Origin of the sequence: Streptosporangium sp. NPDC001681 (genome assembly GCF_040298085.1) — a bacterium.
Classification (GTDB): domain Bacteria; phylum Actinomycetota; class Actinomycetes; order Streptosporangiales; family Streptosporangiaceae; genus Streptosporangium.
The window spans coordinates 1-46,619 of the sequence record NZ_JBEOZN010000078.1 but is presented as its reverse complement, the minus strand read 5'-3'; the positions used below and the strand labels follow the sequence as shown (position 1 = coordinate 46,619).

The 46,619-nt window shown below is 65.6% G+C and carries 49 protein-coding genes and 4 tRNA genes; 24 read left to right on the top strand and 29 right to left on the bottom strand.

Annotated features, from left to right (window positions below; genetic code table 11):
- Positions 1-1,580 (top strand): cation:proton antiporter (locus ABT130_RS30155; protein WP_350960952.1); only part of this gene is annotated, 1,580 nt, incomplete at its 5' end.
- On the opposite strand, the gene ABT130_RS30150 is transcribed toward ABT130_RS30155, so the two are convergent.
- A complete protein-coding gene (locus ABT130_RS30150; protein ID WP_350960950.1) occupies positions 1,462-2,502 on the bottom strand; it encodes a hypothetical protein in 1,041 nt (346 codons plus the stop codon). The genes ABT130_RS30155 and ABT130_RS30150 overlap by 119 nt on opposite strands.
- Positions 2,503-2,639: 137 nt before the next feature.
- The gene (locus ABT130_RS30145) at positions 2,640-3,026 is read right to left on the bottom strand and encodes a GntR family transcriptional regulator (RefSeq protein ID WP_350960947.1); all 387 of its coding nucleotides are present in this window, start codon (positions 3,024-3,026) and stop codon (positions 2,640-2,642) included.
- Between the two features lie 44 nt (positions 3,027-3,070).
- On the opposite strand from ABT130_RS30145, the gene ABT130_RS47825 reads away from it, so the two are divergent.
- The 4 genes from ABT130_RS47825 to ABT130_RS30125 all read left to right on the top strand — a co-directional run bounded on the left by ABT130_RS47825 (position 3,071) and on the right by ABT130_RS30125 (position 6,130).
- A complete protein-coding gene (locus ABT130_RS47825; protein ID WP_502992228.1) occupies positions 3,071-3,694 on the top strand; it encodes a sporulation delaying protein family toxin in 624 nt (207 codons plus the stop codon).
- Complete coding sequence (locus tag ABT130_RS30135; protein ID WP_350960941.1) at positions 3,691-4,242, top strand: SdpA family antimicrobial peptide system protein; 552 nt, start codon at positions 3,691-3,693, stop codon at positions 4,240-4,242. The genes ABT130_RS47825 and ABT130_RS30135 overlap by 4 nt, the downstream gene beginning before the upstream one ends.
- Positions 4,236-5,249, top strand: a complete 1,014-nt coding sequence (locus ABT130_RS30130) for a sporulation-delaying protein SdpB family protein (RefSeq protein ID WP_350960938.1) — start codon at positions 4,236-4,238, stop codon at positions 5,247-5,249. Before ABT130_RS30135 ends, ABT130_RS30130 begins: the two co-directional genes overlap by 7 nt.
- A 155-nt stretch (positions 5,250-5,404) precedes the next feature.
- Positions 5,405-6,130 (top strand): LmbU family transcriptional regulator, encoded by a 726-nt coding sequence (locus tag ABT130_RS30125; RefSeq protein WP_350960935.1) that lies wholly within the window; start codon positions 5,405-5,407, stop codon positions 6,128-6,130.
- Here ABT130_RS30125 and ABT130_RS30120 read toward each other — a convergent pair.
- From ABT130_RS30120 to ABT130_RS30105, 4 genes are all read right to left on the bottom strand, one after another.
- Positions 6,127-7,011: a DUF4429 domain-containing protein gene (locus ABT130_RS30120; RefSeq protein ID WP_350960934.1), complete on the bottom strand. Its 885-nt coding sequence runs from the start codon at positions 7,009-7,011 to the stop codon at positions 6,127-6,129. The two genes, ABT130_RS30125 and ABT130_RS30120, sit on opposite strands and share 4 nt — an antisense overlap.
- A 77-nt stretch (positions 7,012-7,088) precedes the next feature.
- Positions 7,089-9,620: an ABC transporter permease gene (locus ABT130_RS30115; RefSeq protein ID WP_350960932.1), complete on the bottom strand. Its 2,532-nt coding sequence runs from the start codon at positions 9,618-9,620 to the stop codon at positions 7,089-7,091.
- Complete coding sequence (locus ABT130_RS30110; RefSeq protein ID WP_350960929.1) at positions 9,620-10,426, bottom strand: ABC transporter ATP-binding protein; 807 nt, start codon at positions 10,424-10,426, stop codon at positions 9,620-9,622. Before ABT130_RS30110 ends, ABT130_RS30115 begins: the two co-directional genes overlap by 1 nt.
- Positions 10,427-10,525: 99 nt before the next feature.
- Positions 10,526-10,756: a hypothetical protein gene (locus tag ABT130_RS30105; protein ID WP_350960926.1), complete on the bottom strand. Its 231-nt coding sequence runs from the start codon at positions 10,754-10,756 to the stop codon at positions 10,526-10,528.
- 241 nt (positions 10,757-10,997) lie between these two features.
- On the opposite strand from ABT130_RS30105, the gene ABT130_RS30100 reads away from it, so the two are divergent.
- Positions 10,998-11,594: a dTDP-4-dehydrorhamnose 3,5-epimerase family protein gene (locus ABT130_RS30100; protein ID WP_350927635.1), complete on the top strand. Its 597-nt coding sequence runs from the start codon at positions 10,998-11,000 to the stop codon at positions 11,592-11,594.
- 108 nt (positions 11,595-11,702) lie between these two features.
- On the opposite strand, the gene rfbD is transcribed toward ABT130_RS30100, so the two are convergent.
- Positions 11,703-12,563: a dTDP-4-dehydrorhamnose reductase gene (gene rfbD / locus ABT130_RS30095; protein WP_350960924.1), complete on the bottom strand. Its 861-nt coding sequence runs from the start codon at positions 12,561-12,563 to the stop codon at positions 11,703-11,705.
- 393 nt (positions 12,564-12,956) lie between these two features.
- Entirely contained in the window at positions 12,957-13,088 is a 132-nt protein-coding gene (locus tag ABT130_RS30090) for a hypothetical protein (RefSeq protein WP_350927639.1), read from the bottom strand.
- A 19-nt stretch (positions 13,089-13,107) separates the two neighbouring features.
- On the opposite strand from ABT130_RS30090, the gene ABT130_RS30085 reads away from it, so the two are divergent.
- Positions 13,108-13,248: a hypothetical protein gene (locus ABT130_RS30085; protein ID WP_350960922.1), complete on the top strand. Its 141-nt coding sequence runs from the start codon at positions 13,108-13,110 to the stop codon at positions 13,246-13,248.
- Between the two features lie 225 nt (positions 13,249-13,473).
- On the opposite strand, the gene ABT130_RS30080 is transcribed toward ABT130_RS30085, so the two are convergent.
- Complete coding sequence (locus ABT130_RS30080) at positions 13,474-14,079, bottom strand: response regulator transcription factor (protein ID WP_350960920.1); 606 nt, start codon at positions 14,077-14,079, stop codon at positions 13,474-13,476.
- Positions 14,076-15,263 (bottom strand): sensor histidine kinase, encoded by a 1,188-nt coding sequence (locus ABT130_RS30075; protein ID WP_350960918.1) that lies wholly within the window; start codon positions 15,261-15,263, stop codon positions 14,076-14,078. The genes ABT130_RS30080 and ABT130_RS30075 overlap by 4 nt, the downstream gene beginning before the upstream one ends.
- 419 nt (positions 15,264-15,682) lie before the next feature.
- Here ABT130_RS30075 and ABT130_RS30070 point away from each other — a divergent pair, with 419 nt between their 5' ends.
- Positions 15,683-16,696 (top strand): CPBP family intramembrane glutamic endopeptidase, encoded by a 1,014-nt coding sequence (locus ABT130_RS30070; RefSeq protein ID WP_350960916.1) that lies wholly within the window; start codon positions 15,683-15,685, stop codon positions 16,694-16,696.
- Complete coding sequence (locus tag ABT130_RS30065; RefSeq protein WP_350960913.1) at positions 16,693-17,034, top strand: hypothetical protein; 342 nt, start codon at positions 16,693-16,695, stop codon at positions 17,032-17,034. Before ABT130_RS30070 ends, ABT130_RS30065 begins: the two co-directional genes overlap by 4 nt.
- Positions 17,035-17,193: 159 nt before the next feature.
- Here the strand turns inward: ABT130_RS30065 and ABT130_RS30060 are convergent, their stop codons facing one another.
- From ABT130_RS30060 to ABT130_RS30035, 6 genes are all read right to left on the bottom strand, one after another.
- The gene (locus ABT130_RS30060) at positions 17,194-17,760 is read right to left on the bottom strand and encodes a DUF6461 domain-containing protein (protein WP_350960910.1); all 567 of its coding nucleotides are present in this window, start codon (positions 17,758-17,760) and stop codon (positions 17,194-17,196) included.
- Positions 17,761-18,742: 982 nt separating this feature from the next.
- Positions 18,743-18,871 carry a hypothetical protein gene (locus tag ABT130_RS30055; RefSeq protein ID WP_350960907.1) on the bottom strand — a complete coding sequence of 43 codons (129 nt, stop codon included), beginning with the start codon at positions 18,869-18,871 and terminating at the stop codon, positions 18,743-18,745.
- 144 nt (positions 18,872-19,015) lie between these two features.
- Positions 19,016-19,915: a proline iminopeptidase-family hydrolase gene (locus ABT130_RS30050; RefSeq protein ID WP_350960904.1), complete on the bottom strand. Its 900-nt coding sequence runs from the start codon at positions 19,913-19,915 to the stop codon at positions 19,016-19,018.
- A gap of 96 nt (positions 19,916-20,011) precedes the next feature.
- Positions 20,012-21,439, bottom strand: coding sequence for an amidase (locus ABT130_RS30045; RefSeq protein WP_350927657.1), 1,428 nt, complete (start codon positions 21,437-21,439; stop codon positions 20,012-20,014).
- Positions 21,440-21,455: 16 nt separating this feature from the next.
- Positions 21,456-22,841, bottom strand: a complete 1,386-nt coding sequence (locus ABT130_RS30040) for a DUF3089 domain-containing protein (RefSeq protein WP_350960902.1) — start codon at positions 22,839-22,841, stop codon at positions 21,456-21,458.
- Positions 22,838-24,133: an MFS transporter gene (locus tag ABT130_RS30035; RefSeq protein ID WP_350960899.1), complete on the bottom strand. Its 1,296-nt coding sequence runs from the start codon at positions 24,131-24,133 to the stop codon at positions 22,838-22,840. Before ABT130_RS30035 ends, ABT130_RS30040 begins: the two co-directional genes overlap by 4 nt.
- A 117-nt stretch (positions 24,134-24,250) precedes the next feature.
- On the opposite strand from ABT130_RS30035, the gene ABT130_RS30030 reads away from it, so the two are divergent.
- The 3 genes from ABT130_RS30030 (at position 24,251) to mltG (ending at position 26,581) form a co-directional block, all read left to right on the top strand.
- Positions 24,251-24,889, top strand: coding sequence for a TetR/AcrR family transcriptional regulator (locus ABT130_RS30030; RefSeq protein WP_350960897.1), 639 nt, complete (start codon positions 24,251-24,253; stop codon positions 24,887-24,889).
- A 232-nt stretch (positions 24,890-25,121) separates the two neighbouring features.
- On the top strand, positions 25,122-25,634 hold the full coding sequence (locus ABT130_RS30025) for a SigE family RNA polymerase sigma factor (RefSeq protein ID WP_350960894.1): 513 nt from the start codon (positions 25,122-25,124) through the stop codon (positions 25,632-25,634).
- A complete protein-coding gene (mltG, locus tag ABT130_RS30020) occupies positions 25,631-26,581 on the top strand; it encodes an endolytic transglycosylase MltG (protein ID WP_350960892.1) in 951 nt (316 codons plus the stop codon). The genes ABT130_RS30025 and mltG overlap by 4 nt, the downstream gene beginning before the upstream one ends.
- Before the next feature lie 489 nt (positions 26,582-27,070).
- Here the strand turns inward: mltG and ABT130_RS30015 are convergent, their stop codons facing one another.
- Positions 27,071-27,496, bottom strand: a complete 426-nt coding sequence (locus ABT130_RS30015) for a hypothetical protein (protein WP_350960889.1) — start codon at positions 27,494-27,496, stop codon at positions 27,071-27,073.
- Positions 27,497-27,863: 367 nt separating this feature from the next.
- The gene (locus ABT130_RS30010; protein ID WP_350960886.1) at positions 27,864-28,301 is read right to left on the bottom strand and encodes an NUDIX hydrolase; all 438 of its coding nucleotides are present in this window, start codon (positions 28,299-28,301) and stop codon (positions 27,864-27,866) included.
- Positions 28,302-28,502: 201 nt separating this feature from the next.
- Between ABT130_RS30010 and ABT130_RS30005 the strand changes: the two genes are divergently transcribed.
- The 3 genes from ABT130_RS30005 (at position 28,503) to ABT130_RS29995 (ending at position 30,447) form a co-directional block, all read left to right on the top strand.
- On the top strand, positions 28,503-28,733 hold the full coding sequence (locus ABT130_RS30005; protein ID WP_350960884.1) for a UTRA domain-containing protein: 231 nt from the start codon (positions 28,503-28,505) through the stop codon (positions 28,731-28,733).
- 188 nt (positions 28,734-28,921) lie between these two features.
- Positions 28,922-29,263 carry a tyrosine-type recombinase/integrase gene (locus ABT130_RS30000; RefSeq protein WP_350960882.1) on the top strand — a complete coding sequence of 114 codons (342 nt, stop codon included), beginning with the start codon at positions 28,922-28,924 and terminating at the stop codon, positions 29,261-29,263.
- Positions 29,264-29,910: 647 nt separating this feature from the next.
- Complete coding sequence (locus ABT130_RS29995) at positions 29,911-30,447, top strand: PRCC domain-containing protein (protein WP_350960879.1); 537 nt, start codon at positions 29,911-29,913, stop codon at positions 30,445-30,447.
- 210 nt (positions 30,448-30,657) lie between these two features.
- Here the strand turns inward: ABT130_RS29995 and ABT130_RS29990 are convergent, their stop codons facing one another.
- Complete coding sequence (locus ABT130_RS29990) at positions 30,658-30,912, bottom strand: GntR family transcriptional regulator (protein ID WP_350960876.1); 255 nt, start codon at positions 30,910-30,912, stop codon at positions 30,658-30,660.
- Between the two features lie 132 nt (positions 30,913-31,044).
- On the opposite strand from ABT130_RS29990, the gene ABT130_RS29985 reads away from it, so the two are divergent.
- Positions 31,045-31,431, top strand: a complete 387-nt coding sequence (locus ABT130_RS29985; protein ID WP_350960874.1) for a hypothetical protein — start codon at positions 31,045-31,047, stop codon at positions 31,429-31,431.
- A gap of 274 nt (positions 31,432-31,705) precedes the next feature.
- Here the strand turns inward: ABT130_RS29985 and ABT130_RS29980 are convergent, their stop codons facing one another.
- The 6 genes from ABT130_RS29980 to ABT130_RS29955 form a co-directional block, all read right to left on the bottom strand.
- Entirely contained in the window at positions 31,706-33,415 is a 1,710-nt protein-coding gene (locus ABT130_RS29980) for a DUF3987 domain-containing protein (protein ID WP_350960871.1), read from the bottom strand.
- Positions 33,416-33,939: 524 nt separating this feature from the next.
- Complete coding sequence (locus ABT130_RS29975) at positions 33,940-34,791, bottom strand: phage major capsid protein (RefSeq protein ID WP_350960869.1); 852 nt, start codon at positions 34,789-34,791, stop codon at positions 33,940-33,942.
- Between the two features lie 40 nt (positions 34,792-34,831).
- Positions 34,832-35,011 carry a hypothetical protein gene (locus ABT130_RS29970; protein WP_350960867.1) on the bottom strand — a complete coding sequence of 60 codons (180 nt, stop codon included), beginning with the start codon at positions 35,009-35,011 and terminating at the stop codon, positions 34,832-34,834.
- Between the two features lie 361 nt (positions 35,012-35,372).
- The gene (locus ABT130_RS29965) at positions 35,373-36,248 is read right to left on the bottom strand and encodes a toprim domain-containing protein (RefSeq protein ID WP_350960864.1); all 876 of its coding nucleotides are present in this window, start codon (positions 36,246-36,248) and stop codon (positions 35,373-35,375) included.
- Between the two features lie 757 nt (positions 36,249-37,005).
- Positions 37,006-37,269, bottom strand: coding sequence for a hypothetical protein (locus ABT130_RS29960; RefSeq protein ID WP_350960861.1), 264 nt, complete (start codon positions 37,267-37,269; stop codon positions 37,006-37,008).
- 11 nt (positions 37,270-37,280) lie between these two features.
- The gene (locus ABT130_RS29955) at positions 37,281-37,433 is read right to left on the bottom strand and encodes a helix-turn-helix domain-containing protein (protein ID WP_350960955.1); all 153 of its coding nucleotides are present in this window, start codon (positions 37,431-37,433) and stop codon (positions 37,281-37,283) included.
- Positions 37,434-37,950: 517 nt separating this feature from the next.
- On the opposite strand from ABT130_RS29955, the gene ABT130_RS29950 reads away from it, so the two are divergent.
- Both ABT130_RS29950 and ABT130_RS29945 read left to right on the top strand, forming a co-directional pair.
- Complete coding sequence (locus tag ABT130_RS29950; RefSeq protein WP_350960858.1) at positions 37,951-38,319, top strand: hypothetical protein; 369 nt, start codon at positions 37,951-37,953, stop codon at positions 38,317-38,319.
- Positions 38,320-38,372: 53 nt separating this feature from the next.
- The gene (locus ABT130_RS29945) at positions 38,373-39,548 is read left to right on the top strand and encodes a tyrosine-type recombinase/integrase (RefSeq protein ID WP_350960855.1); all 1,176 of its coding nucleotides are present in this window, start codon (positions 38,373-38,375) and stop codon (positions 39,546-39,548) included.
- Positions 39,549-39,580: 32 nt separating this feature from the next.
- Here ABT130_RS29945 and ABT130_RS29940 read toward each other — a convergent pair.
- Positions 39,581-39,653: transfer RNA gene (locus tag ABT130_RS29940), tRNA-Lys, on the bottom strand.
- A gap of 116 nt (positions 39,654-39,769) precedes the next feature.
- On the opposite strand from ABT130_RS29940, the gene ABT130_RS29935 reads away from it, so the two are divergent.
- Positions 39,770-40,393, top strand: coding sequence for a 3'-5' exonuclease (locus ABT130_RS29935; protein WP_350960852.1), 624 nt, complete (start codon positions 39,770-39,772; stop codon positions 40,391-40,393).
- A 51-nt stretch (positions 40,394-40,444) separates the two neighbouring features.
- Here ABT130_RS29935 and ABT130_RS29930 read toward each other — a convergent pair whose 3' ends face one another.
- Positions 40,445-41,602: an acyl-CoA dehydrogenase family protein gene (locus ABT130_RS29930; RefSeq protein ID WP_350927698.1), complete on the bottom strand. Its 1,158-nt coding sequence runs from the start codon at positions 41,600-41,602 to the stop codon at positions 40,445-40,447.
- Between the two features lie 119 nt (positions 41,603-41,721).
- Here ABT130_RS29930 and ABT130_RS29925 point away from each other — a divergent pair, with 119 nt between their 5' ends.
- Positions 41,722-42,150: a PspC domain-containing protein gene (locus ABT130_RS29925; RefSeq protein ID WP_350927700.1), complete on the top strand. Its 429-nt coding sequence runs from the start codon at positions 41,722-41,724 to the stop codon at positions 42,148-42,150.
- A 1-nt stretch (position 42,151) separates the two neighbouring features.
- On the opposite strand, the gene ABT130_RS29920 is transcribed toward ABT130_RS29925, so the two are convergent.
- The gene (locus ABT130_RS29920; RefSeq protein WP_350960849.1) at positions 42,152-43,447 is read right to left on the bottom strand and encodes an MFS transporter; all 1,296 of its coding nucleotides are present in this window, start codon (positions 43,445-43,447) and stop codon (positions 42,152-42,154) included.
- A gap of 168 nt (positions 43,448-43,615) precedes the next feature.
- Positions 43,616-43,966: a metallopeptidase family protein gene (locus tag ABT130_RS29915; RefSeq protein WP_211263868.1), complete on the bottom strand. Its 351-nt coding sequence runs from the start codon at positions 43,964-43,966 to the stop codon at positions 43,616-43,618.
- A gap of 35 nt (positions 43,967-44,001) precedes the next feature.
- On the opposite strand from ABT130_RS29915, the gene ABT130_RS29910 reads away from it, so the two are divergent.
- The 4 genes from ABT130_RS29910 (at position 44,002) to ABT130_RS29895 (ending at position 45,964) form a co-directional block, all read left to right on the top strand.
- Positions 44,002-45,516 carry a metallophosphoesterase family protein gene (locus ABT130_RS29910; protein ID WP_350927705.1) on the top strand — a complete coding sequence of 505 codons (1,515 nt, stop codon included), beginning with the start codon at positions 44,002-44,004 and terminating at the stop codon, positions 45,514-45,516.
- Between the two features lie 92 nt (positions 45,517-45,608).
- Positions 45,609-45,681 (top strand) — tRNA-Glu (locus ABT130_RS29905).
- Positions 45,682-45,787: 106 nt separating this feature from the next.
- Positions 45,788-45,862 (top strand) — tRNA-Asp (locus tag ABT130_RS29900).
- A 28-nt stretch (positions 45,863-45,890) separates the two neighbouring features.
- Positions 45,891-45,964 (top strand) — tRNA-Phe (locus ABT130_RS29895).
- Positions 45,965-46,619 lie beyond the last annotated feature (655 nt).

The following is a 46,619-nucleotide window of genomic DNA, read 5'->3' as shown; positions in this document are numbered from 1 at the left end:
AGTCCTGGAAACCCGCTGCTGTACGGCATGGGGACGTTCTCGGCCGGGAGATCGCGACCGGTGCCGGCCTCCTGACCCGACCGATGGGCACGACCTCGAAGGGAGGAAGTGGGCTTCGCCCGGCCGGTGCCGTGGCCGAGGGCACCACGTCCAGCATGACGAGTGTTCCGGGGACCGAGCCCGCTCTCGGCCGGCGTACCTGGCTCGGTATCGGCGCGGGGCTGGTGATCCTCGTCGGCTCGGTGCTCATGTGGGTGCCGGGCCTCTTCCACGCGGAGGTGGCCGTCGATCCGATCACCAGGTTCCTGCTCGCGGTGGCCGTCATCCTGATGGCCAGCCACCTCTTCGGCGAGCTGATGCGCAGGGTGGGGCAGCCGCCCGTACTGGGGGAGATCCTCGGCGGGCTGCTGCTGGGTCCCTCGGCACTCGGTCAGGTATGGCCGGAGGCGGTGAGCTGGCTCTTCCCCGCCGACGTGCTCGACAGTCTCAACAAGGCCGCGCAACTCGGTCTTGTCATCTTCATGTTCCTGCTCGGCTGTGAGCTGCGGACCGACAGGATCGAGCGCCCGCGTACCGTCACCGCCGCGGTACTCGGCGGCATGGGCCTGCCCCTCGCCGCCGGCGTCGGCGTCGCGCTGGCCGCCGGGCCGATGCTGGCCGGTACCGCGGTGTCGACGTTGACGTACTGCCTTTTCTTCGGGCTCGCGCTCGCCATCACCGCGTTGCCGGTGCTCGCCAGGATCCTCGTCGACCTCAAGCTCGACGGCACCGGCGTCGGCGCGCTGTCGCTGTCGTCCGCGGCGATCGGGGACGGGGTGGCCTGGTTGCTGCTCACCCTGATCCTCGCCGGTACCGGCAGCGGAGGTGCCGGGCAGGTGTCCAAGACAGCGGGTCTGGCCGTGGCGCTGGTGCTCGTCACCTACCTGTGCGTCCGGCCGGCGCTCGCCGCGCTGGTGGCGCGGATGGAGTCCGAGCGGCTCCTGACCGTGGTGCTCGTGATCGGCGCGACCGGGTTCTCCGCGCTGACCCAGATGATCAATCTGCATCCGCTGATCGGCGCCTTCCTGTTCGGTGTCGCCGTGCCGCGCAACTCGTCGGCCACCGCCCGGATCAGCCACCAGCTGCAGGGATTCACACTCATGATCCTGCTTCCGCTCTTCTTCGCCGGGGTCGGGCTGAACACCGCGATCGGGCTTCTCGGCGCGGACCTCGGCCACTGGCTGGTCGCCGCGGGCATCCTGGTGCTGGCGCAGGTGACGAAGGTCGTCGGCGCGGGCGGTGCGGCCTGGCTCGCCGGGCTGCCCCGAGGGCAGGCGCTTCAACTCGGCGTGCTGATGAACTGCCGAGGTGTCACCGAGCTCGTGATCGCCACCATCGGGCTCCAGTACGGCATCATCAGCCAACTCGGCTTCACGATCCTGGTGCTGACCGCCGTCGTCACCACCGCGCTCACCGGATGGTTCATGCGTCGCATGGCAGGTCGTGAGCCGTCGCTCCGAGCCCGGCCGCGGGCCACAGCCGCTGGGGCCTCCGCCTCTCCTGGAGCTCGCCGGTTCCGCCGGAGAGGTGGCGGGTCGTGATCCCCCGGGCGGTGGCCGGGCAGGTGGGGGGTTGCCCGCGCAGGGCGCGCCTGATCTCCTCGGCGCCGCCGGCGGCGTCGTCGACGGTCACGACGAACTCGCCGCCCCCGCGTAGCGCCACCAGGAGCCCTTCGCCCTTGCGTATCACGATGGCGTGCCGGCTGATGCTGCGCAGCCGCCAACCCCAGCCCCACTCCTGCGGATCGATCTCGATCTTCTCCGCGGTCTCGATCCGGCTGAGCGGGATGCGCCGGATGAGACCGAACGGGATGTGGCCCCGGACCGAGAGCGTCTTTCCGTCGAAGGAGGCGACGATCCCGCCCCACAGATGCAGCGTGGTCAGCGACAGGAGGGCCGGTACGGCCATCCAGTACGTACCGGCGATCGTGAGCACGACCATGATGCAGGTGGCCGTGAACGTCTTCCACACCAGGTCGGGATTGCGGGACTGACCGATCCACACCATACGCCCCTGCCGGGAGCGGGCCCGGCCGACGACCGGCTCGGCCGGCAGGTCGGCGGCCTCACGCGGGCCCCGCCGCAGCGGATGCACGGCGATCGCGCCGAACACGAAGACCAGCGCTCCACCGGCAAGCGTGACGATCTCCGAGACCGGCGACGTGGTGGCCTCTCGCCAGGTCGGGGCGTCCAGGTTGGCGCCCACCGTGCCCAGTAGCACGGCGAGCCCCAGCGCGGTGGGCAGGGCCACGGCGCTGCCCGCGGCGGCCCTGCGCCCGAGCGAGCCCGCGGGCCGCAGGTAGGCGAGCAGAGCCAGGATCGACCACGCGCTCGCGCCGACTATCAGGATGTCCCGGATCAGCGGTTGCAGCGGGGCTGACTCATCGGGGTGTCCATCGGTAAAGTGGGCGGCCACCGGGTCGGGCAGACGCTCGCTGAGGAGGAAGGGGACCGCCAGCGTCAAGACGAACACGCTAAGAGGAGCGAGCACCACAATGAGTAAGAAACGTATTGATGCTCGCCTATCTTCCTCCTGGAATTTCATGTTTCCCCCACTATTATAACATTTGTCCAAAAAGCAGACAAATGACACTATCTTGATCAGTCCGAGATGGTGTCATAACTTGTGTTGTTTCGGAAAGCATGTAACACAAGATTCATCAGAGCACTCTCCGTGACGCCTGCTCGTCGCGCTTCGACGACGAGGCTCACGAGCGCTCTGTCCAGGCGCCGGTCTCCACTTCGCGTCCCGGAGGCGATGACCACGGTTCCCCTGCCGCGGCGTACCTCGACCATGCCCTCGTCGCGGAGTAGCGCGTAAGCGCGCAGCACCGTGTGCAGGTTCACCTGCAGGCTCGCCGCCAGAGTCTTGGCGGGAGGCAGGTGGTCACCGGGTTGCAACGTTCCTGTGATTAGCTCGCGCCGCAGGCCCTGGGCGATCTGGTCAAAAAGAGGGACCGCGGAGTTAGGGTCGATGTTCAGCTGCATAAGGTCTCAAGGTTGGGCGCCTCCGCCGTAGGCAAAAAGGTGGTATGGCGTCTGGTCAGACTATCGGCCCCTTTACTGCTTGTTATAGAAATTATAGGATAACTTCCGTCTTGCCTGATACGGGTTGTTACGGGGTGCCAATGCAGCATAGACAGCTATCTATAGGGCTATTGTGCGCTATAAGTCTTCTGAGCGCCTCCAGTGCGCTGGGGGCCACAGAGGTCAGACGTTATGACGGGGAAGCCCTGTTCCAGGGACTTTTCCTGGGGCAGGGTCAGGTGGCGGAAATGTATCCGGACCTGCGTGCCCCATCCTCGACCGGATCCTGGCCCGCAGCCAGGGCGGGGCAGCTGGTCGCCCAGATAAAGCGCGCCGATCCGGGTTTCTTCACCGCCTTCGAGACCGCGATCACCAGCGGCGACCGGATCCGCATCGAGCAGGCCGCGTCCTCCGCCGGCGCGTTGGCCGCGAAGGTGCCGGTCGGCGACGGCGATCCCGCGTCCGCTCCCAACGTCGCCTACTCCTTCATCGTGGTCGATTCCACGCTGCTCAAGCAGACCAACACCATCTGGAACACCAACCGGATCTGGAGCGTCGTCCCCGAGGGTGGCACCGTTCTGGCCCAGGAACGCTGGGTCGACGACGTGGCGAAGACCCTTGCCCGGTGAACGCCGACGTCAGGCTGGGCGTCTCCACGGTCGCCCTCGGTCTCGGCTGGACCGCCCTGATCCTCTATGTCGTCATCGGCCAACTGCCCAGCGCCGCCCTCCGACTGCCCGCGCAGCGAACGGTGAGCGAGGCGGCACGGCTGGTCGCTCCCCAGGGATGGGCGTTCTTCACCAAGTCCGCCCGCGAACCGAGGGAGACCGTGTGGCGCGCGTCCGCCACCGGAGCGTGGCAGCCCGTCACGCTCGGGCCGCACGCCGAGCCGCACAACCTGTGGGGGTTCGACCGACGCTCCCGCGCCGAGGGGGTCGAACGCGGCATCCTGCTCGCGGCGGTACCCGCCGACCGGTGGCGTGACTGCCGGAGCGAGGTGACCGGATGCCTCGGCCTGCCCGGCGCGGCGGTGCCGGTGCGCAACCCCTCTCCCGATCCGATCCTCTGCGGAACGCTTGAGGTGACACGGCAGAAGCCGCTGCCGTGGGCCTGGGCGGACGCCGCGGCGCACACCCACATGCCGGTCTCGGCGGTGCGATTGGAGGTCGCATGCTGAGTGGACTCGGCGTGAAGGCGCGAGGGATCGCCGAGACGAGCCCATGGACGAACGTGTACGGGCTCGCAAGGACCCTTCTCGCCCTCTGTACCCTGACCACGCTGCTCGCCAGCGAGACCTCCTCGCTTTTCAGGCCCGCGCAGGGCGTTCCCGACTATCCGTACTGTGACGGCGTCGCCGCCTACGGCCTGTTCTGCGTCGTCGACGCCGACCAGGCGCACCTGGTGGCCATCGTGATCCTCGTCGTCGCCGCCTCCGGGTGGCGGCCGCGGTTCACCGCGCTGCCGCACTGGTGGGTGGCCGTGAGCTTCCAGGCGTCCGCGACGATCCCCGACGGCGGGGACCAAGTCGCCGCGGTACTCGCCCTCCTGCTCCTGCCGATCGCACTGACCGACGGACGCGCCTGGCACTGGGGACGCCCCCAGGCCGTCGGTGACCCGGTCGCCTCACTGGTCGCGTGGTCGGCCCTGCTGGTCATCCGTGTCCAGGTCGCGGGCATCTACCTGCAGGCCTCGGTGGCGAAGCTGGGCCGGGAGGAATGGGCGGACGGCACCGCCCTGTACTACTGGCTCAGCGATCCGCTGTTCGGTAGTCCCGGCTGGGCTGCGGGGGTTCTCGAACCACTACGCGTCTCATCGGTCGGCGTCACGCTGCTCACCTGGGGACCGGTGGCGATCGAGTTCGCCCTGGTCATGGGGCTGGTGTCGCGGCGTGCCGTCCGGCCGTACCTGCTGGTGGCCGGTCTCACCCTGCACGCCCTCATCGGGCTGCTCATGGGGCTGGGAAGCTTCGCCCTGGCGATGTTCGCCTGCCTTGTCATGTACCTGAGACCGCTGGATCGGCCGTTCGCGTTCGGGGGCGCGACTCTTCCAATGGCTCTTCCACACCGATTGCGCGTCCTTCCCGGCTCCGTCTGGCAGGCGATGGCACGTGTCGCCCGTCAGCCCAGGGACGCGAGTGTTGCCGAGGCCGGCCTCGGCTTGACCGATACCGACGCACGCCGCTGAACACCTGGCGGCCGGCCAGAAGACGGCCGGCGCCGCGGCACCTATTCGAGCTGCGCACATTCGTGGCCTGGCTCCGCGCACGCGGGGCGATCACGATTCGGCCGTTCACGCCGTGCTGATTCGAAGAGCAGCGATACGGCGAAGGAAGGAAAACGATGAGCGAGCCTCTCGTTCGGGGAAAGAAAGGCGGCGAGAGCCGCGTGACACAGGTCCTGTCTCAGGAGAATGGGATCAACCGCCGTCTCGGGCTCGACCGGACGGTGATACCGAGAAGAACCGGACTGCAGTTTCCGACCCAGATCCCGTTCGCCAACTGGGAGAGCATCGGCCGCCAGCTCTCCCTCATCGCCGACTCCTCCGCGTGGTGGCTGGGCGACTGGCTGGTCTACGGGGAGAAGCAGTACGCCGACCGCTACCGGACGGCCATCGAGCGGACGTCGCTGGACTACCAGACGTTGCGCAACTACGCCTGGGTGGCCCGCCGCTTCGGCCTGCCCCGGCGCAGGGACAAGCTGAGCTTCGCCCACCACGCGGAGGTGGCGGCGCTGAGCGTGCCCGAACAGGATCTGTGGCTACAGCGCGCCGAGCAGCACGCCTGGTCCAGGAACCGCCTGCGCAAGGAGCTCAGGCAGGCGGCCGCCCTGAGAAACGGGGAGGGCGAGGCATCGAGCCCGCCGACGGGCGGCGACGGGGAGGACGGCGAGACCTCGGGCGGCTCCGGGCTCGCCGTGAAGCTGCAGCTGAGCCCGAGCCAGGAACAACTCGAACGCTGGGAGTGCGCCGCGCGCAAGCAGAACTGCGACCTGGTCAACTGGATGGTCCTGGCGCTGGAGAAGTTCGCGCGGGAGGTCACGCAGGAGGGTGCCGGGGTCCTTGGCTAGAGCTCCATCCGGCGTAGCAGCGACCGCTTGGCCGAGCTGAACTCCTCATCGGTGAGCACACCGGAACGGTGTAGATCGCCGAGTTCGGCCAGGCGGCGCACCAGGGCGTCATGCTCCTCCAGCTCGGTCAGACGCTGCCGCCGATCGTCCGGCGGGGTCGGCGGCAGCGCGGGCGGCTCCTCGGCCCGGAGCGACAGCCGGGCCAGCACGGCGGCGGCGACCAGGACGGCCGAGCCGCCGTACCGCTGCATGCTCCAGGCCAGGCAGTGCAGGTCCTTCTCCGCTGCCACGGCGGGGGCGGCGCCCCTGAGACGGAAGCGGAGACGGCCGTAGCCGACGCCGGTCTGCGGAGCCCACTCCACACCCTCCACATCCCGCAGCAGGAACGTCTGCGGGCCTGCCGCCTCCTTGACCGATTTGGCGAACAGGCTCCACTCCAGGCGAATCCGCTCACCGTCGAAGTCCACCGTGCCGTCACCCGCCGAGGCCGACACCGGTACGGCGGGGCCGGGCAGCAGGAACGACTCGCAGGGACCGCTCGGCACCTGCTCCAGCATCAGATGGGTGCGCACCTCGTCGGCGAAGTACTCGGCGGCCCCGGTGCGCCCCTTGGGGACGGCCAGCCGGTACGGGTCGGCGGATCCCGACAGCCGCCCGGTGACCACGTCGGTCAGCGGATCGGCTCCGGGCCGCAGGCGGAGTTGCAGGTTGCCGCCCTTGCGCGAGGGCTCGAACGACGCTCCGGAGATCGCCGCGAGGGGGATCTCCAGCTCGCCGAGCGTCTTGCGCAGTTCGTGGACGTCGCTGTCCCCGCCTGGCACGATCCTGAGGATTTCACTGTCGAACGTCCATGATCCGTCCGGAACGGAGATCTCGGCCATGTCGTCACCCTAGGACATCAGGGAGCGTCGCCGTACGCCCCCGGCAGAGGTCGGTCGCGTCACCACGCATCGACGGCTCACTGGTGCTGGATGGCCCGCAGGACGTTCATCCGCGAGGCCCTCCGGGCCGGCCAGATCGCCGCCACGACACCGATCAGGACGGCGCTGAGCAGGTAGAGCCCGAGCCGGCCGTACGGGATGTCGAGTACCTCGACGCCGTCGGCCGCCATCACCCGCTGCACCGCCCAGCCGAGCGCGGTCCCGAGAGCCAGACCGGCCACGGCACCGAACAGCGACACCATCACCGACTCGTAGCTGATCATGGACCGGGTCTGGCCGCGGCTCATCCCGACGGCTCGGAGCAGCCCGATCTCGCGGGTCCGCTCCATCACCGACAGGCTCAACGTGTTCACGATGCCCAGCGCGGCGATGGCGATCGAGAGCACCAGCAGGACCACGATCAGGTTCAGCACCTGATCGATCTCCTGGCGGGCGTCGGCCCGTACGGCCTCGCGATCCTTCAGCTCGACGTTCGGGTAGGCGCGCAGCGCCGACCGCACGGCCGCGAGGGCCTGCTCCTCGCCACCGTCGTCGAGGTCGACGAACGCCTTCTGGATCAGACCGGCCGGAGCGTGCGCCTGGTAACCGGCCGGGCTCACGACGAAGGACATGCCCAGGACCTCGTTGGCGGCGAAGAGGCCGCTCACCCGCAGGGTCGCGGTGGACCGGTCCGGGTACCGGCCCGTGACGGTGCTGCCCACCTTCCAGCCGCGCTCCGCGGCGAGCGCGCTCTGCACGAGCAGCCCGTCGGCGGCCAGGGTGCCGGTGCCGTCCTCGATCTTCAGGTTGGCCGGACCCGCCAGCGCGACCGGGTCGGCGACCAGGACGGGCACCTGCCCGTCGGCGATTCCCATCGTCCCGTGCCGGACCGCGGTGACGCCGCGCACGCCCGGGACGGCGGCCACCCGGTCCACCGTCTCCTGGCTGAAACCGGTGAGACCGCGCGGGTCCAGGGAGAGGTCGGCGCCGAACTGACGCGCGATCCTCTGGTCGGCGGACGCGCTCATCGAGCCGGCCACCACCGTCGCCACCGAGACGAGCGCGAGCCCGACCATCAGCGCCGACGCCGTGGCCGCGGTACGGCGGGGATCCCGCCGGGCGTTCTCCCGGCTCAGCCGCCCGACCGTGCCGCCGAGCCGGGAGACCGGCCAGCCGAGCAGCGCGATGACCGGCCGGCTCAGGAACGGGCTGAGCATCGTCAGGGCGAGCAACGCCAGCAGACCGCCGCCGATCACCAGGGCCGCGCCCCCCGCCTTCCCGGTCGCCAGGCCCGCGGCCAGCGCTCCCGCGCCCAGCAGCGCCATGACGACGCCGGCGACGAGCCGCAGGGTCATCGAACGGCGGGTGAGCGCCACGTCGTCGCGCATCGCCGCGACCGGCGGGATCTTCGCCGCGCGGCGCGTCGGCAGGTAGGCGGCCAGCAGGGTGACGAGCATGCCGACCGCGTACGCCCAGATCACGGTCGAGAGCCCGACCACCGGCGTGCGCAGCGGAACCTGGGTGCCGCCGGTGAACCGCTCGAACAGCAGCCTGAGCCCGTAGGACAGTCCCACGCCGGCGAGCAGGCCCAGGGTCGAGCCGAGGAAGCCGATCCCGAGTGCCTCGCCGAGAACCGCCCGGGTCACCTGGGCGCGGCTCGCGCCCATCGCCCGGAGCAGTGCGAGCTCCCGGATCCGCTGCACGACCAGCATGGTGAACGTGTTGAGGATGATGAACGATCCGATGAAGACCGCCACCCCGGCGAACACCAGCAGGAACCGGCTGATCAGCTCGAAGAGCGAGCTCAGCTGGGACTTGACCTCCTCGACCTCGTCCGCGCCGGTCTTGGCCTCGTACTGCGCCGGGAGTGCCGCGCCGACCTGCTGGAGAAGCTGCTGCTGCGAGACACCCTCGCGCGGCCGTACGAAGATCGCCGAATACTGCCCGGGGCCGGTCAGCAGGGCCTGCGCGGTCTCCGGGGCGAACATCACGTAGGTGGCGGCACGACCGACCTGGTCGTTGACCGCCCTGAAGACACCGGCGACACGCATGGACTTCGTCGCCCGCGCGGTCACCACGCTGACCGGGTCGCCGACCTTGAGCTGCCCCTCGGCCGCGGTGCGCTCCTCGACGACGACGTCGTCGGCCGCCGAGGGCTCCCGGCCGGAGAGTATCCGCAGGCCCGCGCCCGGTCGCTCCTGGTACGCCGCGCCCAGGTGCGCCGCGCGGTCCTCGCCGACGATTCGCCCGTCCTGGCGGACGAGCGCCGCGTACCCGTCGTACTGTCCCCTGAGTTCCGCGGCGCCGGGCACGCTCTGCTGCAGCGTGCCGACCAGGGAGGCCGGTATCGTGGCCGGTGTCGCGTTCTCACCCTCGGCCGGTTTGGGCCGGACGACCACGGTCGTGGTCTCGGTCCGCCCCGCGAAGATCGGGTCGAAGCTCTGGGTGGCGGTGTCCCGGAAGATCATTGTGCCCGCGACGAAGGAGACCCCGAGCGTCACCGCGAGCACGGAGAGCAGTAGCCGGACCCGGTGCGCCAGGAGATTGCGCAACGTGAGTTTCGCCAGCATCAGATCCGCCCCTGCTTGCCGGGGACCGTGGTGCTCGCCCTCGCGGGTTCGAACCTCTTCAGCCGCTCCAGGACCTTCTCCGCGGTGGGGTTCGGCATCCGGTCGACGACGCGGCCGTCGGACAGGAAGATCACGTGATCGGTGTACGAGGCCGCCACCGGGTCGTGGGTGACCATGACGATGGTCTGGCCGGTCTGCCGCACCGACTTCTGCAGGAAGCCCAGCACCTCGGCGCCGGACCGGGAGTCGAGGTTACCGGTGGGCTCGTCCGCGAAGATGACGTCCGGCTTGCCGGCGAGCGCCCGCGCGCACGCCACCCGCTGCTGCTGGCCGCCGGAGAGCTGGTTCGGACGGTGGTCCAGCCGCTCGCGCAGGCCGGTGGTCTCGATCACGGAGTCCAGCCATTCCTGATCGGGCGTGCGGCCGGCCAGCCGGATCGGCAGGACGATGTTCTCCAGCGCGGTCAGGGTGGGCAGCAGGTTGAAGGACTGGAAGATGAAGCCGATCCGGTCCCGGCGCAGCCGGGTGAGCTGCTTCTCGTTCAGGTCCGTCACGTCCTGGTCGCCGACGAACACCCGCCCGGAGTCCACGCTGTCCAGCCCCGCCATGCAGTGCATGAGGGTGGACTTGCCGGAACCGGACGGCCCCATGATGCCGGCGAACTGGCCGCGCGGGATGTTCAGCGACACGCCGTCGAGGGCCGCCACCGCCGTGTCTCCGGTGCTGTACCGCTTGGAGACGTTCTCCGCGCGGGCGGCGATGGGCTCACCCGTCTCCTCCGCCAGTACCGCCGTCGAGTTCTTCATTTCTGGCTCCTCGGACAGGTGTGTAGTGGTCGTGACAGTTCGTTCATGGCCTCTGCTGATATTCCGGCATTGAATGGGTGGGACGGAGAGCGCGGGGCGTTAGGACGCCGGAGCCCTTTCCGCAGCAATGATCACGACAATCCCGAGAACCGCCAGGATCAAGTTCGCGTAGATCTCGTAACCTTCGAGGAAGGTCACGTTATTGACGACGACGCGGTTGAAGAAGTTGAGCACCGCGCCGAGGATGGGCTGGACGGCGATCTGGTCGATGGCCCCGCTTACGCCTTCGAGGATCATGATGAACCCGATGAGCTGTAAGGATTTACGCACGATTCAACATTAAGGCCGAGCATGGCGGCGGGAATCGGTCGTCGGCATCTCCCGTCTCAACCGAAGTCGCCGATGCGGAGCCTGCTTTCCGACTAAAGTATGAGCCTCATCGACTTTGGTATCACGACCGTCGGCGGGACACCCGAATCGGACCGTCTGCCGTCAGCATTGGATCGTGGCGGAAAAGGCCACAGCACGTTCTACACGGTCCGGTAAACGGCCGGGATCAGGAGCAGCCGAGATGCAGCCACTGAAAATCGAAGGCGCATGGATTGACGACCCGAAAATCCACATCGACGATCGGGGAGGTCTCCACGAATGGTTCCGCGAGGAGGAGTTCCATGCGGTCACCGGACGGCGGTTGCGGCTCTCCCAGGCCAACTGCTCTGTTTCACGCCGGGGCACCCTGCGCGGGATTCACGTCGCCGACGTGCCACCGGGCCAGGCGAAGTACGTCAAGTGCGTGCGAGGGGCGATGCTGGATGTGATCGTGGACATCCGCGTCGGCTCACCGAGGTTCGGCCAGTGGGAGATGGTGCGCTTGGACGACGAGGACCACCGGGGAGTGTTCCTGTCCGAAGGACTGGGGCACGGCCTGCTCGCGCTGACGGACGACGCGACCGTGATCTACCTGTGTTCGGAGGGCTACAACCCGACCAGGGAGCACGGTATCCACCCACTCGATCCCGAACTGGGCATCACCTGGCCGGCGGACGTCGAACCGCTCCTGTCGCCCAAGGACGCCGCGGCGCCCACCCTCGCCGAGGCGCGCGCAGGCGGTCTCCTGCCCTCCTATGAGGAGTGCCTGGCCTTCTACGCCTCGCACGCCCGCGGGTAGGAACTCGCCGGCCCGTCGTGACGGTTCCCGGCCATCGCGCCGGTGCGCCGGCCGGGAACCGTCACCGGGTCTCCGCGGCCCACCACCGATGGGCGGGCGCGCACCTTCTCAGCGGAAGGGCTTCGCCAGCTCGGGGTGGGCCGTGCGCAGCGCGTCCCGCCAGGGGCGGAGCGGCTCAAGGCCCAGCTCCCGCCACCGCGCGTGGCCCAGGATGCTGAAAGCCGGTCGTTTCGCCGGGCGGACGAAGGACTCGGAGGTCGTCCGGCGCACCCGCTCGGGATCGGTGCCGGACAGCCGGAAAACCTCCTGGGCGAGCTCGAACCAGGAGGCCCTCCCGGAGTTGGTGATGTGGAACACCCCCGCCGCGGAGCCGAGCTCGCCGAGCGTGACCAGCCGGTCCGCGAGGTCCGCGGCCCAGGTCGGCTGCCCGAACTGGTCGTCGACCACCTCGACGGTCTCCCGTTCCGCCATGAGACGGAGCATGGTGCTCACGAAGTTCGGCCCGTGGGCGCCGTACAGCCATGCCGTCCGGACGACGGCGGCGGAAGGCAGCGCGTCGAGGACCGCCTTCTCCCCGGCCAGCTTGGTCCGCCCGTACGCGGTCCGCGGCTCGGCCGGGTCGTCCTCGTCGTACGGGACGTCTGCGTCACCGGAGAAGACGTAGTCGGTGGAGACATGGATCAGCCGGGCACCGTGCCGCGCGCAGGCCTCGGCGAGCAGCCGGGGGCCGTCGGCGTTGACCCGGTAGGCCTCTCGCTCCTGTTTCTCGGCGTCGTCCACCGCCGTCCAGGCGGCGCAGTTGACCACGACCCGCGGGGCGAGCGTCTGGAAGGCCGACTCGACCTGGTCTCGGTGGCAGATGTCCAGGTCCCGGCGGGTTCGCGCGGCGACGTCGTACCCTCGTCCGCGCGCCAGCGCGACCACCTCGTGCCCGAGCATGCCTGTCGACCCCGTGACGAGCCAAGTCATGGCGCCCTCTTCCTGAGCGATCGACCGCGCAAGTGTCTCCCGGTATCGCGGATCTGATCATTCTAAATGTCGATCTGATCAATGACGTTCGCTGTCGCGACGTGCCGTCCTCCGCCGTCGTACCCGCCGCGATGCCGGGTGATGACGGCGCGCGGCGCGCCGCACCGCGTACACGCGAGCAACCACCGAGCAAACATAGGGCCTTTGAGCATTATCCACCATCGCCCGGCACGGGTTCCTGATCCGGCGAATCACTGGATCAGGCCTCGTGAGAGGGGTTCCGAACAGGTGAGGGCGGGACGCCTGCGGCGAGGTGGTCACCCCCGCCGCAGGCGCGGTCCTCAGCGCGCACCGGCAGGCGAGACGCCGTGGCCGGTCGCCGGGAGACAAGGGTTAGAAGGCGGTGGATCCGCAGGTGAAGGTGGCGCAGGAAAGGTAATCCAGGCAGGTGATGCGACCACACGGATACAGGCTGCTTTCCGCGGCGGCGGGGAGCAGGTCCAGGGCCTTGATGTCGAGTTCCATAAGAGGTGTCCTTTCGTTCATGGAAGACACCGCGGGTACCGCGGCGGCCTTCATCCCGCCGGTCCGGCCGGTGGGAGCCTGTGATGCGATCAGCGGCTCGCTGCTCAACGAGCATCTCTCCTCGGCTGTCAGATCCGAGCGCGGCCTCATCGGCGCATAAAGGTCGGGGTTACCGCTTGGATCGTGATGACATGCCAAGACGAGGACCCCGCCGACGGTAGTCCGCGAGTCTTATAGGTCGCTTAACTCTTCTTTTCGCTGGCTTACGGCCGGAACTGAATCGCCCCGGTTTCGAGGGAACCGCCGTGACCGTGTTCACGGGCCGTACTCACGCCGAGTCTCCCCGCCGTGAGTGTGCGATCGATCTTCGAGGCCAAGCGGTTCGTCAGATCCAGCCGTGCTTGGCGGCGATGCGCGCTGCCTCGTGCCTGTTCGCAGCGCCGAGCTTTGCGATGGCCGCGGCAAGGTAGTTGCGCACCGTCCCCGGCGACAGGGACACCCGCTGCGCGATCTCATCCACGGGCGCACCGTCGCGCGCGAGCGCGAGGACGTCGGCTTCGCGCGGAGTCAGGGGCGAGTCACCCGCACCGATCGCCTCGGCTGCGAGTTCCGGATCCACGTGCCGCCCGCCCGCGGCGATCTTCCTGATGACTTGTGCGAGATTGCGCGATGAGGTGGTTTTCGGGAGGAATCCGCGGGCGCCTGCTGAGAGCGCGGATTTCAGGTACCCGGGTCGGCCGTGGGAGGTCACGATGATGCTGCGGCACTCCGGCAACTGGTTCGTGAGCCGCCGGGCGACCTCGATGCCGTCGGGTGAAGGCATCTGCAGATCGAGCAGAGCCACGTCGGGGCGCAGGCGCAGCGCGGCCTTCAGCGCTTCGTCGCCCGAGGCGACCTGGCCGACGACTTCGAAGTCGTCCTCGAGTTCGAGCAGACCCGCGATCGCTTCGCGGATCAGATGTTCGTCGTCGGCGATCAGGATGCGGATCATTCGCGTTCTCTCGGTAGGGGGACGGCGGCTTCCAGCAGGAACCAGTTCCCGTCCCGTCGGGTCTCGGCGCGCCCTCCGATCGCGTGGATCCGGTCGAACATCGCCCGAAGTCCTGTGCCGACGTCCGTGGTGGATTGGGCGGGCCCGCTGTCGCTGACTCCGTCGTTCGCGATCGTGAGAAGGACCTCGTCGGCGTCGATCGTTGTGGTGAGTGTCACCTGTGTCGCCGAGGAATGACGTAGGACGTTCGTGATGCCTTCACGGACGACCCACGCAAGCGCCTCTGCGCAGGGCGCTGGTACGGCTTCGCCGGTGACCGTGCAGGTGATGCCGGCCGAACCCAGGAGTGCGCGGGCGCCGGAGACCTCGTTCTCCCACGTCGTCTGGAAGTCGCCTCGGACGACCCTGCGGACCTCCGTGCCCGCCTCGTCGGCCAGCCGTCGAACCTCCCTCAGCTCCGCGGCCGCGCGGTCGTCGCGGCCGCGGCGGATGAGCTCGGAGGCGAGCTCGCTCTTCACGGCGATCGCGGTGAGCGTGCGGCCGAACACGTCATGGAGGTCGCGGGAGATGCGCAGGCGTTCCTCTGCGAGGGTGAGCGCGGCACGATCCCGGTGCGCGTCCTGCAGTTCGCGGAGGACGCTCAGCATCCACACGCTGGACCAGCAGATCCACAGGACGGCGCTGACCAGCGTCATGCAGACCACGAGCAACGCGATCTGGAAGACGGCCACGAGGGGCACGGCGAGCACGAGGATCGCGACGTTGAGAAGTAGCGTGCGGCGGGCGTTGAGGATGGGGACGATGCTCGCGGCCGCGGAGGCGATCGCAGTGGCCGCCGCCACCCACAGGGCCGGTATGGGGAGGACGACGGCCCCCGCCAGGACGACGGTCCCCGCCAGGACGGCGGCGAGCAGGAGCAGCCACGTGACGACGAGAGCGATCGGGAGGCGCTTGCCGCGTCCTTCGAGGGAGTTGAAGCTCCATCGGCTGACCGCGATGTTGCAACACACCAGTGCCACCGTGGCGACGGCCACGGCGCTCACCACGGCGACGTTCTCCCTGGTGATCGGCTGGGCGCTGACGAGGCCGCCGAGAGTGGAGATCGGGGTGGAGACGACGACGTACGTCGACCAGCGCACGTAGCTCTCGAACCGGCGTGCGCTCACCACTGGCCACTCCCCCATGCCTCTCATTGTGCTGCTGAAGCCTTGAGCGAGGGTGAATTCGTAGGCGCGGGCCCGGCGTGGCGCTCGCGCAGCCACACGATCACTGTGATGACGACGAGGAGGACACGGGGGATGAGCATGATGATCGAATTGGAGAATCGGGGAGATCATGAGTCATGTCTCCACACTCCCGTCGCGCGGGTTCGCTCCCCAGTGTCGTCCGTAATGACTTCGTCGGCGTTCCGCACGACTTACGCATGACAAATGTCATGCGGCGGCGGGCCACTTCGTCTCCGTCAGGGCGTGCGGGTGCTCGCATCAGACCACCCGGCACCCCTGCTCGTATGGCAAATGTCATGCCCATGCCGTGCGGATCGCACACGAACTCATGAGCGACGGCACTGCTGCCGCAACGAGGCCCGGAGGATGGTGGAAGCATGCACCAAGACAGCTTCAACTCCCCGGCATTCGACCCAGGTACCCTTCCGCCCGACACCGCGCCGACCGTCCTCTACGACGCGTCGCGGGACCGCCGTGGTCCGCGGCCGGTTCCGCCGGGCGTTCCCTACCACCTCGTGCTGGCCGGTGAGAAGCGCCGTATCGGACGCGGCATTCTGGCGCTCGTGCTGCTCCTCGTCGGGCTGTTCGGCTTCGGCGGTGTCTTCGCCGTCCTCGGCTCCGCCATCGACGAGGCGCTGGGCAGGGTCAACCCGATCGCGGGCGGTACGGAGTTCACGCCGATCTTCCACGCCGCGAACCTCATCTCGATCGCGCTGATGATCCCATGGAGCATGTTCATCCAGCGCTGGCTGTACGGGGTGAAGGGGGCGTCGCTGCATTCCGTGCTGTCGGTGTTCCGGCCCGCCGTGTTCGGTCGTGCGGTGCTGACGCTCGTGCCGATCTGGGTGCTCTACATGACCGTCTTCTTCCTCCTCTCGCCCTACACGGAAGGATCGTGGCGATTCTCCGACCTGGTCGCCGTGTTCGTCATCACGCTCCTGCTGACGCCTCTGCAGGGGGCGGGCGAGGAGTACGGCTACCGTGGGCTGGCGTTCCGGGTGGCTGCGAGCTGGGGCCGCGGGCCCCGGACGGCGATGGTCCTCGGCCTGGTCGTGTCGAGCATCCTGTTCGCGGCCATCCACCTGTCCACCGACCCGTGGCTGAACCTCTACTACCTCACCCTCGGCGTCACCTTCGGTCTGATGACGTGGCGGACGGGCGGTCTGGAGACGGCGGTCGTCATCCACGCGGCCAACAATACGCTCGCGTACCTGCTAGGGATCGTCACGCACGCCGACCCCCTCGCGGGCTCCGATCGCTCGGCGGGGGCCGGGTCGATCGTGATGCTCATTCCCTGCGTCCTGCTTGTCGCGATCACCGCCGTCATCTGGGCGCGTACGCGACGGACCGGTCCGCCCCTGACGCCGGGGAACATTCCGTCCGCCCGGTGATCGTGGAGCGCGACGTCCGCGCCGCGGGGATCACCGGGACGCTTCGGATGATCGTCCCCGACTGGGACACCATGGGCATGGCATGGGTGGAGTTCCAGGGCATCTGCCATGGCAACAGCCTCGGGTCCGGAGGGGACGCCCAATGGGTGCTCCGGGACGTGGCCGACGCCACCCAGGATGTGGTCGTGGAGGCGACGTGGAAGATGTGGCCCGCCTGCCCGGTGCACGATCGGGGCCTGCGCGCCGAACTGGAGAACGAGATCGCTGTATGGCGTTGCACGGGGGGTGGGACGCACACTGTCGCGCCAGTGGGTGAACTGCTGCCCAAACGGTGTTAGCGGTCTTTGGTCAGCCGACTTGCCCCAACCTCTAACGGATTAAAAGAGGAGGGCTTCCTATCCGGCGTGTGGTGCCGTGACCTGAAGTTTCGCGCCGCATCGAGTATGACGGGCCGAGATCGTTCCGCGCATGTTCCGGATCTTCATGAGCCAAGGGTGTCAGTGGTAAGGATAGATATGGTCGGTGGATCCGATCAGAGCCGGACCGGCGAAACGGGCGGAAGACAGGTGGACACCCGTGGCACGTTCGGCAAGGGCCAGAGCGCTGCAGACAGGATCGTCGGAGAAATCGATCTGGTCACCGTCGATGTCCACGCCGAGATCCTCGACATCCGCATGGAGCCGGTCGGGGTCGGACCCCTCCCTCAAGGAATAGGCGTACAGGCTGAACGTGGTGATCTGCCGGCCGTCGACGCAGTAGGTGAAGCCCTCGTTGTTGATGGTCATGAACACCGAGGCCGCGGTCGTGCCCACAGACAGGAGGTGGGCCTTGTCGTAGACGGTTCTCGCCCAGCCGTATTCGATCAGGACGGTTCCGCCGCTGGCCGCGTAGGCTGCGACGCCCTGTCCTGACTCGCTCAGAGAGCCAGGGGTGACGTGGATCCGCCGCAGTGCTTCCCGAGGGGACAGGTCCCGCACGAAGCCGGCGCAGAGCCAGGTCTCGTCGGTGTCGTCGGTGAACTCATCGCAGAGCCATTCATAGGTCGCTGCCGTGGCGCCGCCCATTCATCTGCCTTCCGTGGAAGCCGTATCGCGGTGATCATGGCAGAGGGGGCCGACAACTTCGCTCGTTGTCCATGCGCTGTCAGCGCCGGGGCCCTGAGATCCGGACATGGCCGCAATGAATAAACAATGGGATGACTTCCGGATGAAGTACCCCGGTCGTGGGGTCAATGTCAGAGAGAAGTGCATGAGGGAGGACGGGGGGACAGGCGTGAAGGCGCCCTGGAGGTGTGGTCCATTGACGTACAATCCCGCTTGATCATTCGCGGGTTATTCTGAGACGGTGAGCCAAGATGAGGATGCGCTATCGCGCCAGTGTGGCGATCATCCTGATAGCCGCAGGGGCCCTGTTCACTGTGCACGTTCAAACGAACGGGACCCCCAAGGACGTCTCCGGCAGCTCCGAGCATGGTGGCCGCCGAGGTGAGGACGTCACCCCCTCGCCGACCGCGTCACACAGAAAACCCTGCGAGACCCCCGCAGCCGAGCACGACGTCTGCGCGAGCGGGAAGCCCCGACGATTTGAGCGGGAAGCCTTCATGGCGGACTGCGTGGCCGCCGATGTCGTCGGGCTCTGGCCGAACACGTGCGCCGAGGCGGCGGAGCCGGTGGCGGAGACGTATTCAACATGCCGATCCGCTCGGAAGACATTGCTGCAGTGCGAGAATTCCGCCGTGTACACGGCGTGCGTCTATCGTGGAGGTGGAGCAATCTGCGGAGATTCCGAGCCTGTTTATCAGGCATGTCGCACTCGTGATGGCACGGACATCCCGCGTAGCGTTTGCATCGAGGGCACCATCGAATACCGAAAGTGCCGGCACGGATGGGGGGTCACCGTGAGCGGCGATGTCTGTGTGCCGGCCACGGCCGCCTACGAGAATTGCAGGACACATTCATCCGTTACTGCTTGCCAACACGTGCGAGATGAGTACGCACGAATTCATTACCGTTGAACCCTTTCATCTCCTTGTGCCTGCCGATAATGTCATCCGCGCAGGTCATCCAGCTTGCCCGGCTCCTCCAGGCTTGTGTCCGCTTCGGGCTCTGGAAGATCGTGGATCTCAACGTACGCCGGTGAGATCGGCTCGGCGGAGTCCTCCACGAATATCGACATGCCGCTTGAACTGCATGGATGTAGTTTTCGGCAGGCGCAATGCCACCACCCCGAACCACCCCCGCCGGGGACATCCCCGCGTGCGCGGGGTCGACCAGATGCCGACCGTACTGGATCTTGTGCACGCCGATGAGCCGGTTCTGCTCAGTGCAGCCCGTCGAGGAACTCCTCGACCACCGAGCGGAAACGCGCCGGCTCCTCGATGTGCGGCATGTGGCTGGACTCCTTGAACACCACCCAGCGCGAATCGCGGATCCGTTCGGCGAAGGGCTGGACGGTCGCCGGAGTCGCCTCGTCGTGACGGCCGCTGATCACGAGAGTGGGAGCGGCGATGGCGGGGAGGCGATCGACGATGCTCCAGTTTCGCAGCGAGCCGATCACGTGGAACTCAGCCGGCCCGTTCATGGTGTGGTAAACGGTCGGGTCGGCGTCGATCGCCGCCAGTGTGGCTTCGAGCTCCTCCGGCCAGGGATCCAGCCGGCACACGTGGCGCCGGTAGAACACCCGCATCGCCTCGACGTACTCCTCGCGATCGGTTGTGCCCGCGGCCTCGTGCCGGAGCAGTGCGGCCTGGACATCGGCGGGCAACGCCGCTCGGAGCTCGGCCGCGGCGTCCGACCACAGCCGCATCGACGCCGGCGAGTTGGCGAGGATCAGCCCTCGGAGTCCGGCCGGCCGTCGTACGGCGTGCTCCGCGGCCAGCATCCCGCCCCAGGACTGCCCGAACAGCACGTAGTCCTCCGCGATGCAGAGCCCGTTGAGCAGCGCGTCGAGCTCGTCGAGGAAGCGTTGCACCGTCCACGAGCCAGGCTCGGCACCGGGCAGACGCGTCGACCGCCCGTTACCCAGCTGGTCGTAGTGCACGACGGCCCGGCCCGGCCCGGCGAGCTCGGTGAGCGAGAGCAGATAGTCGTGCGTCGCGCCCGGGCCGCCATGGAGCGTGACCAGCGGCGGTCGGTCGCCGATGGAGCCCGTGACGCGATACCAGCTCCGCTGCTCCCCGACCTCGATGAAGCCCTCTTTCGTAGGCTCGGCGTAGACCATGCCCATCCTTTCGCTTCCTGTGCTCCTGTCGATGTGTGTCGTCTGCTTGCTGCCGTCCTCCGCTGGCAGTTCGGCCACGTAGGCCCGGCATCAGTCTCACCACTGCGGCGGGTGCCGCTCAGGCCAGCCGATCGCCTCCTCGAGCCGGGCGGCCAGGCCGAGGAGCAGCCGTTCGTCGCCGTGGCGTGCACCCGTGAGCTGCACGCCGACCGGCAGGCCATCCGGCGTGACGTGGATCGGCAGCGAGACGGCCGACAGCCCGCTCGTGTTCTGCAGCGGTGTGTACGCCGACCACCGCAGCATGCGCAGCACGGCCGGCTCGGAGCCACCTGTGTGGAAGTAGCCGAGGGGTACCGCCGGTCCGTTCGACACCGGGGTGAGCGCGAGGTCGAACGGACGCAGTCCGGCGATGAGGCTGCTCGAAAGCGCCGCGAGGGCCGTGATGGACCGCACGAAGTCGGCAGCGGACAGGCGGTCGCCACGCTCAAGCATCCAGCGGGTGTCCTCCTGCAGCGCCGAGGTGGCCGACGGCGGCAGCCCGGTGAGCATGCTCGACACGACGCCGGCGATGTAGTCGAAGAGTGCGTCCACGCCGGACGGGTCCCATGGCGCCGGGTTCGCGACCTCGATGAGCTCGTGACCGAGTTCGTCGAGCAACGCGGCGGTTCGCTCGACGGCGAGCACGGTCTCGGGGTGCGGCTCGTCGAGACCGCTGTCCGTCCAGACGGCGACTCTCAAGGACCTGCGCGGTGGCTGCGCGGTCGCGGCGAGGAACGATCGCCCGGCGCGCTGCGGCACCTCGTGGAGGCCGGTCGTGTGCTCGACCGCCATGACGTCGAGCAGCAGCGCGGCGTCGGCGACCGTCCTCGCGAGCGGGCCATCGGTACTGAAGGCGAAGAAGGAATGGGCGGGGGCGGCACTCACGACTCCTCGCCCGGGCTTGATCCCGACGAGTCCGCAGACGGCCGCCGGGGTGCGGATGGAACCCGCACCGTCGCTGCCGTGTCCCACGGGCACGAGCCCGGCTGCGACTGCGCTCGCCGCACCGCCGCTCGACCCGCTCGCGGAACGGCCGAGGTCGTACGGGGTCACCGCGGCGCGGCCGACGACGGCGGTCTCGGTGTAGCAGGGGATACCGAACTCCGGAGCGTGCGTCGTCCCGAGCGTCACCGAGCCCGCCGCGCGGATGAGACCGACGGCCGCCGCATCGATGTCGGCCGTCTGCGTCGGGATCGCCATGCTTCCGTTCGTCACGGGGACTCCGGCGATCGGCTGCAGATCCTTGAAGGCGATCGGCAGTCCGAGGAGCGGCCGATCCGGTCGTGGTCCGTCGGCGAGCAGCCGGTCCGCTTCGGCGGCCTCCCGGAGTGCGAGCTCCGGCGTCGTGACGACGAAGGCGCCGAGCGGGCCGGCCAGGCGATCGATGCGATCGAGGTAGTGCTCTGCGAGCTCGACGGCGCTGATCGTGCGATCGGCCAGGGCTGCGCACTGCTCGACGGCGGTCAGTTCGTGGAGGGCGGTCATCGTTGAGTTCCGTTCGTCATTGGGTGGCCGTCCAGTGCTGCGACTGCTGTGCGGCGAGCTGCGTCAGATCGCCGAGGGCGACGTTGTAGTCGACCACGTGCAGCCCGAGCTCCGAGGTGCTGCTGCCAGCGGGGAAGAGGGCGGCGCCTCCTGTGACCTGCAGCCAGCTCGCCGTCCCCGAGCCGTCCGACTGCACCCGGCACTGCCCGGTGAGTGTGTCCGGGTAGCGGACGAAGCCGGTTGGCCGGTTCTGCAGTGTGAAGCCGGAGAGCACCAGCGAGAGGTGCCCGTTCGGCAGCACGACGGTGCCCTCGAGGAGCTGGTTCGTCGGCAGGTAGGCGTCCAGTGGCAGAGCGGCATCCGAGGCAGAGCCGGCGAGGAGGGCGGCAGGGTTCACGCAAAGGATGCGATGGTCCGGGGCGGTGTTGCGGCCGAAGAGCGCGTCGGGCGCTGGTGCCTGGCCATCCGGGCTCGCGTAGCTCGAGTAGGCGACGATACAACCGGTGGGCATCGGTGCGCTCGTCGAACTGCGCTCGCAGGGCGGTAGATCCTGGAAGGTCGAGGCGGGATCGGGTGCGGGCGCGGCACCAGGTCCGTTGGCGACCTGCACGTTCCCGCCCAGCAGGTAGGCCGCGACGAGCTGCTCGCGTTCCGCCGTGTCGCCGTCGAAGCGCTGCTGCAGCAGGGTGATCAGGTCGGCGGAGCCCTGGGAGTGCCCAAGTAGGATCACGCCTCGACGCTCGTGCGTGACGGGGTCGGTGTTGAAATGGTCCCAGTAATCGGTCCAGGCGTTCGCGATGTCCATCGCCCCGGTGGAGTAATCGGTGGAAGTGCCGGTCAACACGCCGACGGCCAGGTTCAGTAGGGGTGCTTGCCGATAGACGGGCACGAACATGCGGCACAGCCTGGAGAAGCGAGCCACCTGTGTGAGTGTGACCGCGAGGTGCGTGTCGTTCGCGACCGGCGGAAGTGATCCAAGCTGCAGGAGAGGGTTCGGCGTCAGGTCCACCGTCGGGTAGACAGAGAAGCAGTCCACCGCGGGTACGGCGGGGGCGGTGAAGGGCTCGACGGAGACGGCTCCTGCGGTGGTGATCGTCGTCGCGTCGAGCGTCACGTCGTGGCCGCTGCCGAGGTATCGCTGTGTGAACGGCGTCCCGGCGGTGCCGCGCTGCGGGTTGCCGGAGAGGTCCTGGTTGCAGGGGTTCGCAGCGACCCCGGGGCGGCACAACCAGACGGTGCTCGCCAGCGGCAGCGCGGCGGAGCTCGATGCGGACGAGTTCGCCGAGGCCGCTGCGGGTGCCGGGACGATGCCGGCGCCGAGGAGGGTGAGCAGAGACAGCGCCGAGGCGACTCGCCCTCGGAGCCCCGTCCGTGATCCGGGCGTGCGTGCGACCGCGCTCATCGGACGCCTCGGATCGGCTGGATCGCGAGCGCCCCGAGCATGCTGAAGGCGGCCGCGCCGATGAAGAGTGACGTGTAGTTGCCTCCGGAGCCCGTGCCGGTCCCGATGGCCAGGAAGATCGGGGCGATCGCCGGTGCCACCATCTGCGGGACCGCGTTGGCGATGTTGAAGACGCCGAGGTCCTTCGCGGCGGTCGCTCCTCCGTTCGGGAGGACCTGGGCTACGAGCGCGAGGTCGACCGCTAGATACGCGCCGAGCGCGAGTCCGCCGATGACCATGCCGACGAGGAACGTGCCCCAACTGCCGGCCGTGGCGATGACGATCATGGCCACGCCGTACACGGCGGCTGAGCCGAGCACGAACACCTTCCGGCGGCGGAGCCGGTCGGACAGCCATCCGCAGCCGATCGAGCTGACGACCACGGTCGCGGTGAGCACAAGCGTCGACTGCAGGACGAGCGAGGGGATCTGCGCTGTCTCGACGCCGAGCTGATCGGAGAGGTAGTACACCTGATAGGTCTGCAGGATCGCGAAGCCGGTAATCATGAGGAACCGGCCGAGCCAGGCCCAGGCGAAGTTGCGGTGACGGATTGGGTCGACCCAGAAGCTGCGGGCGAAGGCGCGCAGGTCGTAGCGCCGGCGGTCCGCGGAGTCGAGGCGACGATCGCGCAGCACCACGGCCAGGACGATCACGGTTGCTGCCGCCAGCGCGCCGGGGAAGAGGAACATGAGCGCGACCGAGCTGCCGACGGACTGCACGAGGAAGACACCGGCGACCACGCCGACCGCCTGACACATGCCGACGAGCCCGGAGACCTTGCCGCGCTGGAGATCGGGGACGTGGTCGATCAGCAGGGCGGCGAGGGCTGCGTTGAGGGCGCTGAACCCGGCCTGGGTGATGCACCAGCCGACCAGCATCACCGGGATCGTCGCCGCGGTCGCGAGGAGGCAGAGCCCAGCCAGACCGACGACCAGTCCGCCCAGCAGCCAGGGGCGGCGCATGCCCCAGCGGGAGGTGGTCCGGTCGCTGAGCTGACCGAAGAACGGGCCCGACAGCAGGGCGACGACCGCCGCGACGCCGAGCACGAGGGAGAGACTGCCCGCCGCATTGTCCGGATCGATCTGCTTGATGCGGATCGCGAGGGTCACGGAGAGGGGAGTGAGGGTCGCGACGGCGACGCCGAGCACGGCGGCCACGAAGGCTGCGATGAAGCCGGTGCTCGCTGCCGGGGGACTGGAGGGCGGGGTGGGATCCGCCGCCGTCGTGATCTGGTCGTCAGCGTTCGTTGCCATCTCTGAACCGCCTTCTGCGGTGGTGCCCTGGTCGATGAGGACGAACCTTACTAACAGCTCAGTAAGTTTGACTAGGCCGAAACTGACAGACCACTAACTTTGGCGTATGATCGCCCCGTGGCCTCGAAACCGGCACCCGAGAGCGATCGACAGGTCTCGCCGTCGCCTCGCGGCGTGCGGCGACGCGAGCAGATCGTGGACGTGGCGCTCACCCTGTTCGCGAGCAGTGGCTATCGCGGAACCGGGATGACCGAGGTCGCCTCGCAGGTAGGGATCACCGAGCCAGGGGTGCTCTACCATTTCGGCACGAAAGTAGGCCTCCTGCACGCCGTGATCGAGCAGCGTGCGAAGCTCAGTCAAGCCTTCGCTCGTGACGTCGCCGAGCAGGGCGGACTCGCGGGCATCCGCGAGATCGTCGCCCTCGCGCACCGCAGCGCCCGCGAACCCGACCTGATCAAGCTCTTCGCCGTACTGCTGGCCGAGAACTTCGAGGACGACGGCCCGGCCCACGACTTCTTCGTGGAGCACTACCGGGCCCTCCGGGTGAGCGTCGTCGAGCTCATCGAGGCCGGTCAGCGGCGCGGTGAGCTTCGCGCGGACGTCGATCCGGCGCTCAAGGCCGTCGAGATCCTCGGCACCCTCGACGGCATGGCCAACCAGTGGCTGCTCGACCCGGAGGCCGTCGACTTCGTGGCATGCGTCGAGGCCTATGTCGCGACGCTCGAGCGGGATTTGGCACTCGCGCCCTCGTCGTGATGTGACTGCGGATGATCACCTGACCGTCGTCGAGCAGATGCTTGACCGGCCGGATGTCCGGCAGGGCCTGGTAGGTGAACGCGAGCCTCCCCTTAAAAAGTCGTTTCAGGCTGAGGCCCGCAAGATGATGCAGGCCAGGGCATGCAGCCCTTGATCCAGATCAGTTCGGCCATGCCGGCATAGATCGACGCCCTGTCCGCGTCCTTGCTTGGTGACATCGCGAGGAGGACAGGTGGATCCAGGATTTGAGGCGGACTTCCGGGAGTTCGTCATCGATCGATCAGGGGCGCTGTTCCGTACCGCGTACTTGCTGACCGGTGACCGGCACGCCGCCGAGGACCTGGTGCAGTCGGCGCTGGCGAAGACCGCCGCGAAGTGGCGCGGCCTGCGCGATCCCGCGTCCATCGAGGGTTATGTCCGCCGTGTCATGTACCACGAGCAGGTGAGCTGGTGGCGGCGCCGTTCCCGTGCCGCGGAAGTGCCCACTGGATGGCTGCCCGACCAGATCGGCGATGGGCACGCCGAGATGGTGGATCTTCGCCTGGTGATGCGCGCGGCTCTTGCCCGGCTGACACCCCGGCAGCGGACCATGCTCGTGCTGCGCTACTTCGAAGACCTGTCCGAGACCGAGATCGCCCGGCTGCTCGGTGTCAGGGTGGGGTCGGTGCGCAGCCAGATTTACCGGTCGTTGGAGCGCCTGAAGAAGGCGGCGCCTGAACTGAGCACCGTAAGGGAGTTCGGATGAACATCGAGGATCTGCTGCGCGAGACTCTTTCCGACATGGCCCATGAGGAGCAGCCACCCCCACCGGGCCGGTTCTTCCAGGTCAACCGGAGTCGATCCCGTCGCCGCGGCCTCGCGCTGGCGGCGGCGGCAGCCGTCACCGTGCTGGCGGTCGGATCCGCGCTCGCGGTCCAGGGCCTGTCCTCGCGGACGGCGGCCCCCGGGGTTCTCACCGGGCAGGGCTCCGGCGAGACGCGTGCGGAGACCCGGAACACCGTGACGGTGAACGAAGGACTGCGGCTCTCCAGTGTCTTGAAGGATCTGTCGATCGCCACCGGCAAGCCGCTGAAGGAGTTCGAGCGGGCCGCCAAGGACGGTGAGGCGCTCGGCCTTCCCGCCTACGCCAAGGGCGCGCTGGAAGGATTCGCCTCCCCCGCGACCTATGAGGTCTCGCCCACGTCGAGCCCGGAAGAGATCCTCGCCGCGATGGTGACACGCTTCAGGCGCGTCGCCGAGGACACCAACCTGGTGGAAGGCGCCAAGCGTGTCGGCCGTACGCCACTGGAGATCATGACCATCGCCGGCATCGTCCAGGCCGAGTCGATCAACAAGCGCGACATGCCCAAGATCGCGCGGGTTATCTACAACCGGCTGAACCGCACGCCCGAGATGAGGCTGCAGATGGACAGCACGGTCCTGTACGGCCTGAACAAGTTCGGCAGCAGGGCTTCGCACGAAGATCTCCAGAGCCGGACGCCGTACAACACCTACGCGCGCCTCGGCCTGCCGCCCGGTCCCATCTGCAACCCAGGCGCGGACGCCATCGAGGCCGCCCTGAACCCGGCCGCCGGCCGCTGGCTGTGGTTCGTGGCGACCGACCCGAAGAAGGGCGTCACGAAGTTCGCCGACTCCGAATCCGAGTTCCTCAAGCTGGTCGAGGAGTTCAACAAGAACCGCAGGACCGGGTGATGGAGCGGCGCTCCGCAGTCCTCGGTTCACCGATGGGGCCCTCGTACCTTCATTGGGTCGCGACGACGCTTGGTCTGCGCGGCTGCCGCTGCATCCGTCGCGTCGCCAACGCCGTTCAGGGCGGCGTGGCTCGGTGCGGTGGGTTGCATGGGGAGTGGGTGCTGGGTGCGGCGCGCGGCCCTGAGTCCCGCCGCCGTTCGGGCGGCGGGCCGTGCGGCGGCGCGTCGCGCCGCCGCCTTGAATAACCCATAAGAACAATTCGGCAGTGATCGCGGTACGACAAATGGTAAGGCATTCCTTCATGGATCCCAGCAAAGTCCGAAGCTCCCGCAATTCCAAGGACTGACGCTTGACGGGGAGAGCCGTGTGAGCGGTTATGTGCCCTTGGGTTTGCGGGAGCGGGGACTTCGTGCGGCCGGTTGGTCCGCAGGGACGGGGAACGTCCAGGACCGACGACCGTAAGCAGGGGGTAAAGGCACTACGTCACCACTACGGGACAAGCAGGAAGAACTCCCGATACTGTCCGGCCCTGTTCTCGTCGGTGGTAACAATCAGGAGAGTGTCCTTCTGGTTGTTACACTGCGAGTTGACTCCGGGGTCGATGTAGATGCTGCCGGGATATCCACCTGTGCTCAGCGTGGCGACCGGCGTGATTTCTGTGACGTCTAGCCGGGAGTCCTCGAACTGGACACAGAAACGGCCCAGAGCCGGAGCTTTTGTAACCGACTTGATTCCCTTTCCCCGGATGATGCTGCCGTCGGCGGCGATCAGTGCGGATGCTTGAGCGTATGGGGCGTTCACCCTCGACGGTGCGGCGATGGCCGCGACTGCGGCACTGCCCAGAGCCGTTGTCGCAGCGACACAGAGTGCCGCTCCCGCCAAGGTGACCGCGCGCATCTTTTTATTCTTGAACACCCGAATTTCCTCTCTTCGTCAGCCACTTCCCAACGATCTTCGGGGAAGACGAATGGAATCTACATGAGCGCGGACGCACTGATGGGCGCGGCGGCGGCGCAGGGCGATTCGAGTGAATAAGTGTTCCAGATGATTGCATATTTCGAGCAGTGCAAAATAATCTTGTTATAGTCGTTGCCGTGCCGCCGACAATCGAGCGAATTGCTTTTCGCGCATCAATGGGAAGTGTATGTAAGATAGCGCTTTGTCCGCACAAAGAAAGATTTTCGCTCTTAACATGCTAAAGGCGCCCCTCCGAAGAGAGGCGCCTCATTCTTTGGGCTGGGATGGCCGCAGATCGGCGGGGGGTTGAGCTCGGCGACGTCTCTCAATTTCCAAGCAGATGAATGCCGTCGTGCCGGCGTACGGCCGGCGGATGATCCTGGCGCATGGCGTCGAGGACGCGGATGGCGAATGCCTCGGATGCGAGTTCTTGGACCTCGTCCGCGGTGACCCAGCGGAACGCGCGGGCTTCGTCGGTTTCGGTGAGGTGGCCGCCGATGACCTTGCAGCGGAAGACGAGGGCGACGATGCCGTGGGTCATGTTCTTGTAGACGCCGGTCAGGGTGACGGGCTCGACGTGTAGGCCGGTCTCTTCGTGGATCTCTCGGAGGAGGCCGGTGGTGATGTCCTCGTCGCGTTCGAGGACTCCGCCGGGTGCTTCCCAGTGGCCGTTGTCTCGGCGCTGGGTGAGGAGTGCGCGGCCCTGGTCGTCGATGATCACGCCTGCCACGCTGACGGAGTGCTGCGTGTCGTGGTGATCCATCGGATGTCCTCCGGGGCTGCTGATCACTATTCTCGGACTGCGGTACCCGTGTGTACGAGTTGAGGAGTTGGTCGTGGCCGAGCTGCCGTTTCCGGACTTGGACCCGACCAGCGATCGGGCCGTCTTCCGGCAGATCGCCGATCACATCAGGTAGGCGATCGAGCGGGGCACTCTTGCAAGATCACCGAGGAGTGGCCCTCTGTGGAGGTCACCGGACTGCTCGGGGTCAGCTCGAAAGATCATGTGATCGTCCGGTCGCGCCGGTATCTGATCAACGATCAGCCGGTGGAGACGGCCGTGTCGTACATCCCGGCGGAGACCGCGCGGGACACGCGGATCGCACAGCCGGACAGCGGTCCGGGCGGGATCTACGCTTACGGCGCGGACGCCGCTCCGGCCGGGATCAGGATGTCGCCGGTCCAGGTCGAGTGACTGTGCCAAGCGCGCGCTTGCCTGCCCGGATCGCGTCGGGGGCTGGACGTTCACCAGGCCGAAGGGCAAGGGCAAACGGTCCATCGCTCTGCTCCTCCCTTGATCGTTCTTCTCAAGCTCCACAAGGAGTCTCAGAGGCTCGAACGAGAGGCGGCGGGGGCCAGGTGGCGGGACTGGGATCTCGTGTGGTGCACGCCGGACGGAAGCCCGATCGATCCGGGGAGGACTGGAAGGAACTCCTGCGACTCGCCGAGATCGACAAGGACGTCCGTGTTCGCGACGCGCGCCATACCGCCGCGACGCTCCTGCTCGAACAGGGGGTGGGCATCCGGGTGATTCAGGCGGTCCTCGGCCACTCCCGGCTGACCACGATCAAGCGGTACACCCACATCACGGAGACGCTCGCCGAGGCGGCGGGCCGGATGGGACGGGCGCTGTGGGACGGCTGGCGGCAACGGACCGGTAATAACCGAAACCGGGCAGGCTTCCCGATCATGGAAAAGGGAAGCCTGCCCAGCTCATTGGGGTAGGGCGCCTGGGACTCGAACCCAGAACCTACGGTTATGCCGAACGAAGTCCGGAGTACTCCAGGGTGCTCCGGACTTCTGCTGTTTAGCCAGGTCAGAAGGCAGATTCGAGCGATGGGCATTGGAGGTTAGTGGGGTCCGATGTCACCTGTTCCACCCCCTTCTGTTGACGAAATGTTGACTCGCTGGATCTCTAAAAAGGGTTACTGATCAGGGGAAAGATGCGCGGGTCTGAGAGGGCGCTGCGGTCATCTCCTGACCGGTCACCACAAGGGACATCAGGCCGACTCCACCAGGTCAAGCCGTCATCGTGCGAGCAAGACAATCAGCGAACGGGCAAGCTCACCGGGAGCAGGTACACGCGAGTGACGGCATGACCTGGCGTGTCCGGTCCGGTATGGCTACACCTGTGCCCGGCAAGGAGATGACCGCAGCGCCCCTAGGTAGTAGCTGATGCTCGCGGAAGAGTTGTTACTTGATCTTTTACGCGGCCGGAGATCAGAAAGAGCAAAGCTCCCCAGGAGAGCAATTTGCCGACTTTCGCCGGGTCGTCCTAGCGAAAGAAATTTTTCTCGTTTCGGACGCATGGCAGCTATCTATGCCTTATGGTCACCCTTGTCCTCGGATGATCACTCCTGTGGAGGGTGAGAGTGCTGCTCATCTCAGCCGGTCTCGTTGTTGTGGCGATATTGATGCTGATCTTCGGATTCGTTGGAGATGCTCCCAACCTCATTTTTGTTTCTTTGGGCACGAGTACTGTATCTGCAGTCTTCCTAGTGATGGCAGCATGGCTGCGTAGAAACGAATTTTTCCCAGTAGCATCACCGGCGAGTGAACTTAGCCTTGAAAAGCAGTTGTCGGTTCTTGCTGAGAGCCTTTCTCGTGATGCGCGCAAGCTATCTGAGCTTGAGTCCGCCATATTGGCACGTGCTGCAATGGCCGAACGCCTAAGAGTAGAAGCTGAGCAGAATAATAAGCATGCCATCGAAAGCCGAGAGTATGCTAAAGCTCAACAAAGAGCGGCTGATGCAGTGGATGAGCTGCTTAAACTTCAGACAAGTAACTTAGTTAGTTACTTTATGCGAGGACAACGTAAGGGCCAGATCACCTATCTCCTTCTTGGGGCGATACTGGGCGGCGTGATCGGTGTCGGTCTTCAAGAATTAGTTGATATCATTCAAGGTTAGGCGACATGATCCATCGATCCAAACAGGAGTAGCGTCACCGGGTGCTTCGCGACGTAAGGAGTAAGGGGGCGCAGGTTCAAACCTTAGCGCTCCACAAGTCGTCAGATCTGACCTTGAAGACCTACCCTGGTCATGCCTCTTGGTTTGTCTTGGTGACACACGGCCGACCGTGGAGGCCCGAAGGCCCTTCGCTCGTTGAGCGGGGGGCCTTCACCTTGCCGGAGGATCCTCGCTCTCGCGACGGGCAACGAACGTTCCCTTGCCCATGACTGTGTAGACCTCGCCCGACTCCAGAAGTGCATTGATCACTCTGCGGGCTGTCCCCTTGGAGATGTCGAACTCATCGGCCATGCGAGGTTCGCCCGGAATCGGGCTACCTGGCTGATACTCGCCGTCCTTGATGCGTCGCCGTATCTCCTCAAGAACAGCTTGCCATTTGAGCTGATCAGGCCGGAATTCGATCATGACACAAGGCTAGGTAGCCGAACGGCGCTTGTCGTTACCAGAGGTACCCAGTGGTACCTATAGGAACCTCTAGGAATGACTAGGAAGGTTGGGTAATCTCGATCCCGTCACCAAGGCAGACGGGAGAGGCCAGTGAACTCACGCATCTTCGATCAGAACGCGATCACTGACGGCGCGATCACCGAGAGGAAGGCCAAGGAACAAGCGGAAGCCCTTGAGGACGTCATGGGGCTTCTCGCTGACAACGGCATCCGATCCATGATCGTTCTGACGATCAAGCTTGATGTGAACCTTCGGACAACCCATCAGTTCCGCACCTACCGGCCAACCGAGTTGGTTGTGTTCTACTCCGGACGGCACGCAGCCACCGTGACCACGACTGGTGGCCGGTCGGTCTCCTATGTCGTCAAGTCTCCCCACCGTGAAGGGGAAGAGTCTGCGATCAAGATCAACGATCTGAACAGTCCTGGGACTGTCGCGGCCTTGCTCGCCGAGATCCTTCGGGGCATCACGTCGTGAGCATCCAGGGTGTTCGCCGCCCTATGGCGTGTGCGGACTGGTTGCCTCATTGGTGCGGCAACTCATCCTGTGTCGCCAGTTGCGGAGACCTGCATTGCACCGTGTGTCACCCTGCCCCCGAACCCTGGCCGTGCATCCGTGCCCGTGTCGATGAAGGGCTAGGGATCAAGCGCCCTCAGGGCACGCTCGCCATACAGCTACTACCACCCGTCTAACCCACTCCCACAACCCAAAGAACCCCCCGGTCTGAACCGGGGGGTTCTTCTTTCCTCGGTCAGGCCGCTACGTCCACCAGGACCTCAAGGGTCATGTCCGAGTCGTCAGAAGTCGGGGCCTGGAAGATGACCGGAGGGACAGCCTTGGTTCCCAGGGGGCGAACCTCAGCCTTGCTGACATCGACCGTCGCGGCAGGCTCAAGCCTGACCGCCTTCACGGGCTCATTGGCCTTGCTGGCACCACTCAGGAGAGCCTGAAGGGCCTCCACAGCGGACAGGCCGGATGGCTTGACCTCAGGCTTGATCTCTTCCTTCGGGGCCTCCATGAGAGCCCTCAGGGCCTCCACAGCAGAGGGAACGGGAGACTTGTCCTCTTCCTTCGGGGCTTCCGTGATCGGGGCCTTGAGGCTCTCGGCAAGAGCCTTCTCCTCTTCCGTCTCAGTCCACCAGTCCTCATCGGCCATGAGGTCAACAGTAGGAACCACTTCAGTAAGTTTGGTCAGGACAGAGGCCGTCTTGGTCTCCTCCGTCTCGACTTCGGTAACTTCGGTCTCCTCGTCCGGGGTAGCCGTCTCGGGAACGTAGCGGTAGAACCTCGGGGGCCTGCCACCCGTGGACTTACCCGTGACGATCTCCACCGTGGGCAGACCCGTAACAAGGGCCTCCATCTCGGCCTTCTTCATCCCGAACTTCCGGTACAGGTCCCCAGCGGGAACGCCATCCTCACCGGCCTGCCGAACGAACGCCTCAATGCGCTTCTCCAGGGGAAGGGAAGCCCCCGCTTCGGTCACGTCGGGGCTGAGGAACTGAACTGTCTCAGCCATGTACGTGACCAGGCCGACAGCGGCATCAAGGTCCTGGGGAGCGATCTCGTCACGCTGGTCAGCGAGAGCGTAGAGGGCAGCGATCCTCATAGCCTGATCGGTGCCACGGGCAGCGAACTGTTCCATAGCCTCACGGCCGATCGTCAGAGACTCGATGGCCTCACAGAGCTGGTCATCCCAGAGCCTCAGAGCCTCACCCGACAGGGTGACCTCTTCCGTGTTCCTGGCGAACAGGACAGCGGCCTTGAGAGCGGCAGCGAGAGGCTTGATGAGGTGAGACCACTCGGTTGCCGAGATCTGGTCAGAGAGCTTGATCCTCTTGGACCGCTCGACATAGAGCGGCAGGAAGCGGTTCAAGGTGCCGCCTGCCTTGTCGGCTTTGCCGACAGAGGTACCCCACTCGGTGGGGGTCACGTTGCCGATGATGGCCACGTGGGGAGCATCGACGTGGATCACGGCTTCCTTGGTCCGGTTGCTGACGGACGCACCTTCCCAGGACCTACGCAGGGCCTTGCCCATGTTCTTGTACCGTGCCGAGACCTTGAGGAGGTCTGCGAACTCCTCTTCCAGCATGAGAGCCGTACCGCCCATGTCCGCCAGAGTGGACACGTAGGCAGGTCCCGACTGAGGGCATCCCTCAAGGATGTTGCCCTTAGTCCAGTCGGGCAGGGCAGTACGGAGGACATCGAGAGCCGCACGGGTAGCCGTGCCCTTCCGTCCGAGCCCGGTGTTCCCGACAAGGACAGACCAGACCGTGAGCGTCTGAGACTGAGTGCCGAAGCAGACGTTAGGAAGGTTGCCCACAGCAGCGGAGAACGCGCTGAGAAGGCTCCCCAGGATGCCCACCGAGTCGGCCTCACTGTAGGGGGCTAGTGCCCTGACGGTGCTTCCTAGGACGCCAGAGAAGACGATGGGAGAGACCTGGGGACGGGTGTTGACGGACATGGCTTTGATAGCCTTCCTGTGTCGGGCCTCACCAGATGTCAGAGACGCCAATCCATGCGTCTGGTGGGGCCTGCTTCATGTCTCGGCTGAGGAGAGTCAGCCGTTTGAGCGTTTGAGCGCTTCCCGCTCACACTCACGTTTCTTCGTTCGGTCCTGCCGCCGCGCCTACCGTCGCGCATCCGTCTGTGCCGAACACCCAGGAAAGTACCATTCCGAGACTTTAGTGTCAAGCCGACTAAAGAAACTAAGCCTCAATTGGAGCTGCTTTAATAATCGTTTCTTCCCTCACAAAGGGTGGGGGGTACCCCCTAATTCATTAATGGCTGACCCCGGCGGTGGGGCCTCCTTTTTTTGCGCGCAAATCTGGGAAGTTTTCGCAGGTCAGAGGCATGCATGAGGCGGGCCGGCGGCCCTCCACTGAAGGCTCAAGCGAATCAATCTCTCTGGCCCCTCGGATCGACTCATCTACTAAACAAAAAAAGCCCCCCAGGCCGGATGAGGAGCCTAAGGGGACGATTTAAGGGTTACGGGGCAACGGAAGCAATAACGAGGGCTTCAGGTCGGGTGACCTTCGCTCCCGCAACGTGCAGACCACGCACGACGTGAGCAAACTTGGTGGGGTGACGGAAAGACTCAAGGGAAAGTAGGTTCTGACCCCAGGTCGTTGCCACAGGGCTACCAACGATCATCTCAACGTCTGTAGGCAGGTGAGGCGTAACCGCAATGGTGAACCCTGCCAGAGAGCCGATAACGCCGTTCTGAATGGGAATTTCGCTCCCGTAGCTGGAAGCAATAAACCTGTCGTGCTTGAGCATCGCTGCCTTGATCTCAGGCTTGACGACAGCGAACCGCTTCCGAAGGGGAACGTCAACGTTGTCTAGGATGACGCCATAATCAACCAGGGTATCAAAGACATCATCAGTACCTACCGTGAAAGTCTTCTTATTCGCGGTGAGAGCACCAGCGACCATCCTTGAACCAACGTAAGAGTCAGCGGCTACCCGTAGGGCCTGAATGGATTCCTCAGTAGCCTTATAGATCAGATCCGATCCACTCGCAGACTGAACACGGTCAACATCATCCACCGCAAAAGCGAACGCCTTTCCATGGTCAATCGCAAGAATCATCTCGTCGGTATCAAGTAGCTGAGCGTTAACGTCAGCATTACGACTGTAGGTCACAACGGTAGGCCGATTAAGACTGTTGATGTGAACTTGGTCGCCAGGCGCACGAATGTCGCCCTCGTAGTCATTGTTAACGCATACAGGGGATGCAAGAACTAGCTCTTCCTGAAGGGGTACCATAAGCTCAGCAGCCCAAATTTCAGGAATGAAAGTACTAACAGGGGTATTGCCTGATGCCGGGAATAGTGCCATGTTGCGATCTCCTATCTATGAGACATGTATGTGTTAATGATTAGGCGTTGGTGTTGCAGGTGTAACCGATAGGCGCGTAAATCAGTTCAAGGCCAAGCGCCGGGTTAATGATTAGGTCTCGACCGTGAAGGGCATTGAACTGATCAACCTTGATGAACGACTCCAGAGTCTCAAGGTCGTAGGACTCAAGGTCGATTTCGGTCGCGATGTTGTATGACATGGATTGATCTCTCTCGGTAGTTGGCAAAAGAAAAAGGAGCGGAACCGGAGTTCCGCTCCTCACCCGTTTACTATGTCACGTCTACTTATCGCAGGTCAGACCTATTTTCGAGCACAGAACCCACAAGGCTCTCTTAGGTCCTGCACCTTTCCGCACCGACTACAGCGCCCGTAACGGGCGTTGCCGTTCTCCCGGACCCGTTGTGCGTATTTGCGCTTCTGCTTCCGGTGAGCTGCCTGCTTACAGGTGTCTCCGCAGTACGTAGACCAAGCGCCGCCCTGTCCTATAAGGATTTTCTCGGTGAACATGCGCCTACAGTTACCACATCGGATCTTTGCTTTCCGGAACTTCGGTGGCCCGCTCACGCCGACTTCCTAATTCCAAGAGTCTTCCTGAGGGCATTAGCGCGGAAGAGATTTCCACCAGAACCGTTCTTACAGACAGGGCAGAACACTGCCCTACCGTCCGGTGCAATCGTGGCGCTGGCATTCCTGTCATCATGACCGGGGATAGGGCATTTGATTGAAGCCCAACGGTATGGAGTCTCAGAACAGCGGACATCAATACCGACTTCCAAGAGAATCGGAACCACGAGATCACCCCGGTATCCGCCTACCCGTTGGGGCTTCTCCTCTGGCTTCAAGCGCACCGGCCGTGCCACACGAGCAAAGCTCTCAACCAACCGGCGCAACTCCAACCGGCCTCGCTGACGGGCGTAGTCGTTCACATCCATGCCTGTCGGCATAACGAAAGAACTGAACCCTTCCAAGTCGCGTTCAATGCTCCGCAGCATCGTCTTACCGGCGTCATCGCCATCGGCGAGCACGATCACCCGCTTACCGTCCAGCAAGGCCGCGTAGTCCCGTCTCCAAGCTGACGCACCGGGAAGGCCGCAAGCTTCCGTATGTCCCGCGAGAGATGACTTACGACGCTCTCCGACGCGTCCAAGGGCGTCCCAGACAGTCATGGTGTCGATCTGACCTTCGGTCACGATCACCAGATCCACCAAAGGATGTGAAACGCTTTGAGCGTTGAATAGCCAAGGATGCCCGCGAATCCATCTATAGCGCGGGCTGGCATCTTCCGACATGTATCGGAAGAGATCACCAACCCAACCCCCATTGGAGTTAAGCGCTGGAATCACCAGCGCGTTAGCAATGGGATTGAATGAAAGATCAAACCGATAGACAGCGTCCGGGGTGAGGCCCCGACTGATCAGGTATTCATCAAGATTCACTTATCAAAACCCTTCTTTAGCTCATCCCGAACACGTTCGGGCTTCAGGATGAGAGAAGGAGGGGGAAGGATATCCCCTAACTTTCTCCATCCAGAGCAGCACGAAGTGACTGCGATCAAAACCTAATGATTGAAAGCCTCCCAATAGGCCGCCCCCGAAAGGGCAGCCCATTGGATGAGGTGCCAGCCCCACGGCTGGCCGCAACAAGGATTGCAACAATGATTTGATTGGTCGCCCTCAGGGCAACCCAACCCATAGCTATATAAGAATAGAGAGGAAGAGGAGTCATCCCAGATCAGAGCTATAGATCAGTCCAGGATTCCCGGACTGATCGGTCCAGGATTCTAGGACTCATGTAACCTCTGGGTCGTCAAGTTCACTGCGGCATAGCCGGGATCATACGTTCGATGCATCGGACACATGGAACCTCGCTTTACGTTCCGCGCCCAGAACTCGCGCGGCAGCCAAATACAGGTTTCACCGCCTCCAGAGAGGGCCAGCCCAGATTTCCTCAGCTTGTTAATTGTGGCGTATACCGTGGACCGTGAGGCAGGCTTACGAGTGCCGTCCGCCTGCTCCTTTGCAAGGATTTCCTGAAGCTCACCGTCTTTGAAGATGGCATGTCCTGTATTGTTTGCCCGCGATATTGCGGCCATGAGGAGACGAGTCTCCAGGGACAGGGAGTATCCCCATTTAGCGACACTGCCCGCATACCCCTGATAGACCTTGCCCCACTGGTATTCAGGTATGGGCATCGCTAGTCGTCACCCTGGACTTCCTCCAAGAGCAAGTCAATGATGAAACCACCGTCAGGTGATTCTGCGTCACCTACTATGAATTGACCAGTAACTTGCGCATTGACGGGTACGTAGGCCATCGCTTGCGCGACCACATCGGGATCAGCATCCCCACTCCGTGCAACTTCTGTGAGGACCGCATTCCCCAATTCAACCTTGGTGACCTGAACACCCTCGACATCAAAGACGAGAGTCCTGCCCTCGTTCACTTCAATTTCAGACATGCCAATGCCCCTCAAGCCGCTTTCTGCTTCTCAATCCATTTCCCGAAATCAGCCGGATCACATCGGAGTTGCTGACCGATTCGGATGAACGGCAGGCCCCACGCTCGCCAGTTGTCATAAATGCGACTCTTTGGGATTCCCAGGTAATCCGCTATCTGATCCACATTCCAAAGCCGATCGCTCAAAGCAGTCGTCCTCTCGCTCAAGGGGCAGGCGCAAGCGTCTGCCCCTACTAATCAACGGGGTACAGAACGCGCGTCTTGTGTTCGCGGACAGGGCCAACTCTTGGTTGGGTCTCCTCCGGGGAACCGCCTGCGTGCGAGAGGTAGTTAAGGCCGTCCTCCATGGCCTGTCCTTCTGGTGGCACACGCCGAGCGGTGCGAACCGGACACCACCAGACACTACATCTTCGGGACCTTTCGCAACATCCCGAAGTAGTGTTAACCTGATCACATGTTCGAATCACAGGCCAACCCAGGAGATCCCCCCAGCCCATCGGAGGGGAGGTATCGCGCTCAGGCCGACATGGGCCCATGGCAAGTCGTGGCGCTCTGGGAGCCAAACGCAGCGGGAGACGGTCCAACAGAACTGGTCATCAGAGCACGCCCTGACGTGACGCCGGAAGAGCTGGCACGTGGGATCACCACGAGCGTCCTCCGGGACATCCCTCTGACAACTCTCATGGCGGAGAAGAAGAAGACTACTTCCGCTTACGGAGCGGGCTATAAGGCCGGACAGGAAACTCGCTGCGCTATCAAACGAATCAAGCTCATGGTCGAGGAACAACCGCGCCCAGGGGGCGCAGGAAGACCAGATCGCTTCTTCGCACTTGTGGCGCGTGCGTACGCCAACCACGCTCGCTACGGCAAGGGCAGCCCCATCCCTTGGTTGGCTGAACAGACCGGTGCGGACAGGCGCACGGCCGAGAACTGGGTCCGACAGGCCCGCAAGCGCGGCTTGCTCACCGATCCCACGCCAGGAGTCGGTGGGGGCGAACTCACCGAGAAGGCCAAGGGCCTGCTTGCAGGTGATCAAGAGCGGTCCGGCTGACCGCACTACAGACCTCGGGGGACAAGGAAACAGATGCTCAGAAAGGAAGTGGTGTGGCATCGATCGACAGGGTCACCCTCAAGACCCTCAAAAACGGCAAACCTCAGTACAGCTACCGTGTGATGTGGCGTGCCCCTGACGGCAAGCAGAAGGCCAAGACGTTCCGGCTCAAGAAGGAGGCCGAAGCCTTCCGCGCCGAGGTCGAGACCAGCAAGAACAAGGGGGTCTACATCGACCCCCACGCGGGCAAGGTGCTGTTCCGCGACTACGCGGACAAGTGGCTTGGGGCCAAGAAGACCACGAAGAAGCTCGGAACGGCCATCACCTACACCAGTCACCTGGACCGGCACATCCTTCCCCAGTTCGGGGATCAGCCCATCGCGTCCATCACGCGTAGCGATGTGCAGGACTGGGTGAACAGCCTCACCGAAACCAAGGCGCTCGCGCCCCGGACGATTCAGACGGCCTATCGCGTCGTCGCGTCCATCTTCCGGCGCGCGGTGGCAGATGACCGTATCGGCCGCAGTCCATGCCGGGACATCGAACGGCCCGAGGTGGTCAAGAAGGAGGTCGAACCGCTTGAGGCGGAGGAGGTTCTAGCGCTCGCAACGGCGATGCCCGCGCAGTACAAGGCGCTCATCATCGCGGCGGCCGGAACGGGCATGCGCTGGTCGGAACTGGCAGGGCTCACAGTGGACCGAGTGGACTTCCTTCGCCGGACAGTGAAGGTGGATCGTCAGTTGGCCAGAACCCCGAAGGCTGACGGCGATGTGTTCATCCCGCCCAAGACCAAAGCCAGCAACCGAGTCATCCCGCTTCCTCAGACCGTCGTAGACGCTCTGGCAGCTCACCTGAAGGAGTTCGGAGAGGGAACCGAACGGCTGATCTTCACGAGCCCGACGGGATCACCGCTGAACTACAAGAACTTCCGAGCACGAACCTGGGTAAAGACCCTGGAGAACATGGAGGATGCCCCAGAAGAGGCCACGTTCCACACGCTTCGGCACACCTACGCAAGCCTGCTGATCCACGCGGGGGAGTCCCCCAAGGTGATCCAGGAACGGCTGGGGCACGCGAGCATCACCGAGACCATGGACACGTACGGGCACCTGTACGACTCCGCAGACGAGACCACCCGCGCGGCCATCGATGCCGCGTTCGCTCCGCAGGATGTTGACGAAACGTTGATTCCTGGCATGCAGGACGGCCCCGCAGGGGTGGCCGTCTAGCTTGTTTTGCCTGGTCAGCAGGCATTTTTGAGTAGGGCGCCTGGGACTCGAACCCAGAACCTACGGATTAAAAGTCCGCAGCTCTAACCATTGAGCTAACGCCCCGCAGGTGACAGCGTACCGAGGATAGTGTCCACTAACGTCCGTCGCCAGGCCCATTCGCGGTCACCTGTTTGCGGAACGGCAGGTGAAGGGCGGGAGCGGCTCCTAGAGTGGCGGGCATGACGAGCTCGGGGCTTGAGCCCGCCCGCAGTGCACATGTCTCCACGCGGCAAGGGTATGTCGTGGTCGACGTGGAGACCACGGGTTTCTCGCCCTCCAGGGGCGACCGGATCTGCGAGATAGCGCTCATCTCGCTGAACGCCCAGGGCGAGACCGTCGACGAGTGGCACTCGCTGGTCGATCCGAGGCGCGGCACCGGGGCCGTGCATGTCCACGGCATCACCGGCGCGATGGTCGCGGGCGCGCCGGTGATCGAGGAGTTGCTGGACGAGGTCTGGCAGCGGATCGCCGGCCGGGTCCTGGTGGCCCACAACGCCTCCTTCGACCTGCGCTTCCTGCGGCACCTGCCCGGCAGCGAGTGGGTGACCGAGACCCTGTGCACGCAGCGGCTGGCACCGGGCTTCATCCCCGACGGCAGGTGGACGCTCGCCGCCTGCTGCGAGCGCGCGGGTATCCCGCTCCTCGGAGCCCACGCCGCGCTGGCCGACGCCCGCGCCACCGCCGAGCTGCTCCGGTTCTACCTGCGCACGGGAGTCTCCTGGGCGGAGAAGCTGGAGCGGGCGGCTCAGGCCCCCGAGTGGCGCCCCAGCGGCCTGCCCCAGCGCCACCCCCGCCGGAGGTAGCCCGAGCAGGCCGGACACGGGCAGGGCGTACGTCAGGGCCCTGTGGGACCTTCAGCGGTAGGCGGGGATGCCGGTCAGCGCCTCACCGAGCACGAGCGTGTGGATCTCCTGGGTGCCCTCGTAGGTCAGCACGCTCTCCAGGTTGTTCATGTGCCGGATCACCGGATACTCCAGCGTGATGCCGTTGCCGCCCAGGATGGAGCGTGCCTGGCGGGCGATGTCCAGGGCGGCGCGGACGTTGGCGAGCTTGCCGAAGCTGACCTGGCGGGGGGTGAGGGTCCCCGCGTCCTTGAGGCGGCCCAGATGGAGCGCGGTGAGCTGTGACTGTCCCACCCCGACGTACATCCAGGCGAGCTTCTCCTGGGTCAGCTGGAAGCCGCCGATGGGCCTGCCGAACTGGATACGGGAGGTGGAGTAGTCGACCGCGGACTCCAGGCAGGCACGGGCGGCCCCCACCACGCCCCACAGGATGCCGAAGCGCGCCTCGGACAGGCAGGACAGCGGGCCCTTCAGGCCGCGCACCCCGGGCAGTACGGCGGAGGCGGGCAGGCGGACGTCGTCGAAGTAGAGCGACGAGGTCACCGAGGCCCGCAGGGACATCTTCCGGTGGATCTCCGGGGCGGTGAAGCCAGGGGTGTCCGCGGGCACCACGAAGCCGCGGACGCCGTCCTCGGTCTGCGCCCAGACCACCGCGACGTCGGCGATCGAGCCGTTGGTGATCCACATCTTGGCGCCGTTGAGTATCCAGTCGCCCGAGGGGTCCAGCTTGGCGTGGGTGCGCATGCCGGCCGGGTCGGAGCCGTGGTCGGGCTCGGTCAGGCCGAAGCAGCCGATCGCCTCGCCCGCGGCCATCCGGGGCAGCCACTCGTCCTTCTGCTCGGCGGAGCCGTACTTCCAGATCGGGAACATCGCGAGCGAGCCCTGCACGGAGACGAACGACCGCAGTCCGGAGTCTCCCGCCTCCAGCTCGCGGCAGGCCACCCCGTACGAGACGGCGTCGAGGCCCGCGCAGCCGTACCCCTGAAGGTGCATGCCCAGCACGCCGAGCGAGCCGAGCGCCGGGGCGAGTTCGCGGGCGGGGAAGGTGGCCTCCTCGAACCAGTCGCCGATATGAGGAAGCACCCGGTCCGCGACGAAGTCCCGCACGGTGTCGCGGATGAGTCGCTGCTCCTCGGAGAGCGTGTCGTCGATACGCAGGAGGTCGTCCATGGGTTTTCCTCTCTGTTCGGCCCTGTCAGGGTATTGCCGGGCCGAACAGGGTGGATGTCAGGGTTGCGCCAGGGGAAGTCCCGATGTGATGAGGACCCGCCACGGGGCAGTCTTAATACATGAACGAAAACGACTTTTCCGGCGTCAAGCAGCTCCGCAGAACCAGGGACGGGCGCATCATCGCCGGTGTGGCCTCCGGCCTCGGACGCTACATCGGGGTGGACCCCAACATCATCCGCGCGGCCCTCGCCGTCGCCACCTTCTTCGGTGGTCTCGGGGTGGCGGTCTACGCGATCGGCTGGGTGCTCCTGCCCGAGGAGAACAAGGACAGGTCGGTCCTCCAGGACCTGATCGACAAGAACAAGGACAACCCGATCTGGGTGGACGCCAAGACCAAGGCCGAGCAGGGCTGGGCCAAGGCCACCAGCCAGCACCGCGCTCCGCACCAGCAGGCCCCCGAGTATCCCCCCTACCAGGCTCCCCAGCCCCCTTCGGCCCCGTACGGCACGGTGCCGCCGCGTAGCGACGACCCCCGCACCCAGGGGTGAGTCAGGAGTTCGCCTCGGCGCGAACCCTCTCGATGATCTCCCTGCGGGATGCCCTCCAGAGCACGGCCAGCGCGGCCGCCACGGCGAGTCCGGTCGCGCCGGCCAGTGCCACCACCATCTCGGGGCCGAGGTGGTCGGCCGCGGCCCCGCCTACCAGGATCCCGACGCCCTGGGAGGCCAGCAGGCCCGACTGGACCAGCCCGAATGCCTGTCCCCGCCGCTCGGCGGGGACGCACTGCACGAACGCGGCGTTGGCCGCGAGTTGGTAGGCCCCGCCCAGCCCCGAGACGAACCAGAGCAGCAGCACCACGGGCAGCGGCGGCCGCGCCGCGCACAGGATCAGCGGCGCGCAGGTCAGCATCGCCATCCAGCCCATCGACCGCAGCCGGTTCGACGGGCTGACGTAGCGGCTGAACAGGAACGCGCCGACGACTGTACCGGTGGGCATGGCCCCCATCAGCAGACCGGTGACCAGGGAGAGCTGCCGGGGATTTCCGGTCAGCTCACCGGCGTACGGGGCCGCGATCCCCTCGGGGAGCACGTAGAAGCCACAGAGCCAGGCGAAGAGCACCAACGTCCGTAGCCGGGGGTCGCCGAAGACCAGCCTGGCGCCGGCGCGGGTCATCGTCCACATCGAGGGCCGGCTCTCGTCGGCGGAGATGGGGGCGGGACGCCGCCGTACGCCCGAGACGATGATGAGCGCGGAGGCCAGGTAGGTCGCCGCGTCCAGGGCCAGCGCGCGGTACGGCCCCATTCCCATGATCAGGAAGCCGCCGGCGGCGAAGCCGAGCATCTGCGCGCCCTGATTGGTCATGTTCTGCAGGGCGGAGCCCGCGACGTAGCGGTCGCCCGTGAGCAGCTCCGGCAGGAGCGCCGCCCGCGCCGCCGAGAACGGCGCGCTGAGCAGCACCACGCAGAAGACCAGCGCGCACAGCATGGCGAACGAGGTGCCGGGGATCGCCATGAGCGCGACCAGGAGGGCCCTGAGCACGTCACAGACGAGCATGATGCGCCGGCGGGCGTAGCGATCGGCGAGTCCCGCGAGGAGCGGCCCGCCGATGATCGGTGGCAGGTAGGTCAGGGCATAGACCGACGCCGTGGCCAGGGGCGAGTCCGTCCGCTCGAAGACCAGGACGGACAGCGCCACCCGGGAGAGCTGGTCGCCGAGGAGGGAGAGCCCCTGGCCGATCCAGAGCGCGCGGAACTCGCCGATGGCGATGACCTCGCCGTAGGTCGCTTGGCGTTCCGCCGGACGGCGGTGCCGCCCGGGTAGTCGGCCGGACTTGGTCGCCGCCATAGGACTCCGCTGAGCTCGCAGGCACACTGACTGTGGGTGTTCACTGTGTAACCTACGGTGCCTGCTGCAGGGCCGACGCGCAACCGAAAGCAATCAAGCGCATGCAAACCGTAATGATAAGCTGTGATATTTCAGGAACGGGGGTTTTGATGTGTTGTACGGGGCTAGTTACCAGCCCAGCTCGTGCAGCCGATCATCGTCGATGCCGAAATGGTGGGCGATTTCGTGGACGACCGTTATCTGCACTTCTTCGATGACCTGCTCCTCGGTCTCGCAGATCGAGCAGATCGGCCTGCGGTAGATCTCGATCCGGTCGGGTAGCACTCCTGCGTACCAGTCGCCACGTTCGGTCAGGGGAATGCCGGTGTAAAGACCCAGGAGATCTGGTTCGGGCGGGTCGTCGACGACGACGAGCACCACGTTGTCCATCACTTTCGTCAGCTCGGGGGGAATGGTGTCCAGAGCCTCGGCCACAAGCTCCTCAAACTTCTCCCGCGAGATCTCGATCACACCTGTCATTCTGCCCCGGTGTTCCCGGGGCGAGGTGGAGGCCCATGAAATTCGCTGATTGGACCCAGAGGACCCGCCGGCTCGCCACCGGTCGCGCGGGCAGGCGGATCGCCCGCACCACGGCCGTCGCCGCCGTCGCACTGGCGGGTGCGTGGCTCGGCATCATGCTCGGCGGGGCGGTACGGTCCAATGTCGGTCCGGTGGAGCTCGGCCTGTCCGCCGAGCCCTCGTGGACCGGGGAGACCGTGTTGGATGCTCACCCTTTCGGCACACTTTTGTTCGACACGCACAACGCCCCGGTCGGCCTCCGGGTGACCCTGGAGAACATCAACCCCGACCGGGCACGCGGGTTCCTGGACGACCCCAGGCTCTCGGCCGACCGGCTCCCCGCGCTCCTGGAGGAGGAACTGGGCAACGGAGTCAGGACGCTGATCGTGCGTGCCGCCTTCTGCGGCCTGGCGGGCGCCCTGGTCACGTCCCTGATCGTCTTCCGCCGCCCAGGACCTGCCCTCGCGGGCACGCTGGGCGTCGCCGTCGCGATCGCCGGCACGGGCGCCGCCGTCGCCCTGACCTTCCGGCCGGACTCCGTGGTGGAACCCAAGTACACCGGCCTGCTGGCAGGCGCTCCGACGCTGGTCGGCGACGCCGAGTCGATCGTGACCAGGTTCGAGTCCTACCGGGTCCAGCTCGCCAAGCTCGTCAACAACGTCTCCCAGCTCTACGACGTCGTCTCCGCGCTGCCGGTCTATGACGCCGACCCCACCTCGATCCGGATACTGCACGTCTCCGACATCCACCTCAGCCCCATCGCCTGGAACCTCATCCGCTCGGTCACCACCCAGTTCAAGATCGACGCGATCATCGACACCGGCGACCTGACCGACCACGGCACCGGCCCCGAGGACAAGTTCGTCGAGGAGATCGGTACTTTCGGCGTCCCGTACGTCTTCGTCAGGGGCAACCACGACTCCATGACCACCCAGCGGGCCGTAAGCAGGCAGAAGGGCGCGGTCGTCCTCGACGACTCGGCCAAGACCGTGGCGGGGCTGCGCGTCTACGGTCTGGGCGACCCCCGGTTCACCCCCGACAAGTCCGTCTCCGTCGACTCCAACCTCGAATCCCTCGACGCGCTGGGCCGCTCCCACGCCGCAAAGCTGGCCCGGCTCCCCAAGCAGGTCGACCTGATCGCCGTCCACGACCCGACGATCGCCAAGGGGTTCTCCGGCGCGGCCCCGATGATCCTCACCGGCCACTCGCACGAGCGATCCACCGAACTGCTGCCCTCCGGCAGCCGCCTCCTGGTCCAGGGGTCCACCGGCGGCGCCGGGCTGCGAGCCCTCGAACACGACGAACCCACCCCCGTCGCGGCCTCGGTTCTGTACTTCGACGCCGACACGCACCGCCTGAGGGCCTGGGACGACATCACCCTGGGAGGGCTCGGTGAGCAGTCGGTTCAGATCCAGCGTCACGTTGAGACCGAGCCTGGCCGTACAATTTCTCCTGTGCCGACGATTACCCCGTCTCCAACGGGGTCCATCACCGTCACACCGACGCCGTAGGCCGGAAAGCCGCTTTGGCAACGGGGCAAAAGTCCCCTATGCTTCAGAGGTCTCCAGCGGAGCACGGCGAAGGAACGGGACGCGAGTCCCGAGCCCCCATCGTCTAGTGGCCTAGGACACCGCCCTTTCAAGGCGGCGACACGGGTTCGAATCCCGTTGGGGGCACCGGCAGAGCCAAGGCTCGCCAGGGAAACGGCAGGTCGAAGACCTCCGAAGAACTGGTAGGCTGGCAAAGCCAGAAAGGCCGGGGACAAAAGCCCCAGCCAAGCAAGGTCCTGTAGAGCAGTTTGGAGTGCTCGCCACCCTGTCAAGGTGGAGGTCGCGGGTTCAAGTCCCGTCAGGACCGCTCAGGTAGGTGTTCGATCCACCACCAAGGTCAGGTAGCTCAGTCGGTACGAGCGTCCGCCTGAAAAGCGGAAGGTCGGCGGTTCGACCCCGCCCCTGACCACAACAGCTGAGCAGCACAAACGCCCCGAGCCATTTATGGCCGGGGCGCTTTTTGTTGTGCTTGACGACAACGGTGACGACAACGCGCTTTTCGTTGAGGGAGCGAGTAATGGGCTGGCGGCTCTTACGACGTCGGGAGGCACGTCTGTCGGCTCAGACCGCGGTGCGCTATCTGATGGGCCGAGGGTTCATCGAGATACGCGCCACGACGCACATCGTGCGCCGGGAGTTGCAGGGTGGTGAGGACCTCAGTAGCCCGCTCAGCCGCATCGACCGGATAAGAATGATCGCCGACATCTGCCACAACCTTCCGGCCGACTTCAGGCCAGGAAGTGATCGGGAGCGAGAGCGGCGAGCGGTTGAGAGTCTGAGATTTCACTTGCGGAAGCTTGAGCCCGATGATCATGGGGCTCAATGGGTACGCACAGAGTTGGATGATCTTGGATATGACTACCTTCCCCTCCTCCCAGAGGACGTAAGGGTCCGGCTCATGCAACAGTGAACGCCTGGAACGGATGTCCCAGGCGTTCCTGTGAATCGTCCCGGGTTCGGTGGAGACTTTGATGTACCCCGGCTTTCGTGGAGTCGCTTTGGTTGACTTACATGCCTCCACCCCCTTCAGGAGAGGTCGGCATGGCAAGGAGATATCCCCCTGA

Bases quoted from the DNA above. Each gene is read 5' to 3' on its own strand.
- ABT130_RS30145 (WP_350960947.1), bottom strand. From the start codon at position 3,026: ATGCAGCTGAACATCGACCCTAACTCCGCGGTCCCTCTTTTTGACCAG.
- ABT130_RS47825 (WP_502992228.1), top strand. From the start codon at position 3,071: ATGGCGTCTGGTCAGACTATCGGCCCCTTTACTGCTTGTTATAGAAAT.
- ABT130_RS30130 (WP_350960938.1), top strand. From the start codon at position 4,236: ATGCTGAGTGGACTCGGCGTGAAGGCGCGAGGGATCGCCGAGACGAGC.
- ABT130_RS30125 (WP_350960935.1), top strand. From the start codon at position 5,405: ATGAGCGAGCCTCTCGTTCGGGGAAAGAAAGGCGGCGAGAGCCGCGTG.
- ABT130_RS30120 (WP_350960934.1), bottom strand. From the start codon at position 7,011: ATGGCCGAGATCTCCGTTCCGGACGGATCATGGACGTTCGACAGTGAA.
- ABT130_RS30115 (WP_350960932.1), bottom strand. From the start codon at position 9,620: ATGCTGGCGAAACTCACGTTGCGCAATCTCCTGGCGCACCGGGTCCGG.
- ABT130_RS30110 (WP_350960929.1), bottom strand. From the start codon at position 10,426: ATGAAGAACTCGACGGCGGTACTGGCGGAGGAGACGGGTGAGCCCATC.
- ABT130_RS30100 (WP_350927635.1), top strand. From the start codon at position 10,998: ATGCAGCCACTGAAAATCGAAGGCGCATGGATTGACGACCCGAAAATC.
- rfbD (WP_350960924.1), bottom strand. From the start codon at position 12,563: ATGACTTGGCTCGTCACGGGGTCGACAGGCATGCTCGGGCACGAGGTG.
- ABT130_RS30090 (WP_350927639.1), bottom strand. From the start codon at position 13,088: ATGGAACTCGACATCAAGGCCCTGGACCTGCTCCCCGCCGCCGCGGAA.
- ABT130_RS30085 (WP_350960922.1), top strand. From the start codon at position 13,108: ATGGAAGACACCGCGGGTACCGCGGCGGCCTTCATCCCGCCGGTCCGG.
- ABT130_RS30080 (WP_350960920.1), bottom strand. From the start codon at position 14,079: ATGATCCGCATCCTGATCGCCGACGACGAACATCTGATCCGCGAAGCG.
- ABT130_RS30075 (WP_350960918.1), bottom strand. From the start codon at position 15,263: ATGGGGGAGTGGCCAGTGGTGAGCGCACGCCGGTTCGAGAGCTACGTG.
- ABT130_RS30070 (WP_350960916.1), top strand. From the start codon at position 15,683: ATGCACCAAGACAGCTTCAACTCCCCGGCATTCGACCCAGGTACCCTT.
- ABT130_RS30060 (WP_350960910.1), bottom strand. From the start codon at position 17,760: ATGGGCGGCGCCACGGCAGCGACCTATGAATGGCTCTGCGATGAGTTC.
- ABT130_RS30055 (WP_350960907.1), bottom strand. From the start codon at position 18,871: ATGTCGATATTCGTGGAGGACTCCGCCGAGCCGATCTCACCGGCGTAC.
- ABT130_RS30050 (WP_350960904.1), bottom strand. From the start codon at position 19,915: ATGGTCTACGCCGAGCCTACGAAAGAGGGCTTCATCGAGGTCGGGGAG.
- ABT130_RS30045 (WP_350927657.1), bottom strand. From the start codon at position 21,439: ATGACCGCCCTCCACGAACTGACCGCCGTCGAGCAGTGCGCAGCCCTG.
- ABT130_RS30040 (WP_350960902.1), bottom strand. From the start codon at position 22,841: ATGAGCGCGGTCGCACGCACGCCCGGATCACGGACGGGGCTCCGAGGG.
- ABT130_RS30035 (WP_350960899.1), bottom strand. From the start codon at position 24,133: ATGGCAACGAACGCTGACGACCAGATCACGACGGCGGCGGATCCCACC.
- mltG (WP_350960892.1), top strand. From the start codon at position 25,631: ATGAACATCGAGGATCTGCTGCGCGAGACTCTTTCCGACATGGCCCAT.
- ABT130_RS30010 (WP_350960886.1), bottom strand. From the start codon at position 28,301: ATGGATCACCACGACACGCAGCACTCCGTCAGCGTGGCAGGCGTGATC.
- ABT130_RS29990 (WP_350960876.1), bottom strand. From the start codon at position 30,912: ATGATCGAATTCCGGCCTGATCAGCTCAAATGGCAAGCTGTTCTTGAG.
- ABT130_RS29980 (WP_350960871.1), bottom strand. From the start codon at position 33,415: ATGTCCGTCAACACCCGTCCCCAGGTCTCTCCCATCGTCTTCTCTGGC.
- ABT130_RS29975 (WP_350960869.1), bottom strand. From the start codon at position 34,791: ATGGCACTATTCCCGGCATCAGGCAATACCCCTGTTAGTACTTTCATT.
- ABT130_RS29970 (WP_350960867.1), bottom strand. From the start codon at position 35,011: ATGTCATACAACATCGCGACCGAAATCGACCTTGAGTCCTACGACCTT.
- ABT130_RS29960 (WP_350960861.1), bottom strand. From the start codon at position 37,269: ATGTCTGAAATTGAAGTGAACGAGGGCAGGACTCTCGTCTTTGATGTC.
- ABT130_RS29950 (WP_350960858.1), top strand. From the start codon at position 37,951: ATGGCGGAGAAGAAGAAGACTACTTCCGCTTACGGAGCGGGCTATAAG.
- ABT130_RS29935 (WP_350960852.1), top strand. From the start codon at position 39,770: ATGACGAGCTCGGGGCTTGAGCCCGCCCGCAGTGCACATGTCTCCACG.
- ABT130_RS29930 (WP_350927698.1), bottom strand. From the start codon at position 41,602: ATGGACGACCTCCTGCGTATCGACGACACGCTCTCCGAGGAGCAGCGA.
- ABT130_RS29925 (WP_350927700.1), top strand. From the start codon at position 41,722: ATGAACGAAAACGACTTTTCCGGCGTCAAGCAGCTCCGCAGAACCAGG.
- ABT130_RS29920 (WP_350960849.1), bottom strand. From the start codon at position 43,447: ATGGCGGCGACCAAGTCCGGCCGACTACCCGGGCGGCACCGCCGTCCG.
- ABT130_RS29915 (WP_211263868.1), bottom strand. From the start codon at position 43,966: ATGACAGGTGTGATCGAGATCTCGCGGGAGAAGTTTGAGGAGCTTGTG.
- ABT130_RS29910 (WP_350927705.1), top strand. From the start codon at position 44,002: ATGAAATTCGCTGATTGGACCCAGAGGACCCGCCGGCTCGCCACCGGT.